This window comes from Candidatus Pseudomonas auctus, from assembly GCF_048654275.1.
Classification (GTDB): Bacteria; Pseudomonadota; Gammaproteobacteria; order Pseudomonadales; family Pseudomonadaceae; genus Aquipseudomonas; species Aquipseudomonas pharyngis.
Map to the genome: position 1 here is coordinate 227977 of NZ_JBJYZK010000001.1, position 56372 is coordinate 284348.

Annotated in this window: 49 protein-coding genes and 1 pseudogene (2 of these 50 only partly in view); 12 read left to right on the forward strand and 38 right to left on the reverse strand. The window is 61.4% G+C overall.

What is annotated here, in order from left to right:
• The 6 genes from ACKUG4_RS01070 to ACKUG4_RS01095 form a co-directional block, all read right to left on the reverse strand.
• Window positions 1–2521, reverse strand: partial view of a KAP family NTPase gene (locus ACKUG4_RS01070; RefSeq protein WP_445433202.1) — the 5' portion only. 419 nt of this gene lie to the left of the window's left edge; the window shows 2521 of its 2940 coding nt (coding positions 1–2521); it begins with the start codon at window positions 2519–2521; its stop codon lies beyond the left edge, outside the window.
• 322 nt (window positions 2522–2843) lie between these two features.
• Window positions 2844–3611, reverse strand: a complete 768-nt coding sequence (gene phnE, locus ACKUG4_RS01075; RefSeq protein WP_445433203.1) for a phosphonate ABC transporter, permease protein PhnE — start codon at window positions 3609–3611, stop codon at window positions 2844–2846.
• The gene (locus ACKUG4_RS01080; protein WP_039772120.1) at window positions 3608–4435 is read right to left on the reverse strand and encodes a PhnE/PtxC family ABC transporter permease; all 828 of its coding nucleotides are present in this window, start codon (window positions 4433–4435) and stop codon (window positions 3608–3610) included. The genes phnE and ACKUG4_RS01080 overlap by 4 nt, the downstream gene beginning before the upstream one ends.
• Entirely contained in the window at window positions 4429–5226 is a 798-nt protein-coding gene (locus ACKUG4_RS01085) for a phosphonate ABC transporter ATP-binding protein (RefSeq protein ID WP_039772121.1), read from the reverse strand. Before ACKUG4_RS01085 ends, ACKUG4_RS01080 begins: the two co-directional genes overlap by 7 nt.
• Window positions 5223–6074 carry a putative selenate ABC transporter substrate-binding protein gene (locus tag ACKUG4_RS01090; protein WP_011333856.1) on the reverse strand — a complete coding sequence of 284 codons (852 nt, stop codon included), beginning with the start codon at window positions 6072–6074 and terminating at the stop codon, window positions 5223–5225. The genes ACKUG4_RS01085 and ACKUG4_RS01090 overlap by 4 nt, the downstream gene beginning before the upstream one ends.
• Before the next feature lie 109 nt (window positions 6075–6183).
• Window positions 6184–7023, reverse strand: coding sequence for a type 1 glutamine amidotransferase domain-containing protein (locus ACKUG4_RS01095; RefSeq protein ID WP_445433204.1), 840 nt, complete (start codon window positions 7021–7023; stop codon window positions 6184–6186).
• A gap of 101 nt (window positions 7024–7124) precedes the next feature.
• Here ACKUG4_RS01095 and ACKUG4_RS01100 point away from each other — a divergent pair, with 101 nt between their 5' ends.
• Window positions 7125–8051: a LysR family transcriptional regulator gene (locus ACKUG4_RS01100; RefSeq protein ID WP_445433205.1), complete on the forward strand. Its 927-nt coding sequence runs from the start codon at window positions 7125–7127 to the stop codon at window positions 8049–8051.
• Between the two features lie 6 nt (window positions 8052–8057).
• Here ACKUG4_RS01100 and ACKUG4_RS01105 read toward each other — a convergent pair whose 3' ends face one another.
• Together ACKUG4_RS01105 and ACKUG4_RS01110 are read right to left on the reverse strand one after the other, a co-directional pair.
• A complete protein-coding gene (locus ACKUG4_RS01105) occupies window positions 8058–9050 on the reverse strand; it encodes a zinc-binding dehydrogenase (protein WP_445433206.1) in 993 nt (330 codons plus the stop codon).
• A gap of 116 nt (window positions 9051–9166) precedes the next feature.
• Window positions 9167–10063, reverse strand: coding sequence for a LysR family transcriptional regulator (locus tag ACKUG4_RS01110; protein WP_085646394.1), 897 nt, complete (start codon window positions 10061–10063; stop codon window positions 9167–9169).
• Window positions 10064–10227: 164 nt separating this feature from the next.
• Between ACKUG4_RS01110 and ACKUG4_RS01115 the strand changes: the two genes are divergently transcribed.
• A complete protein-coding gene (locus tag ACKUG4_RS01115) occupies window positions 10228–10977 on the forward strand; it encodes an SDR family NAD(P)-dependent oxidoreductase (protein ID WP_085611803.1) in 750 nt (249 codons plus the stop codon).
• Window positions 10978–10983: 6 nt separating this feature from the next.
• Here the strand turns inward: ACKUG4_RS01115 and ACKUG4_RS01120 are convergent, their stop codons facing one another.
• Window positions 10984–11655 carry a paraquat-inducible protein A gene (locus ACKUG4_RS01120; RefSeq protein ID WP_445433207.1) on the reverse strand — a complete coding sequence of 224 codons (672 nt, stop codon included), beginning with the start codon at window positions 11653–11655 and terminating at the stop codon, window positions 10984–10986.
• A complete protein-coding gene (locus ACKUG4_RS01125) occupies window positions 11652–12248 on the reverse strand; it encodes a paraquat-inducible protein A (protein WP_074690848.1) in 597 nt (198 codons plus the stop codon). Before ACKUG4_RS01125 ends, ACKUG4_RS01120 begins: the two co-directional genes overlap by 4 nt.
• A gap of 158 nt (window positions 12249–12406) precedes the next feature.
• Between ACKUG4_RS01125 and ACKUG4_RS01130 the strand changes: the two are divergent.
• Window positions 12407–12598, forward strand: a pseudogene (locus ACKUG4_RS01130) (hypothetical protein); the annotation flags it as partial.
• A 155-nt stretch (window positions 12599–12753) separates the two neighbouring features.
• On the opposite strand, the gene gstA reads toward ACKUG4_RS01130, so the two are convergent.
• Window positions 12754–13368, reverse strand: a complete 615-nt coding sequence (gene gstA / locus ACKUG4_RS01135; RefSeq protein WP_445433208.1) for a glutathione transferase GstA — start codon at window positions 13366–13368, stop codon at window positions 12754–12756.
• Between the two features lie 108 nt (window positions 13369–13476).
• Between gstA and ACKUG4_RS01140 the strand changes: the two genes are divergently transcribed.
• Window positions 13477–14379 carry a transcriptional regulator GcvA gene (locus ACKUG4_RS01140; protein WP_445433209.1) on the forward strand — a complete coding sequence of 301 codons (903 nt, stop codon included), beginning with the start codon at window positions 13477–13479 and terminating at the stop codon, window positions 14377–14379.
• A 123-nt stretch (window positions 14380–14502) separates the two neighbouring features.
• Window positions 14503–14928, forward strand: a complete 426-nt coding sequence (locus tag ACKUG4_RS01145) for a cupin domain-containing protein (RefSeq protein WP_085747393.1) — start codon at window positions 14503–14505, stop codon at window positions 14926–14928.
• A gap of 92 nt (window positions 14929–15020) precedes the next feature.
• Here ACKUG4_RS01145 and ACKUG4_RS01150 read toward each other — a convergent pair whose 3' ends face one another.
• Window positions 15021–15425: a response regulator transcription factor gene (locus ACKUG4_RS01150; RefSeq protein ID WP_445433210.1), complete on the reverse strand. Its 405-nt coding sequence runs from the start codon at window positions 15423–15425 to the stop codon at window positions 15021–15023.
• Entirely contained in the window at window positions 15422–16414 is a 993-nt protein-coding gene (locus ACKUG4_RS01155) for a response regulator (protein ID WP_445433211.1), read from the reverse strand. The genes ACKUG4_RS01150 and ACKUG4_RS01155 overlap by 4 nt, the downstream gene beginning before the upstream one ends.
• 348 nt (window positions 16415–16762) lie before the next feature.
• Here ACKUG4_RS01155 and ACKUG4_RS01160 point away from each other — a divergent pair, with 348 nt between their 5' ends.
• Window positions 16763–21817, forward strand: a complete 5055-nt coding sequence (locus ACKUG4_RS01160; protein WP_445433468.1) for a trifunctional serine/threonine-protein kinase/ATP-binding protein/sensor histidine kinase — start codon at window positions 16763–16765, stop codon at window positions 21815–21817.
• A 57-nt stretch (window positions 21818–21874) separates the two neighbouring features.
• Here ACKUG4_RS01160 and ACKUG4_RS01165 read toward each other — a convergent pair whose 3' ends face one another.
• The 5 genes from ACKUG4_RS01165 to ACKUG4_RS01185 all read right to left on the reverse strand — a co-directional run bounded on the left by ACKUG4_RS01165 (window position 21875) and on the right by ACKUG4_RS01185 (window position 27696).
• Window positions 21875–22354: a helix-turn-helix domain-containing protein gene (locus tag ACKUG4_RS01165; RefSeq protein WP_039772141.1), complete on the reverse strand. Its 480-nt coding sequence runs from the start codon at window positions 22352–22354 to the stop codon at window positions 21875–21877.
• 111 nt (window positions 22355–22465) lie between these two features.
• Window positions 22466–23578: an alkene reductase gene (locus ACKUG4_RS01170; RefSeq protein WP_085611796.1), complete on the reverse strand. Its 1113-nt coding sequence runs from the start codon at window positions 23576–23578 to the stop codon at window positions 22466–22468.
• Window positions 23579–23726: 148 nt separating this feature from the next.
• Window positions 23727–25964: a xanthine dehydrogenase family protein molybdopterin-binding subunit gene (locus ACKUG4_RS01175; protein WP_445433212.1), complete on the reverse strand. Its 2238-nt coding sequence runs from the start codon at window positions 25962–25964 to the stop codon at window positions 23727–23729.
• Entirely contained in the window at window positions 25961–26434 is a 474-nt protein-coding gene (locus ACKUG4_RS01180; protein WP_064596021.1) for a (2Fe-2S)-binding protein, read from the reverse strand. The genes ACKUG4_RS01175 and ACKUG4_RS01180 overlap by 4 nt, the downstream gene beginning before the upstream one ends.
• The gene (locus tag ACKUG4_RS01185; protein WP_445433213.1) at window positions 26431–27696 is read right to left on the reverse strand and encodes a c-type cytochrome; all 1266 of its coding nucleotides are present in this window, start codon (window positions 27694–27696) and stop codon (window positions 26431–26433) included. Before ACKUG4_RS01185 ends, ACKUG4_RS01180 begins: the two co-directional genes overlap by 4 nt.
• 309 nt (window positions 27697–28005) lie before the next feature.
• Between ACKUG4_RS01185 and ACKUG4_RS01190 the strand changes: the two genes are divergently transcribed.
• Complete coding sequence (locus tag ACKUG4_RS01190; RefSeq protein ID WP_064596030.1) at window positions 28006–29205, forward strand: MFS transporter; 1200 nt, start codon at window positions 28006–28008, stop codon at window positions 29203–29205.
• Between the two features lie 100 nt (window positions 29206–29305).
• Window positions 29306–30223 carry a LysR family transcriptional regulator gene (locus ACKUG4_RS01195; protein WP_443525423.1) on the forward strand — a complete coding sequence of 306 codons (918 nt, stop codon included), beginning with the start codon at window positions 29306–29308 and terminating at the stop codon, window positions 30221–30223.
• Window positions 30224–30343: 120 nt separating this feature from the next.
• On the opposite strand, the gene ACKUG4_RS01200 is transcribed toward ACKUG4_RS01195, so the two are convergent.
• The 3 genes from ACKUG4_RS01200 to ACKUG4_RS01210 all read right to left on the reverse strand — a co-directional run bounded on the left by ACKUG4_RS01200 (window position 30344) and on the right by ACKUG4_RS01210 (window position 33315).
• Window positions 30344–31546, reverse strand: coding sequence for an NAD(P)/FAD-dependent oxidoreductase (locus ACKUG4_RS01200; RefSeq protein WP_445433214.1), 1203 nt, complete (start codon window positions 31544–31546; stop codon window positions 30344–30346).
• 223 nt (window positions 31547–31769) lie between these two features.
• Window positions 31770–32147, reverse strand: coding sequence for a response regulator transcription factor (locus tag ACKUG4_RS01205; protein ID WP_445433215.1), 378 nt, complete (start codon window positions 32145–32147; stop codon window positions 31770–31772).
• A 148-nt stretch (window positions 32148–32295) separates the two neighbouring features.
• Complete coding sequence (locus tag ACKUG4_RS01210) at window positions 32296–33315, reverse strand: GlxA family transcriptional regulator (RefSeq protein ID WP_011333875.1); 1020 nt, start codon at window positions 33313–33315, stop codon at window positions 32296–32298.
• Between the two features lie 275 nt (window positions 33316–33590).
• Here ACKUG4_RS01210 and ACKUG4_RS01215 point away from each other — a divergent pair, with 275 nt between their 5' ends.
• Window positions 33591–34550 (forward strand): MBL fold metallo-hydrolase, encoded by a 960-nt coding sequence (locus ACKUG4_RS01215; protein WP_064596038.1) that lies wholly within the window; start codon window positions 33591–33593, stop codon window positions 34548–34550.
• A gap of 143 nt (window positions 34551–34693) precedes the next feature.
• Here ACKUG4_RS01215 and ACKUG4_RS01220 read toward each other — a convergent pair whose 3' ends face one another.
• The 5 genes from ACKUG4_RS01220 to ACKUG4_RS01240 all read right to left on the reverse strand — a co-directional run bounded on the left by ACKUG4_RS01220 (window position 34694) and on the right by ACKUG4_RS01240 (window position 38941).
• Window positions 34694–35068 carry a response regulator gene (locus ACKUG4_RS01220; protein ID WP_221399550.1) on the reverse strand — a complete coding sequence of 125 codons (375 nt, stop codon included), beginning with the start codon at window positions 35066–35068 and terminating at the stop codon, window positions 34694–34696.
• A gap of 126 nt (window positions 35069–35194) precedes the next feature.
• Window positions 35195–35719: a hypothetical protein gene (locus ACKUG4_RS01225; RefSeq protein WP_445433216.1), complete on the reverse strand. Its 525-nt coding sequence runs from the start codon at window positions 35717–35719 to the stop codon at window positions 35195–35197.
• A 15-nt stretch (window positions 35720–35734) separates the two neighbouring features.
• Window positions 35735–36445: a GlxA family transcriptional regulator gene (locus tag ACKUG4_RS01230; protein WP_085747380.1), complete on the reverse strand. Its 711-nt coding sequence runs from the start codon at window positions 36443–36445 to the stop codon at window positions 35735–35737.
• A 47-nt stretch (window positions 36446–36492) separates the two neighbouring features.
• Complete coding sequence (locus tag ACKUG4_RS01235; protein WP_011333880.1) at window positions 36493–37947, reverse strand: sensor histidine kinase; 1455 nt, start codon at window positions 37945–37947, stop codon at window positions 36493–36495.
• Window positions 37948–38293: 346 nt separating this feature from the next.
• Complete coding sequence (locus ACKUG4_RS01240; RefSeq protein WP_011333881.1) at window positions 38294–38941, reverse strand: response regulator transcription factor; 648 nt, start codon at window positions 38939–38941, stop codon at window positions 38294–38296.
• A 402-nt stretch (window positions 38942–39343) separates the two neighbouring features.
• Here ACKUG4_RS01240 and ACKUG4_RS01245 point away from each other — a divergent pair, with 402 nt between their 5' ends.
• Complete coding sequence (locus tag ACKUG4_RS01245; RefSeq protein ID WP_039772405.1) at window positions 39344–40318, forward strand: LysR family transcriptional regulator; 975 nt, start codon at window positions 39344–39346, stop codon at window positions 40316–40318.
• Window positions 40319–40428: 110 nt separating this feature from the next.
• Here the strand turns inward: ACKUG4_RS01245 and ACKUG4_RS01250 are convergent, their stop codons facing one another.
• Window positions 40429–41247 carry an alpha/beta fold hydrolase gene (locus ACKUG4_RS01250; RefSeq protein WP_445433469.1) on the reverse strand — a complete coding sequence of 273 codons (819 nt, stop codon included), beginning with the start codon at window positions 41245–41247 and terminating at the stop codon, window positions 40429–40431.
• A gap of 345 nt (window positions 41248–41592) precedes the next feature.
• Window positions 41593–43767, reverse strand: a complete 2175-nt coding sequence (locus ACKUG4_RS01255; protein WP_085646411.1) for a TonB-dependent siderophore receptor — start codon at window positions 43765–43767, stop codon at window positions 41593–41595.
• 404 nt (window positions 43768–44171) lie between these two features.
• Here ACKUG4_RS01255 and ACKUG4_RS01260 point away from each other — a divergent pair, with 404 nt between their 5' ends.
• Window positions 44172–44612 (forward strand): hypothetical protein, encoded by a 441-nt coding sequence (locus ACKUG4_RS01260; protein ID WP_085646412.1) that lies wholly within the window; start codon window positions 44172–44174, stop codon window positions 44610–44612.
• A 123-nt stretch (window positions 44613–44735) separates the two neighbouring features.
• On the opposite strand, the gene ACKUG4_RS01265 is transcribed toward ACKUG4_RS01260, so the two are convergent.
• The 6 genes from ACKUG4_RS01265 to ACKUG4_RS01290 form a co-directional block, all read right to left on the reverse strand.
• Window positions 44736–45155 (reverse strand): organic hydroperoxide resistance protein, encoded by a 420-nt coding sequence (locus ACKUG4_RS01265; RefSeq protein WP_445433217.1) that lies wholly within the window; start codon window positions 45153–45155, stop codon window positions 44736–44738.
• Between the two features lie 316 nt (window positions 45156–45471).
• Window positions 45472–45633 (reverse strand): hypothetical protein, encoded by a 162-nt coding sequence (locus ACKUG4_RS01270; RefSeq protein ID WP_166742318.1) that lies wholly within the window; start codon window positions 45631–45633, stop codon window positions 45472–45474.
• Window positions 45634–45790: 157 nt separating this feature from the next.
• On the reverse strand, window positions 45791–47143 hold the full coding sequence (locus ACKUG4_RS01275) for a c-type cytochrome (protein WP_445433218.1): 1353 nt from the start codon (window positions 47141–47143) through the stop codon (window positions 45791–45793).
• Window positions 47144–47160: 17 nt separating this feature from the next.
• On the reverse strand, window positions 47161–49410 hold the full coding sequence (locus ACKUG4_RS01280) for a xanthine dehydrogenase family protein molybdopterin-binding subunit (protein WP_445433219.1): 2250 nt from the start codon (window positions 49408–49410) through the stop codon (window positions 47161–47163).
• Window positions 49410–49865 (reverse strand): (2Fe-2S)-binding protein, encoded by a 456-nt coding sequence (locus ACKUG4_RS01285; RefSeq protein ID WP_027613020.1) that lies wholly within the window; start codon window positions 49863–49865, stop codon window positions 49410–49412. Before ACKUG4_RS01285 ends, ACKUG4_RS01280 begins: the two co-directional genes overlap by 1 nt.
• 77 nt (window positions 49866–49942) lie before the next feature.
• Entirely contained in the window at window positions 49943–50875 is a 933-nt protein-coding gene (locus tag ACKUG4_RS01290; protein WP_085646416.1) for an AraC family transcriptional regulator, read from the reverse strand.
• Window positions 50876–51102: 227 nt separating this feature from the next.
• Between ACKUG4_RS01290 and ACKUG4_RS01295 the strand changes: the two genes are divergently transcribed.
• Window positions 51103–52311: an MFS transporter gene (locus ACKUG4_RS01295; RefSeq protein ID WP_445433220.1), complete on the forward strand. Its 1209-nt coding sequence runs from the start codon at window positions 51103–51105 to the stop codon at window positions 52309–52311.
• Between the two features lie 188 nt (window positions 52312–52499).
• Here the strand turns inward: ACKUG4_RS01295 and ACKUG4_RS01300 are convergent, their stop codons facing one another.
• The 4 genes from ACKUG4_RS01300 to ACKUG4_RS01315 form a co-directional block, all read right to left on the reverse strand.
• Window positions 52500–53498, reverse strand: a complete 999-nt coding sequence (locus tag ACKUG4_RS01300; protein WP_445433470.1) for an NADP-dependent oxidoreductase — start codon at window positions 53496–53498, stop codon at window positions 52500–52502.
• Between the two features lie 67 nt (window positions 53499–53565).
• Entirely contained in the window at window positions 53566–54435 is an 870-nt protein-coding gene (locus tag ACKUG4_RS01305; protein WP_445433221.1) for an alpha/beta fold hydrolase, read from the reverse strand.
• A gap of 82 nt (window positions 54436–54517) precedes the next feature.
• Entirely contained in the window at window positions 54518–55306 is a 789-nt protein-coding gene (locus tag ACKUG4_RS01310; RefSeq protein ID WP_445433222.1) for an SDR family NAD(P)-dependent oxidoreductase, read from the reverse strand.
• A 39-nt stretch (window positions 55307–55345) separates the two neighbouring features.
• Window positions 55346–56372: the 3' portion of an alkene reductase gene (locus tag ACKUG4_RS01315; protein ID WP_445433223.1), read on the reverse strand. The gene runs 74 nt beyond the window's last position; 1027 of the gene's 1101 nt are visible here — the last part of the coding sequence; its start codon lies beyond the right edge, outside the window; its stop codon occupies window positions 55346–55348.

Genomic DNA, 56372 nt, shown 5'->3' on the forward strand with positions numbered 1-56372 from the left:
CTTGGCTATTTCTCAACTGGTATATCACAAAGCTTTTTACGACTAAGCGGCTTGCAGATATGCTATTGAGAACGGATTTTTTAGTGTTCGGGTCATTTTTATAAGAAATCAAAAGTCCCGTAGTGTCAAAGCTTTCGGCCGGAACTGCATCGACCGCTGCGTAAAAATTAACTTTCCTGTCAATGTAGTCGGATTTGAATTTGGCGAACACCACTTGGGAGATTCTTCTCATTCCCATAATTGCCAATCCACTTACCATTCCAGAGGTTGTTGCTTCCGGATGATCAAACACTATAAGTGCTTTTTGAAGGTTATACAGTTGGCCTTGGCGATCTGCTGAGCATTGAAGCCTAAATAGCATTAAGTCATTCCAACCCAAGGCGCCCCGCTCAGTGCAAGCAAGTCGGTCAAGCAGCCCCTTGTTTTTGTACTCTTCAGTCCCAAAAATTCGTCGAGCGATTTCGATCACATTTTCATTGGAGTTTTCGAGGCGCTCGCTAGCCGTCCTCCCCCAACCGACTCGATCAAGAAGTCTCAAGAGTGAGTAGATCGACCTATGGCGCAAGCTTCTGTCGAACCGACCAATAGATGCGTAGCGGGGGAGGTATTCAACCAAGGTGTATATGGCATCCTCGGCTGCAGAGTGATTCAAGCTGGAGGAGCTATTGACTAGGAGTCTCCAGAATTGATCATGGGCTCGCTCGTAAACAGCCAGGTCGAAGTTTTCTGATGAAAGGATGATATCGATTTCTTTACCTTTCACCACTTCTTCAACAGCTTTCTGATACAGAACGAAGGTGTCTTGGGGCTCGGGAGTGGCAAATCTTACAATGAGCTTAAGGTAGTTTTCTAGGTTTCGAGAGTTTTCATGGTTAAAGCATGCGCGGCTAGCTCTTACTGATAGCTCTATGTTCGCGCGTGCGGGCAGCTCAAGAGTTTCTGCGTCGAAGAGTTGACGTAGAAGAAAAACTTGAGCCGGATCTTTTTTCAATTGCTCTGAGAACGCTGGTGAGTTTATAAAATTGTCACCAGCAGGGTTTCTCTTCAGTGAGAATCGACCAGATCTACCTTCTGTCTCTTCTGCATAAATTAGCCTGAAGGTGCCAGGGTAGAATAAATGTAGTAAAAGGAGATTGATCAGATCAACCCTGTTGAAGTCTGTCCGTGATAGGTCGCTGCGTTCCATCTGTAGGATAAGAAGGGCGTTTACGAAACGTTTTACCTTTCGAAGATTCCCTACAAACGGTATATAGCTTGCTGCGTTATCTCCATCCAGAATATCCGCAAGCTCACTGAGCACTTCACCAAGTCGTACCATGGTGTCTGAAGGTACTAATGTAAGTTTCTGCTCCTCATTGTGCCAGTCCCTTGTCAGGAAATTTCGTATTGAGGAAGTGTCGACAAACAAACTGAGTTTTACAGTGACGAACTTTTCTAGGAACTCACGTGCGCGCGAGATCTCCTCTTGAATACCAGCTAGAATTTCGGTGTCATAGCAGAGTATGAAAGTTGCCTGAGATAGTCTGAACGTTCTGCGGGTAGCAAATAGGACCGAGTTGGCTGTCTTGGCATCCAATCGGTCGAGATCATCAATGACGATGACAACGCGTTTGCCAATACGGCGGAGGACATCGTCAATGTCATCTAAAAGCTCATCCAGGGTTTCTTGCGAAGGCTCAACCGCGAGCTTGAAGCCTAGGAACGATATATCTGCTTTGCCTTTAATCAGGCGCGAATATCGATTAGCAGCTGGTCGGAATTCGGGAGCGTAGGCTTCTCGTCGAATGGTGGCCGACAGCTCTTTGATCAGTCTATCTGTCAGATCGGGCTCAGTAGCAAAGCGAAGGGGTTCGAAGCGGCAGACAACTATTTCTTTAGGGTGTTTTTCCCAGCAACGTGCTGCGAGGTTTATGAAGCTGGTTTTACCTACACCCCAAGGCCCATCAATACCGAACACCAATCCCCGATGTGCGTTACTAGCCATTACGGTTCTCGCGAATGACTCAGCTTGCGCTCCGCAATCTAATGCATCCTCTTTTTCCTGCTGTATTTCATCGTCTGATAAGAAATATAGCTGAGACCTATCTTTTCTTAGTTGTGCTCGTAAATTTTGGACTATCGGTGATAATAACATGGCGCAAAAGATAGCAAGTATTGCAGGGGTCCAATAAGGGTCTGCACCCTGAATGAAATCATGAAACTTTTTGAGCTTCGGTGCCGCAAGAGAATTTGCCAAGACTCCAACTATCGCTGTAATGAGTAGATCAATTCTACAGCTGCGCGTTATACGAGCGGCATCTGAAATAGCTCCTCGTTTGAGAGCGTATATAAAGCAGAGGGCCGTAATAAATGAGATGACCGAGATTTGAACCCAAAAATTAACATTGATCAATTCAGGAAGAATATTTCTGCCGAGATAGGATGCTACCCTCCAGACTTCTGCGGCCAGAAAACCAACAGATAATGTGCGAAAAAACACCATGAGTTCTGGCATTTTCATCTCTGGCGTCACCTTGGCCATTTTTACTCCTAAAGTTTTCAGATTTCATACTGTAGTGGTGTTGCAGCAAAGAAGCCAAGTCTACGTCTATGCCAGCTAGATCTGGTTTCGATCACCGACTCTCAGTCGGCTCGTCAGCCGAGACGGCGATCAATCGACTCCTACATTTAGGTGTCGAGATGGTTACAGCGAGATCCCGACTGACAGATTCAGATCGAAAAACTTTGCTCTTCAATGGCCGATTTGGGTCGATTTTTCCAGTGCATACTTGCGAACGTCCGCTTTTGACCGGAAGTGCGCCTCGACGATTATTTGTTTTAATCGACTTCAAAGACCATTCAACCTAAGCCTTAACCCACCGCCCCCGACCCCAACCACTCAACCAATCCACCCCCCACACAAGCACCAACATCGCCAAAATCACCGTCCCCGCCTGCGCCTCCTGAAACAAACTCAAGCTCACATACAACATCTGCCCCAACCCTCCAGCCCCGACAAACCCCAGCACGCTGGCCATCCGGATATTGTTCTCCCACCGATACAAACAGTACGCCAGCAACTGCGGCGCCAGGTTCGGCAGCGTGCCGTAGCAGAACGCCAAAACCGGATTCCCCCCCTGCAACCGAATCGCATCCGCCGGTTCCGGCGGCGTGTTTTCCAGCGCCTCAGCAAACAACCGCCCCAACACGCCCGTGGTGTGCAGGGCCAGGGCGAGTGTCCCGGCATTCGGCCCAAGCCCAGCCGCAAGCACCATCAACGCAGCCCACACTAATTCCGGTATGGCTCGCAGTGCATTGAGTACCAGGCGCGCGGCACTTTGAAAAAACCAGCCAAACCGGCCAGCGGCGGGGAGCGACAACAACAGCCCCAACACGGCAGCGAGCAGGGTGCCCAGCGCAGACATGGCGAGAGTTTCCATCGATCCGCGCAGGATGGCGCTTAGGTAGTCAGCGCTGAGGTCGGGGCTGAGAAAGCGCGCCACATACAGGCCCATCTGTTTCAGGCTGGTAGCGCTGCCGAGTTCTTCAAGGTCGAGACCCAGGTAGGCAAACGACGCGATAACGGCCGCGACAATGGCGAGAATCAGCACCCAATTGATCAGGCGTTTCATGCCAGCCTCCAGCGCAGCAGGCGGCTGAGTTGGTCGGCGCCGAGGACGAGGAGGAGGAAGGTGAGGAGCATGCTGGCGACTTCGCCGCCGGCGAACATGCGGATCGACAGGTCGATCTGTTGGCCGAGGCCGCCGGCGCCGACGAAGCCCATGACCACCGAGGCGCGGATGGCGCATTCCCAGCGGTAGACGGTGTAGGAGAGCAGTTCCGCGGCGACGTTGGGCAGTACGCCGTAGGCGAAACTGGCGAGGCGGCCGCTGCCGGCCTGGAGCAGGGCGTGGGCCGGGCGTTGGTCGGTGGATTCGTAGATTTCGGCGTAGACCTTGCCGAGCATGCCGCTGTAGGTGATGGCGATGGCCAGCACGCCCGCCGCCGGGCCGAGGCCGACGGCGCGCACGAACAGCAGCGCCCAGACGATTTCCGGCACGCTGCGCAGGAAGATCAGCAGCCCGCGCACCGGCCAGCGCAGCAGGCGGCCCAACAGGCTCGGGCGGCCGCTGCGGGAGGCAGCGGTCAGCGACAGGGCGCGGCTGGCGAGCAGGCTGGCCGGCACGGCCAACAGCAGCGCCAGGGCCATGCCGGCGGTGGCGATGGCCAGGGTTTGCAGGGTGGCCTTGAGCAGTAATTGCAGAAACTCGCGGTCATGGGCCGGTGGCCAGAACATCGACACGAAGCGGCCCATTTCGCTCTGGCTGTCGGCATGAAACAGCACGCCCAGATCCAGTTCGCTGAGCTGGATACCGGGCCACAGCAAGGCAATCGCCAGTACGGTCAGCAGCAACCGGGGCAGTGCGGCGGGGTCGCGGGTGTCGGCGCTCAGCATCGCGGAATCTGCACAATCAGTGGGGTGACGGCGGGCGCCGGGGATTGCAGTTGTTCGTTGGCGTAGAGGGTGTCGAGCATGTCGCGGCTGACTTGCGCGGACGGGCAGTCGAACAGGATCCGCCCCTCGCGCAGACCGACGATGCGCGGGAAGTGCGCCAGCGCCAGTTCCACCGCGTGCAGGCTCGCCACCAGCGTGACGTTGTGCTCGCGAGCATGGCGCGACAGGATCGACAGCGTGTGCCCGGCCAGCACCGGGTCCATCGCCGAGACCGGCTCATCCGCCAGCAACACCTCCGGCGCCTGATACAGCACGCGAGCGATGCCGACCCGCTGCAACTGCCCGCCGGACAGTTGCTGGCATTGGCTGAAGAGTTTGTCGGCCAGATCCAGTTTTGCCAGAGCGGCGCGAGCGCCGGGCACGTCGAGCGGGTGCAGCAGATTGATCAGGCTTTTGCCCAGGCTCCATTGGCCGAGTTTGCCGGCCAGCACCGCCGTCACCACCCGTTGCCGGGGCGGCAGGGGCGGCGCCTGATGCACCAGACCGATGCGCGCACGCAGGCGTTGCCGTTGGCGGGCGGACAAGTGCCAGGCGCGCTCGCCCAGCACTTCGATGTCGCCGCTGCTGGGTCGAATGGCGGTTGCCAGCAGGTTCAGCAGGCTGGATTTGCCGGCGCCGGACGGGCCGATGATCGCCACCTGCTCGCCGGCCTCGATCTGCAAATCCACGCCGCGCAAGGCCTCCACGCCATTGGTGTGGTGCAGAAAAGCCTGTTTGAGGCGCAGCGTCATTTCAGCAAGTCGGCGGCGCGGGCGGCTTCCTCGATGCCTTTGTAATTGTCCGGGCTGGTTTCGATGAAGCGGCTGGCGGCTTGCAGGTCGAGGATTTTCTTGTGCTCGGGGTTGGCCGGGTCGAGGTCGAGGAAGGCTTTTTTGATCTTTGCCGCCAGCGCCGGATCGAGGGTGCCACGCACGGTCCAGTTGTAATCGAAGTAGGTCGGGGTGGTGGCGAAAACCTTGACCTTGTTGGTGTCGACCTTGCCGGCGTCCACCAGTTTCTGCCAGACGCTGGCGTTCAGCACACCGGCGTCGACTTTGCCGGCCTGCACCCAGGCGACGGTGGCGTCGTGGGCGCCGGAATAGCCGACGCGGCTGAAATAGCTTTCCGGTTTGATGCCGTCCTTGAGCATGAAATAACGCGGCATCAGGCTGCCGGAGGTGGACGACACGGAGCCGAAGGCGAAGGTCTTGCCCTTGAGGTCGGCGAGGCTTTTGACGTTCGGGTCGGCGGTGATGAATTTGCTGGTGAACTGCGCGTCTTGCTCACGCTGCACCAGCGGAATGGCGTTGCCGGTTTTCAGCCGCGCCTGAACGAAGGTGAAACCGCCGAGCCACGCCAGATCGAGACGGTCAGTGGCCAACGCTTCGACCACCGCCGGGTAATCCGCCACGGGGACGAACTGCACGTCCATGCCCAATTGCTGTTGCAGGTACTTGCCCAGCGGCTCGAACTTGCGCAGCAGCTCGGTCGGGGCTTCATCGGGAATCGCGCTGACCTTCAACACCTCCGCGGCTTGCGCCAGCACGGCGGACAGGGACAGGGCCAGACCAGCGGTCAGTGCCAGGGTTCGCTTGAGCATGGAATTCTCCGTTTCGTGGGCATCAAGGTCGATGCACCCGTCGATGGGCAATCATCGTCGGGTGCAACGTCAGGTTAGACGAAACGGTGAAAGTGCGAGGGCGCCGAGATCACTTCAAGCGGTCAACGAGGGTCTTGCCCACGGCTAGGGCCGACGCCGGGTTCTGTCCGGTGACCAGTTCGCGATCAACCACTACGTGGCTGGCCCACGGCGCCGTGTTACTGCTGAAAACACCGCCAGCCTTCTCCAGTGCCGTCTGCGGATAGAACTTCATCGCGCCGCCGTTCAATAGGCCTTTGGCGATTTCTTCTTCCTGATTGCTGATGACCGTGAATTTGTAGCCGGCATAGGTCCAGTTGTTTGCCGTGGTGGCTTTGCCGGTTTCCAGTTGGCGGGTGAATGCGGTCGGATCCGTCAGGGTCGACAGCAGTGCAATCGGGCCGTGGCACACCAGCGCTGTGGTTTTGCCTGTTTGATGGAAGTTGTTCAGCAGTTTGCCCAGCGCCTGGCTGTGCAGCAGATCCTGCATCGGTGCGTGGCCACCCGGAATGTAGACGGCATCGAAATGCTCGTAGCCGACTTGCTCGACCCGCGACAGGCTGATGACCGGCGATTCACCGGGCGAGGTGATCTTCAGTTGTTCCAGAAGCGCCTTGTGGGTCTGCAAGGCTGCCACGTCATTGTTGAAATACATCTTGTCGTCGGAGGAGCGATCCAGTGTCGGCGCTTTGCCGGTCGGGGTGGCGAAGGTCACGGTGTGGCCGGCATCGAGCAGCAGCTTGACCGGTTGCATCAGTTCGTTGAGGTAGAAACCGGTGCTGAAGACCTTGCCGTCCTTCAGATCGAGATGGTCGGAGTCCGACAGCACCACCAGCACATTGGCCGCCTGGGCGTTCAACGCGGCAACGGAGAGAGACAAGGCGAGAGCAAGACGTGTGATTGAGCGCATGGCGATTCCAGAAGATGAAGGAAAGTGCGGCTCACTGTATTGATGCTCATCGCGGCGATAAACTCGCGCCACAGCAAAGCATTTGTTCTCTGGAGATCAAGATGAGTCGTCGATTCGATTATCTGGCCGATGTCGAAGTGTTCGTCACGGTGGTGGAGAAGGGTTCGCTGAGCGCCGGTGCAGTGTTTCTCGCAACCACGCCGTCGGTGGTCAGCCGGGCGATTTCGCGGCTGGAGGCGCGCCTGGGTGTGCAGTTGCTGCGGCGCACCACGCGGCGTTTGAGCCTGACCGATGCCGGTGTGTTGTATCTGGAGCAATCCCGGGCGGCGTTCGGCCTGATCGATGATGCTGAGCGCACGATCCAGGGACAGGACGGCGAACTCAGCGGCCGCGTGCGCCTCAGCGTGCCGACCACTTACGGTCACTACCGTTTGCCGGCGATGCTCGCCCGTTTCACCCGGCAGCATCCGCAAGTGCGCGTTGAGTTGAGCATCAGCAATCGCAACGTCGATCTGGTGGCCGAAGGCTTCGATCTGGCTATTCGGCTGGGCGCGTTGCCGGACAGCGGGCTGATCGGGCGCAAGCTGGAAGACGCGCGTTTATGTGTGGTGGCCGCGCCGGATTATCTGCGACGGGCCGGAACACCGCAGAGCGTCGACGATTTGCAGCGGCATGCGTGCCTGCCGTTCGTGATGCCCAGCACCGGGCGCGTCGGGCCGTGGCTGTTCCGTGAGCAGGGCGAAGACCGCGAATGGCTGCCCAGCGCCAATATTCAGGTGTCCGACGATGTGCTGGGGATTGTGTCGCTGGCGGAGCAGGGGCTGGGCATCTGCCAGACCTATGACTTCATTGTCCGCGAACGGATCGAAAGCGGGCGACTGGTGCGCCTGCTTGAACAGTCGGGCGGGCGCTCCCGACCGTTCTCGGTGATCTATCCGCCGCACCGGCAGCTGTCGGCTTCGGCGCGGGCGCTGATTGATTGTCTGACCCGGGAGGTCAGTCAAGGCACTGGGGAAGGCCTCGACTGACGCGATTCAAACGACGGGCAGACGCGTCACCCATTTCCCGCCACCCGCGCCGTCCTTCAGGGCGCGCAAGGCCTGGGGCAATTCATCGAAGTTGAACATCTGCAGCGCCGGGCCGATCAGGCTGCCGTCCAGCAGGGCTTGCAGCAGGTGCTCGCCGTTGCGGCGCAAGGTCTGGCGATCGTGCAGGCTGGCGTGGACGTGGAAGCTGTTCAATGCCACTTCATGCAGCGAAATCGCGGTGGTGAACGCCGGCAGCGGCGCGCTTTCCTGACGATCCTGAATGCACACCAGATGGCCGTTGTAGCCCAGCAGGTCGGCCATTTTCGCCGCGTGAGCGCCGCTGACCGTGTCGAATACGGCGTGCAAACGACGTTCGCCGAGGCTGGCTGCGAGTGCGGTTTGCCAGTCCGGTTCGCGGTAATCGAATACGCCGACTGCGCCCAGGGCCTTGAGCTTTTCATGATGCGCGCCGGACGCGGTCGCCCAGACCCGCCATCCGCGTTGTACCGCCAGTTGCACCAGCAGCAGGCCGACCGCGCCGCCGGCGCCGATCACCAGCACATCGGTCGCGCCATTCGCGGGGACTTTTTCCACGGCTTGCCACGCGGTCAGTCCGGGGCAGGGCAGTGACGCCGCCGCGGCATCATCGAGCGCGGCGGGCACCGACAGCACGGTGGCGGCGTCGAGCAGGCAGTACTCGGCGAAGCTGCCATCGTTCGCCAGTGATTGGTGATACGCCACGCGACTGCCGGGTTGCAGTGTCACGCCGGCTCCGGCCGCGACCACCACGCCCATGCCGTCGACACCCGGCACGCGGCCGGTGCTCCAGGCGGGATGGCCCCACTCGATGATCTTCCAGTCCACCGGGTTCAAGGCGATGGCGCGGTTGGCCACCAGCACTTGCCCGGGGCCGGGTTGCCCGAGGGGTTTGCGGGTCAGTGTCAGGCCATCCAGCCCTTGGCCGGACGTCCAGGCCCAGGCAGCGTAATCGGTTTGCATTGTGCGGTTTCCCATGACTGTCAATGGCCGCCAGTATCGGTGGCAACGTGGATGAGAAGAACCGGCCCTGGGTCAAAGGTGTTTTGCGTAAAAATCAGCAATGCTCGCGCAGCACCTCAATCGACCTGCGCAAACCGCTCCACCAGCCAATCGATAAACACCCGCACCCGGTTGCTCAAATGCCGGTTCGGCGGGTACAGCACATGAAACGGATACGCCGGCGGACGCCAATCCTCGAGGATCGGCACCAGTTCGCCGCGCTCGATGGCTGTCCTGACCGTGTAGCTGAAGGTGTGGATGATCCCCAGCCCGGCGAGCCCGGCCGCCAGGTGCGCGTTGCTCTCGTTGACGCTGATCAGGCCTTTGCCTTCGATCTGATGGCGTTCGCCGTTGCGCTGGAAGTTCGACGGCAGGATGCGCCCGGTGGAGGCCGAGCGGTAGGCGATCAGCTGATGGCTGGCCAGGTCGAGCGGGTGGCTCGGGGTGCCGTGGCGTTGCAGATAATCAGGCGTGGCGCAGGTGGTCCAGGACACTTCGCCGAGGCGGCGTACCGCGAGGGTTTGTTCGGTCAGCTGGCCGCCGCGAATCACGCAGTCCACCCGTTCACTGATCAGGTCCACCGGGCGGTCGCTGACGCCCAGATCAACCTGGATGTCCGGATAGCGTTCGAAGAACTTCGGCAGTTCGGGGATCACCAGCATCGTCGCGGTCGAGCCGCCGATGTCCACGCGAATTTTGCCGCGCGGCAGGCCTTGGGCCTGGCTGAAGCCTTGATCGATGTCGTCCAGTTGATGCAGCAGTTGTTGGGTCAACTGGTAATAAGAGGCGCCGTCGGCGGTGACGGTGAGGCGGCGGGTGGTGCGTTGCAGCAGGCGTACGCCGAGGTGGTTTTCCAGTTGGCCGATCAGTTTGCTGACCGTGGTTTTCGGCAGGTTCAGCGAATCGGCGGCTTTGGTGAAAGAACCGCTTTCCACGACGCGGGCGAAGGTGCGGATCGCCATTAACTGGTTCATTGATTCGGGCTCAGTGGATTGGACACAGCTGAGTATTGTGCATGTATGTGCACAAACAAAACCGATTTTGCGGATTTTTCAATTCAATCGATCGGCCTAAAGTCGCTTCCAACGGCTCACCTACGACCCGTCACCAACCTCGAAACGGTTACTGGAGATTCATCATGAGCAACAGACTTGAAGGCAAAATCGCATTGATCACTGGCGGCACCACCGGCATCGGCCTGGCCTCGGCGCAGGAATTCGTCGCCCAGGGCGCCACGGTATTTATCACTGGCCGTCGTCAGGCCGAACTGGACAAAGCGGTCGCCGCCATCGGCCCGCGTGCCATCGGCATCCAGGGCGATGTGGCGAAGCTGGAGGATCTGGATCGCATCTACAGCGAGATTTCCGCCAAGGCCGGGCACCTCGACATCCTGTTCGCCAACGCCGGCGGCGGGGACATGCTGCCGCTGGGCGCGATCACCGAAGAGCACTTCGACCGGATTTTCGACGCCAACGTGAAGGGCACGCTGTTTACCGTGCAGAAGGCCTTGCCGCTGCTGCGCGATGGCGCCTCGATTCTGCTGACCTCGTCGACCACCTCGGTGCAGGGCACGGAGAACTTCAGCGTCTACAGCGCGAGTAAAGCGGCGGTGCGCAACTTCGCTCGGTCATGGTTGCTGGACTTGAAACCACGGCGCATCCGCGTCAACGCCATCAGCCCTGGCCCGGTGCGCACGCCAGGTCTGGCAGGGCTGGTGCCGGCGGAACACACCCAGGGGCTGTTCGATCAACTGGCGTCTATCGTGCCGATCGGGCGTCTGGGCGAGCCGAGCGAGATTGCCAAGGCTGCGCTGTTCCTGGCCTCGGATGACAGCAGCTTCGTCAACGGCATCGAGTTGTTCGTCGACGGTGGCACCGCGCAGATCTGATGTGATTTAAACCGCTTGATGCCCCGGCACTTGTTCAGTCGAGTGCCGGGGTTTTTCCGTTTCTTCGTCCGGCGCGTTGTCCCAGATCAGGCGCGGGTCGAAACTCATGGCCGAGAGCATGGTGAACACGACCACCATGCCGAAAAACAGAATCCCTACGCGCGGCTCGATATCCCCCAGCGCCTGGAATTTCACCAGCGCCGCCACCAGCGCGACCACCAGCACATCGAGCATCGACCAATAGCCGATCAGCTCGACGAAGCGGTACAGCTTCGAACGCTCCTTGCGCGCCCAATGGCTGTCCCGTTGCACGGTGACCAGCAGCAAGGTCAGCGCCACGAATTTCACCCCCGGCACCGCGATGCTGGCGACGAAGATGATCACGGCGATATCCCACGCACCGTGCTCCCAGAACTCCAGCACGCCGCTCATGATGGTGCTGTCGGCGCCGCTGCCGAGCAGGGTGGTGTTCATCACCGGCAGCAGATTGGCCGGCACGTAAAACGCCAGCGCGGCGAACATGTAGGCCCAGGTGCGGGTCAGCGAGTTGGTCTTGCGCCGGTGCAGCGGCGCGTCGCAGCGCGGGCATTGGTGCGGTTCGCCGGTCATGTCGCAGGCCAGCCCGCAGCTGTGGCACAGGCACAGGTTAAGTTCGCTGGCAGTCGGTGGCCGTTTCATAGGATGTCCCACAGTTCACGCACGTCGCGCCCGGCGATGCGGATCAGCAACAGGCTGAGCACGGCCAGGGCAAACAGGCCGATGCCGGGAATGACGTCGAGCATGCCCGCCAGTTTGAACACCGCCACCATCGCGCCGAGCAAACAAACCTCGAGCATGCTCCACGGCCGCAGCGTTTCCAGCCAGCGCATGCACAGCTTGAACCCCGGTGAACGGCGCGAGGCGAGGGCGAAGCTCAAGACCCAGATCAACAGAACCAACTGGAAGGCCGGGGCGATGATGATCGAGATTGCCGCGACCATCGCCATGAAGGTGATCGGTCCCTGACTCAGGGCCAGCACCGAATCCCAGAGGGTCGCACTGTTCTTCAGGCCTTTCATGCTGATGCTCATCACCGGGTAGAAATTGGCGAACAGCCACAGCATCGCCGCGGTGAAGCTCAGGGCCAGCCGTTGCTCCACGCTCAGGTTGTTGTAGCGCTGGAGCACGGCGCCGCAACGCACGCAGAGGGTCTTCTGGTGTTTGGCCAGCGCGACTTTTTCGTACACGCAGTCGCAATGCTCGCAGATGATCAGTTGATCGGTGCTGGCCATGGGGCGCTCGACGGGAGAAGGGCATGAACCCCCTTCACTATAGAAGCGCTGGGGCATTCGGCAACCGGGGCGCCATTCGTCCAATGCCGGGCACTAACCACCACTCACTCGTTTCACACCTTCAGGTACGAACATTGCGCACCAGAACGGAGAACCCCATGGACATTGATGAAAATGCACCCGGCAACCTGTCACAACAGGCCGTGACGCGCACCACCGACAACGAAACCGGCCATGATCCCCGCAAGGATGAGTCGCCAGTCCCATTGCCGCCGGACGATGAAGCGCCACTGGAAGAAGACATGAGCGATGTGGCGGCCAACAATTCGGTGGGATCCGAGCATCCGCAGGACGGCAACGGCTCGGGAAGCGCCGACGCCAACCCGCAGAGCACCGCCAAGGATGATGAGGACCGAGAAGCGCGGGGCCTGCCGGCGAGCGATCCGGAGTCGGGCGCCTGACTGCGCGCCGGCCCATTTGAGGACGTTCAGCGCAATCGGTCGCGTCAGAGAACCGGTTGCGTAGCTTCCTCTGCCGCGATGGCCGCCCGCACACTGGGCCGCTCGGCGATGCGCGATATGTGACTCGCCAGCGCTGGCCAGTCTTCGATAGCGATACTGAATGTCGGCAACCACTTCAGCACGGTGAACAGATAGGCATCCGCTACGCTGAAGGCCTGCATCAGAAACGGCTGGGTGGCGAGGAGGCGGTTCAGGTAATCCAGACGTTTGAACAGTTTATATTTGAAGAACGTTTTGGTGGTTTCCGGGATTTCGCTGCTGAACAACGGCGCGCTGCCCCCATGAATTTCCGAGCTGATGAAGTTCAGGTACTCCTGCAAACGCGAGCGCTCCCAGGTGCCGTTGGCCGGGGCCAGCGCATGACCGGGCACGAGGTCGGCGAGGTATTGCAGAATGGCCGGGCCTTCGGTCAGCACTTCACCGTTGTCCAGCATCAGTGCGGCCACATAACCCTTGGGGTTGATCTGGCGAAAGTCCCGGCCGTCGGCGGTTTGCTTGGTCTGGTTGTTGACCCGGATCAGTTCGAACGGCAGGTTCAGTTCGCGCAATACGATGTGCGGCGCCAGTGAACAGGTCATGGGGGCGAAGTACAGTTTCATGGGATCTCCTTGCTGGTGGAGCCTCAGAATCCGCCATCGAAACTGCGCTTCGCAAAGGACAAATGCAGTGCTAGCGTATGACAAATTCTCATGGACTGAAGAGGTCATATGCTCCCCCGACTGCCATCGCTCAACGGATTGCGAGCCTTCGAATGTGCCGCCCGGCATATGAGCTTCACCCGTGCCGCCGAAGAACTGAACGTCACGCAAACCGCGATCAGCCATCAGATCCGTCGCCTCGAGGATGAACTCGGCGTGCGTCTGTTCATGCGCTTGAAAGACGGTTTGGCATTGACCGATGAGGGCAATGCTTACTTGCCCGGCATTCGTTCGGCGTTTCTTGAATTGCGCTACTCGACTGAAAAGCTGCTGGAGTCGAGCAACAACAGCGTCCTGACGATCAGCACCCTGGTGTCGGTGGCGTCCAAATGGCTGTTGCCGCGCCTGCCATCGTTTCGCGAGGCGCATCCGCAGATTGATGTGCGGATCAGTGCTTCCACCGAGTGGGTGGACTTTCGCAAGGGCGGCATCGATGCGGCGATCCGCTACGGCGACGGGAACTGGCCGGGGTTGCGCGCCGACTGGTTGATGGCCGACGAGATCTTCCCGGTGTGCAGCCCGCGCTTGCTGACCGGCGACAAGCCGTTGAATACGCCGGTGGACCTGGCCCGTCACCCTTTGCTGCAAGTCAGCGGCGTGACCGCCAATGACTGGAACGACTGGCTGCATGCGGCAGGCCAGCCACCGCTGACGGCCAATGGCCCGCGATTGACCTTCGACCTGGCGATGATGGCGGTGCAGGCGGCGATTGACGGGCAGGGCGTGTGCATCGGTCGCTCAACCTATGTCGATGACGATCTGCGCGCGGGCAGGCTGGTGGCGCCGTTTGATCTGCGCTTGAAATCCGCTTCCGGCTTCTACCTCGTCACGCCCCACGATCAGGCCGAATCGAAAAAGATCGTGGCGTTCAGAGGCTGGCTATCGCAGGTGCTGGCCAAACCCTTTGTATAAGCGTGTATCCATCGCGCCGCCGTACACAAACGGGTAACAAACCCCGACCTCAGGACACATCCCGAGTACATGCCCCGCTCAAAGTAGTGGCCAACACATCACTACTTCCAAGAGGACAACACCATGCGCCGCACACTTCTGATGACCGCTGCCGCCGTACTCGTTTCGCTGACCGGCCTCGCACAGGCGGCTGAAACCCCATCTGCCGCCCCGGCGAAGAACTGGCAACAAGGCCTGAGCCGTACCGATCTGGTCCGACAGGATCTGGGTGCTGCGGATCGCGAGGTGATCCAGGCTCGCGTCGATTTCGAACCGGGCGTCACGTCGCCCAACCACGCGCATCCGGGTGTGGAAGTGGCTTACGTGATCAGCGGCACGTTCGAATACCGACTGGAAGGCCAGGCACCGGTGACCCTGAAGGCGGGGGATTCGCTGTTCATCCCGGCGGGTGTGGCGCATATCGCCAAGAACGTCGGCAACGAGAAGGGCTCGGAACTGGCGACCTACATCGTCAAGAAGGGCGAGCCGCTGCTGATTCTCAAGCAGTAACGCTCCGCGAAAACGAAGAAGGCCTGCCGGTTTGGCAGGCCTTCTTGCTTCTGGCGTGCAGCCAAAGTCGTGGGTCGCGGCGAACGACCGTTTCAACTGTCGTTTTCGAGTGCCGACTCCACGGCCCTGAGCAGCACATCACCGGAGAACGGCTTGCCCAGGCAGGCGAAGGCATTGTAGCGACGGGTCTCGGCCAGGGCGGCGTCGTCCCAATGGGCGGACATGCAAATGACCGGGAATTTCCTGTCTCGGGACGCCAGCGCCTGCATCACCTCGATCCCTGACAAACCGTGCATTTTCAGGTCCAGCAACAGGCACGCAATGTCCTCGAAATGTTCCAGCGCCAGGAAATCCTCGCCACCGCTGTATAACCGGGCGTGGTAACCGGCGGAGCGCAGCAGGTTGGCGAGGCTTTTACGTACGGACGCATCGTCGTCGACGATGCAGACGATAATCGCGCTGACAGCGAGCGCGGGCGTGTCGGTGTCCTGACTCATGAAGGGTTCTGCACGCCGGACGGTGGCGGCGCGCTGATCAGGCCATACAGCTCGACGAGCCCGACGAGCGAGCGCGTCTGCATTTTCACCATGATGTGTTTGCGATGAACCTTGGCCGTCACTTCACTGGTGCCCAGCTTGTTGGCAATGTGCTTGTTGGACAGACCCGCGACGATCAACGGCAACACTTCACGTTCCCGTGGCGTCAGCAGGGCGGCTCGCTGGCGCACGCTCTGGACCCGCTGCCATTGCTGGAAATCAACCGCTGCACGTTGGCGGGTCGCTTGCAGGATGGCCAGCAACTGGTCGTCGTCGAACGGCTTGGTCAGAAACTCGACGGCGCCCGCTTTCATCGCTTGTACCGACATCGGGATAGTGCCGTAACCGGTCATGAAAATGACCGGCCATGGATGTCCTCGCTCGCCGAGCGTCGACTGCAGCTGCAGACCGGTGGCCTCCGGCAGGCTGACGTCGAGCAACAGGCATGCGGGTCCGGCCTCGAGATCTGCGCCAAGCAGCTCTTCAGCCGAATTGAAGATCCGGTGGGGCACGCCTTCGGCCCGCAGCAGGCGGCTGAGTGCCGTGCGCACGGAAGCCTCGTCGTCCACGATGAACACCGGCACGCTGTCCGGATCGATCGCAGGCTGATGCTCTGTTGCAGGGGCGCTCGCAGCGACCGGGTGGAACGGGGGCAGGGAAGGGGCACTGTCTTTCAATAATCGGTAACCTCGGCGCGGGACCGTCTGGATGATCTCATTCTCTCCAAATAACTTGCGCAGCGATGAGATCTGCACTTGAAGATTGTTTTCCTCGACGACGGTATCGGGCCAGACCTGGGTGAGCAATTCATCTTTGCTGACGATCCGGCCATCGGCCTGCATCAGCACCGACAGCAGTTCGAACGCCCGTCCTCCCACGCGCAGCGGCCGCCCGTCAAGAAAGGCTTCACGCCGCTCCAGGGAAATAGTCGCTTGGCCGAGTCGGATCATACGGTTCTCTGCGTGGTGTCGAGTGAGTGGCACAGGGCGCCGGTTCATCAGGACGACACGCTAGGCGACGACCTCGCACAATGCAATTATCCCGAGGGATAAGGCCGGTGGTTTTTCAATCTCTGCAACCGGTCGGGACAGGCGCTCGACGGCCATGATGGTGCCGGATGCGGACATGGGCATCACCACGAAACCTCTGCGCCAGAGCCTTGCGTATACTCCTGCGCCAGGCCTGAAACGAATAATGAGCGGTGACAGCGAATGCCCGGCAGACTTTCCTCCTCTCCAGCCCTCTGCAACCCGGATGTCGTGCCGGATGACGCCTGGCTGGAGGGCTGTGCATTCGAGCTGCTGCGCCGGGAAAACGACCTGACCTGGTTCACCATCCACGATCCTCGGTCGGACTTCCGCTGGCTGGCCGCTCGCGCACCGATCCAGCGTCCTGACGTGGGCAAGCGTCTGGAACGGGACTTTCATCTGCGCCCGGATTCAGCCTGGGCGATCCGGCCGGTTGCCTTCATCCGTTCGGCAGAAGGGCCGTTGCTGGTCTACCCCGAGACGGGCGTGGCGTTGTCTGACCTGCTCGGTCAGCCTGGCCTGCCGCCGGGCCGCTTGCTTGCCATCGCGGTCGCGGCGGCCCATGCGCTGGTCAATGCCGGGAAGGCCGGCGCACGACAGTCCAATCTGTTGCCCTGGCACTTGCGGGTGGGCGCCGATGATTCGGTGAGCCTTCTGGGTTATCACACCGACGAGCAGGCGGGCGCCGTCGCTGAGCTTCCTGCGCTGGAGCACTGGCCCTACCTGGCCCCCGAGCAGGTTCGGCGCGATGGCGCCGGTTTCGATGAGCGCAGCAATGTCTACGCGCTGTCGAGCATTCTTTATCACGCCTTGACCGGCCAGCCACCCCTGACGGCGCGCGACCCTTCGCACTGGCGGCATGTGCATGCCGCTGTCCAGCCGGCATCGCCGGCCGTGCATGTCGCCGACCTGCCGGAAGGCCTCTGTCGCGTGCTGCTCAAAGGCCTGGCCAAGGAGCCGGGTGCTCGCTATCAAAGCATGGAGTCGATGGCCACTGACCTTGTCTGGTGCCGTCAGCAATGGCTGGAGCATGGCCATGTGAAGGCTTTCAGGCTGGGCACCTTCGATGCACTGCCATCCGTTGCTAACGACCCGGTGCTGTTTGGTCGGGAGGCGGAGCGCGCACAATTGCTCGAGCAGATCAGTCAGGTGCGCAGCGACGGTATCGCCCGCGTGCTGTGGGTGGGCGGTACACCGGGGGCGGGCAAGTCAACCCTGATCCATCAGGGCGTGCGGCCGTTGGTTCCCGGCTATTGGGCCAGCGGCAAGATCAACCTGTTGCAGCAGGAAATCCCCAATGCGCCGCTGGCGGAAATCTTTCGTTCGCTGATGACTCAGTTGCTGGGCAAACCCGCACTGGAACTGCAAACCCTCGGCGCGCAACTGATTGAACGGCTCAAGGGGCGCGGCAGGATCCTGGTGGATCTGGCCCCCGAGGCCGAGCTGGTGATCGGTGCCACGCCGGAACTACCCAACATGCCCGCCCGGCACGCACTTGAGCGGGTCAATCGCACGTTGCTCGATGCGCTCGAGGTGTTTGCTCAGCCCGGGCGACCGCTGGTGCTGTTCGTGGATGACGTGCAGTGGGCGGACGATTCGACGCTTGCGTTTCTGCGCGCTTTCTTCGCCCGGCCACCGCGGCATCTGGTACTGATCCTGGCGTACCGGGACAGCGGGTCGAAGGCCTTTGCGCGGGAGGACGCCATACTCGACGTGCTGCGCGGCGAACAGGCATTGCCCGGCATTCACATCACGCTGGGCGCCTTGTCAGTGTCCGCCGTCGCGCAACTGCTGGCCGCAGAACTGGACACCGATCCCGCCAGCATTGAAGTGCTCGCCCAGGTCGTGCATTTGAAAACGGCCGGCAATCCGCTGTTCGTCAGTCAGGTGCTGCGGGCGCTGATCGATGAGCGTCTGGTGCGTTTCGACGCGGCGGCGGATCGCTGGGTCTGGAACCAGAGCGACGTGGACAGCTATCGCTATGCCGACAACGTCGCGGAGTTGATGGTGCAGCGACTGGACCGTCTGACACTGACCGAACGAGACGTACTGCGCACGGCGGGTTACATCGGCGGTCGCTGTGACGAGTCGCTGCTGGGCCGGATGTTGCCGTTTGATTCGGTGCAACTGGCGCGCGATGTACAAAGTCTGGTCGATGGGGGATTACTGCTGCGCGCCGGCGCGCAACTGGTGTTCGGCCACGACCGGGTGCTCGAGGCGGCCTGTCAGCTGCCTTCGCCGGTGGGGCGTGGCAGTGAGCATGCGCGCATCGCCGCTGCCATGCTGGACCTGTGGGGCGAACAGGCCCATGAGCGCGTGTTCGAGATTGCCGGTCAGATTCAGCGTGTCGACGATGCTGCACTGGCGGAGCCGCACCGCGCCGCGTTTATTGATGTCCTGGTCGAGGCTGCCGAGCGCGCGAGGGATTCGGCCGCCGTGCAACTGGCGGCGGATTATCTGCAGACGGCTGAACGCCTGCTCGGTCAGAGCGGCTGGACCCACCTCTATCCGCAAGCGTTCGCCAGCACGTGGCTGGCTGCCGAGTGCGCGATGCTGCTGGCGGATCTGGCGGGGGCCCAGGGACGTCTCGATGATTGCCTGAACCACGCGCTCACGGACGCGGATCGCGCGAAAACCTATCGCTTGCGTGCCACGTTGCGCACGCTGCACTCCGACTATGAAGGGGCGATCACCGAGGCATTGACCGGCCTGGCGCTGCTGGGCATCACCCTGCAACGCAAACCTCCCGAGGACCATCTGACCCGGGCCTTTGCGCAGGTGCGCGACCTGATCGGCACGCGAGCGATCGCCGATCTGGTTCATTTGCCCAAGGCTGAGGATGCGCAGATCGAGGCGGCCATGGAGCTGCTCGGCACATTGATTCCTTCGTTCTTCGTCGATGACGATCTCCGCTTGCTGCACCTGGCGAAAATGGTCGAACTCACGCTCGAGCACGGCACTACGCCAAGCAGTGGCTACGGATTTGCATGGTTTGGCGTGATGATCGCCGAGCGTTTCGGCGAATACGTGGACGGACTGGCATTTGCGCAAGTCGCCCTGAAACTGACTGACCTGCATGGCTATGAGGCCGGCCGCACAGGCACCCTGGTGGCGCTCGATCAGGTCAGCCCATGGACCAGGCCGATGGCGTATGCCCGGCAGACAGCGCTCGCGGCGTTCGAGTGCGGTCAGGCCGGGGGGGACCTGGGCATGTCCTGCTATGCCTGCAATCACATTGTTTCCGACCTGCTGTTCATGGGCGAACCCTTGCAAAAGGTGCTGGACGAACTGGAGCACGGTCTGGCCTGGGTGAGGCAGTTCAATTACGTCGATATCGAACGCATTCTGCTGGCGCAGCAGGCGTTCGCCATCGACCTGCGCGACGGTCGCCCCGTGCGGGCACTGTCTGAACTGGAGGGCGTGGAACACGACCGTTTCGGCCCCATCGATCGCGCCTGCGTTTCGCAGTCGACGTTGTTCCTGTCGTGGCTGTATTCCGGCATGTCGGCCTTTTATGCAGGCGATGCGCTGTATGCCTGGCGGCGTTTCGAAGACGCCGCGACGGTGGCCTGGTCCATTCCGGCGCATATCAATCTTGCCGATTACCATCTCTTTCGCAGCCTCGCACTGGCCAGTGCGCAAGTGCCGGGTGACGTTGAGCGAAAGCTGCAAGTGCTTGAGCAGCAACGCCAGCGATTTCTTGCATGGGCCGCGCTCAATCCGGCGACGTTCCGCAACAAACTGCTGTTGATCGAGGGCGTGATCGCGCGCTTGCGCGGTCAGGACCTGATTGCCATCCGTTGCTTCGATCAATCGCAGATCGCAGCGGCCGCCGCCGGTTTCGTTCACGAACAGGCATTGGCGCACGAGCAACTGGCCGACGTCTGCATGTCCAATGAGCTGGTCTCGGGGGCTCATCACCACCTGCGTTTTGCTCGGGATTGCTACGACCTCTGGGGGGCGAGCGCCAAGGCGCGGCAACTGGAAAACCGCCATCCGTTTCTGCGTACGGAACCCGCTTCGCAACCTTCACAACCGATCAACCGGGGCCGGCTGGACCTGGAGGCGGGTATCGAGGCCGCGCGGGCACTGTCCCAGGAGGTCTTGCTGGATCGGCTGGTCGAGACCTTGATGAACCACCTGATGGTTCAGGCCGGGGCTGACCAAGGTGTGCTGATGATGGTCGCTGAAGGCGACCTGCGCCTGGCGGCCGCCGCGTCGATGGAAGCCGGCAATCTGCTGATTGCGCTGGACAGCGATCAGGCGCTCGAGGCGCTGGCGCCTGCGTCGGTGCTCAATGCAACGATGCGCACCCGTGCACCCCTGGTGCTCGACGATGTGCGGGTCGATTGCCCGGAAGCCTATGGCGCCGATCTGCGTCGACGGCAGACCCGCTCGATGTTGTGCCTGCCGCTGCTCAGACAAGGCACGTTGATTGGTCTGGTCTATCTGGAAAACAGCCTGGTGCCCGGCCTGTTCAGTGCCGAACGGCTGACCATGCTGGAAATTCTTGCCTCCCAGGCAGCGGTGTCGCTGGAGACCGCCCGGCTGTATGCGCAATTGGTGGAAGACAACCGCCTGCGGGCGCAGATGGAAGCGGATCTGCGCAGCTCCCGCGCCGAACTGGCGCGCAACTCGCACCTCAAGGTCATGGGCGAACTTTCAGCCTCCATCGCCCACGAGATCAGTCAGCCGCTGCTTGGCATTCAATCCAATGCCTCGGCCAGCCTGCGCTGGCTCAAGCGTGAAAAGCCCGATCTGGACGAGGCGATTCAGGGCCTGGAAGACATCCGCTCGGACAGCACGCGGGCCGCCGACATTGTCCAGGCGTTGCGCGCACTGGCCAGGCAGGCGCCGCTCAAGCGTTTGCCGGTGCAAATTGACGAGTTGGTGAGTGGCGTCGTTCAACTGACGGCGACCGAACTGGCCAACCGCAACGTCGCACTGCACACCCGACTCGATGCGCAATGTCAGGTGTGGGGCGACTCGGTGCAGATCCAGCAGGTGGTGTACAACCTGATCACCAATGCGATGGAGGCGATCGCCGGCGCCGGGGTGCCGGATGGGCGCATCGTCATCAGCTCCACCGTCAGGGACGGCCATGTGCGGGTGACGTTCCAGGACAACGGGCCGGGGATTGGCGTGCCTCAGCGCGAGCAGGTATTCGATGCCTTTTACACCACCAAGGGCAGCGGCATGGGAATGGGCCTGGCCATCTGCAGATCAGTGATCGGCGCACATGGCGGAACGTTGCTGATCGAGGACAGCGAGCAGGGTGCCCGACTCAGTTTCGACCTGCCGCTGGAACCGGCTGGCGCCGAATAAAAAAAGGCCGCATCAGCGGCCAAAGGGGAGGAGCGGGTAACGTCAGGTTCGGTCAGGTCAAGCGTGCGAGGGGTGGGCGTGCCCAGCGTTGTGCACGCTCCAGAGTGCAGCGTCGAGTTCGATGGCAGGCAACTGAAGCGCGATGGGCGCGCGGTTGGCGACGAAGGCGCGACGCCATTCTCGGGGCGGCATGCCTTCGAGGCGGTTGAAGGTGCGGGTGAAGTGCGAATGGTCCGAAAACCCGCATTCGTAGACGACCTCGGTGATCGGCATCGAAGTGATCAGCAGGCTTTTGGCTTTCTCGATCTTCATCCTCAGCCACCACTCCTGCGGTGAGTACCCGGTGTTCTTTTTGAACGCACGGGAAAAATGACTGCGCGAAAGATTGCAGAGGCCGGCGATCTCGCTGATGCGCGCGCTGCGGCTCAGGTCCCTGAGCATCAGTTCCTTGGCGCGACGTTCCTGCCAACTGGTCAACGATCCCAGCGGGCGCATCAGGGGGCGTGGATGGTCGGAAATCAGCGATTGCGGGCTCATGTTTGCTCTCCTTATCGTTGTGCAAAGTCTCTGCGTCGACGCCCTTTAAAGTCCTTAAACAATCCTGAAGAGTTATTAAATTCCCTCGGTCAGCACCCTGCGGTCAGCGGGTCAGGCATGGGACGGGTAGTCAATGTAGCCACGCTGATCGCCGCCAAAGAACGTGCTCGGGTCCGGTGCGTTGAGCGTCAGGCCCTCGCGGATTCGCCGAGGCAGATCGGGGTTGGCCAGAAACGGTCTGCCGAACGCGATGATGTCGGCGCGACCGTCGGCCAGGGCCTGTTCCGCCGACTCGGGGTCGTAGCCGCCGGCGATCATCAGCACGCCATCCCAGGCATCACGCAACTGGCCGATGATCGCGTCCCAGCGCGGGTCGAAATTCTCGTCCTTGACTGTGCCGACCACGGCCGGCTCGACCAGATGCAGGTAGGCCAGTTTCCAGCGGTTCAACGAGCGCACGATGTAGCCGAACGTAGCTTGCGGGGTTTCATCGCCCATGCCCATGAAACGGCCCATGGGCGTCAGGCGCACGCCGACACGGTCGGCACCGACTTCGTCGACCACGGCCGCCACCACTTCCAGTAACAGGCGCGCACGGTTTTCCAGGGTGCCGCCATAACCGTCGGTGCGCTGGTTGCTGTTGCTGTTGATGAACTGGTCCAGCAGATAGCCGTTGCCGGCGTGAATTTCCACGCCATCCATCCCGGCGTTCAGTGCATTGCGGGCGGCGCGGCGGTAGTCGTTGATGATGTCGGCGATCTCCGAAACCTGCAGTGCGCGCGGCACTGGCACGTCGCCCCACACACCATTGCCCTCGGCATCGACGATGAAGGTCTTGCCCGGTACAGGCAATGCGCTCGGCGCCACCGGCAGTGCGTTGTCCGGTTGAAAGCTTGGGTGCGATACGCGGCCCACATGCCACAGCTGCATGAAAATCAACCCGCCGGCCTCGTGTACCTGGCGGCTGACTTCGCGCCAGGCTTGCACTTGTTCATCGTTGTAGATGCCAGGCGTCCACGCATAACCCTGGCCCTGACGGGAAATCTGCGTCGCCTCGGTGATGATCAGCGCGGCGCTCGCACGCTGGCGGTAGTACTCGGCGTTCATGGACGTCGGGATGTCGCCCGGTTGCCCGGCACGGGAGCGAGTCAACGGCGCCATCGCCACCCGGTGGGGAAGTGTGTAGGGGCCGAGGGCGATGGGACGGAACAGTTGTTGTGTCATGGGGGTTCTCCAGTCTTCGAAAAAGGTCGGTGGACGGTGTCGGGCGTTGGGGCCGACACCGGATGGCCCTACGTTAAGCGGCTGTCCGGTGCTTGATAATCCACACGCGACGCCACGCTGCATTGCGTGAAATGCAACGTGGCGCGGTTCAGGAAGGCTGCTGCGAGCGGGTCAGGGGCAGGTTGAGCCAGCGCCATCCGGTGGCATTCGCCACGGCGTTGCCGATGGCGGCCGCCATGGGACCCTGGACGATTTCGGCGGCCCCCAGAAACGGTTGCCCCGGCTGGTCGAGCAGGTGAACGTCGACCTTTTTGGGCACTTGCGAGAAGCGCAGAATCGGGTAGCCGCTCCAGTCGTAGCTGCGGATGCCGCCGGCGTCATAGGCAACCTTTTCATACAGCGTCCAGCTGGTGGATTGCACGATCCCGCCCTCGACCTGGTTGCGCAGGCCATCGGGACTGACGATCTGTCCCACGTCGACCGCCGTGACGACGTGATCGATCTGCACTTCGCCGGTCTGCGGATGCACCCGCAGACGCACGGCAATGGCGCAATAGCCCATGATGTTTTTGTAGCGCGCGAAGGCGAAGCCAAGGCCTGCGCCGGGTTCACTGCTTTTTTGCGGCCAGTCGATTGCATCGCGCACCCGTTCCACCACCGCCCGCGCCCGAGGATCGGTCAGGTGCGCCAGACGCAGGGCAACCGGATCGACTGCGGCCTTGGCGGCCAGCTCGTCGATACAGGCTTCGATGGCGAAGACGTTGATGTGCGCCCCCAGCGAGCGCATGGCTGAAGTGCGAAACGGCATCTCGGTGACGAAGTTCATGTCGATCCGCGAGGAGGCCACGGCGTACAGCGGCACTGCGTTGCGATCGCCGTCGCCTTCGGGCTGAGCGATCGGCACCGAGGGTGCGGAAGCGAACGGCCGGGCCAGCAGGCGTGCGGGCAGCAAGCGCCCGGCGTTGACGATGCGTTCGTTGTGCGGCGTGGTCCACAGCTCATAGTTCCAGTCCTGCAGCCGACCCTGTGCGTCAAGGTTGGCTTGCACCTCGCTGACCATCGCCGAGCTGTAGGGCTCCCAGAGGTTTTCCTGCTCGCGCATCCATTGCACCCGCACCGGCGTGCCCGGCACGCGCATGGCAATCAGCGCCGCATCGGCCGCGGCATCGTCTGCGCCGTTGTGGCCGTAACAGCCGGAGCCTTCGGTGTGGATGCAGCGCACGCGCTCGGGTGGCAGCCGCAGCATCTCGGCGATTCCGGCACGCAACGGGTACACGCCCTGGGTGTGGGTCCAGACGGTGAGGGTGCCGTCCTTGAACCAGGCCACGGCGCAGGACGGACCGATCGAGCCATGCATCAGGTATTGCTTGGTCACCCGGGCGCGATATTCGTTGTCGGTCGCGCCTTGGGGCGTGCCTTCATGGCTGATCGGATAACGACGCGACGGCAGGCGTTTAAGCAAGGTGTGGATGTCGCGCGATTCGGGAATCGCCTGTCCGCCGCTCCAGCGCGCGGAGGCGTATCCGTGACGCATGGCTTTGATCGCCTGCCATTCGTCCCGCGCTACCACGGCTAGATAATTGCCGTCGCGAATCACCTGCACCACCCCGGACAGCGTCTTGATCGATTCAATATCGATGGCTTCCAGCGTGCAGCCGGGACGCGGCGGGCGGATGACCCGGGCGTGGAGCATGCCCGGCAGGCGAATGTCCTGCACGAACGCGGCGCCGCCGCTGACTTTGCCCGGGATATCCAGACGTGGCAGCGAATGGCCGATGAGCTTGAACGACGCCGGCGGCATCGAGGGCGATGCGGATTTTGCGTAGCGGTGCAGATCGACCTGCTGCACGGCGTCGGCGTAGGACATGCGTTGCCCGGTCGGGCCGAGAATGATGCCGTCGCGAGTCGTCAGCAGCGCCGGCGCAACGTTCCAGCTGCGCCCGGCCGATTCCAGCAGCATCTCGCGCACTTGCGCCGCCGCGTTGAACAGCGCGGTGCCGCTGTCGAAAATCGTGTGGCTGCCGGCGGTGTAGCCTTCGTTCGGCGTGAGTGCGGTGTCGGCGGTGAGCAGGTTGATCGCTGTGGGGGCGACCTCCAGCCGTTCAGCGGCAATTTGCAGTAACGCGGTTTTGACCCCGGTGCCCAGTTCGACCTTGCCGGTGTAGACGGTGATGCCGTCGTGGCCGACGCGGATCCAGGCATCGAGCCAGGGGTTGGTGCGCAGGCTGCCGGGCAGGTCCGGCGCCAGGACGACCGTGCCGAGGGTATCGACTTCGGTGTCAGCCAGGGCGCGGCGCGAGACCGGCACCAAAGCAAACGCCACCAGCAACGCGCCCCCGCGCAGGAACGCACGGCGACTCTGATCGACCTCATTGATCGTGGTCATTGCGCACTCCCGTTTTGCCGGGCGACCAGGCTGATCGCCTCGATGATGCGCAAGTGCGTGCCACAGCGGCACAGGTTGCCTGCCATGTGTTCGCGAATGGTCTGCTCGTCGGGATGCGGATTGCTTTCGAGCAGTGACTGCGCACGCATCAACATGCCGGCGATGCAGTAACCGCATTGAGCGGCCTGTTTGTCGATGAATGCTTGCTGCAGAGTGCCGGGGCGTTCGGCCGTGCCCAGACTCTCGACCGTCCGCACCTTTTTGCCTTCAAGGCCGGCGCAGGGTGTCAGGCAGGAAAACACCGGTTGGTCATCGACGATGACGGTGCAGGCGCCGCATTGGCCCAGGCCACACCCGTACTTGGCGCCGTTCAGGCCTAGGTGATTGCGCAGCGCATAGAGCAGCGGCATGTCCGGTTCCAGCTCGAGAGCCCGGGAAGATCCGTTGACGTTGAGGGTGATCTGAGTCATTTCGTCTCCTGACGTAGCGCTTCGAGGGTGGCGGAAAGGTCGGTCCACGGTTGATCGGGGCTGGCCTGATGGCGCAGGTAGACGGCCAGGGCGTTGAGTTGGGTGTTATCGAGACTGGCGGCGAACGAGGGCATCACCGGTCCCGGTTGGCCGGGTTCTGCCGGGATGCCCTCGAGTACGGTTTTCACAAAGTTGCGCGGGCTGGCGGACTGCAGCGCCGAGGTGCGATCCAGTGCCGGGCGGCCGTCGATGTCACGCACCGGCGCGCCTTGGGCATGGCAGCCGGCGCAGGCACTGGCGAACAGCAGCGCGCCAGAGGATCGATCCGCAGGTTCAGCGCTGGCGCTGGCGTTGGGGACCTCGTTGATTGTGGTTTTCGCCGGCAGACTCAGCAGGTATTCGGCAATCGCCTGTGCATCTTCTGCGGGCAAGCGCGCCAGACCGAGACTGACCGGGCGCATCGGGCCCGCCGCCGTGCCGTGTCCGTCGACCACTTCGGCCCGCAGGTAACTCACCAGTTGCTCGCTGCTCCACGGGTTTGCCCGGTGCGCCATGCCCAGCAGTGACGGCGCGTCCCAGCCATCCACGCTGCCGCCGGCCAGGTTTTCGCCGGATTTCTCGGCGCCGATCAGGTTCAACGGTGAATGACAGCCCGCGCAGTGACCGGGCCCCTCGACCAGGTAACGTCCGCGATTCCACGCCTGCGATTGCTGCGCCAGTGGCGTCAGCGGCTTCCCATGCAGAAACAGCAGGTTCCAGAACGACACCAGAGGCCGGATGCTCATCGGGAAGTTCATGCGGTTCTGTTGTGGCGGCGAGCTCACGGCCGGGCCGCTCATCAGGTACGCATAGGCGTCGGTTATGTCGTCTTGGCTCATGCGCCGGTAATGAACGTAAGGGAAGGCCGGGTACAGGAAGTGCCCGTCGCGGGAGATCCCTTCACGCATCGCCCGCTCGAAGGCCGGCAGCGACCATTGGCCGATGCCGGTCTGTGGATCCGGGGTGATGTTGGTGCTGTAGAGGGTGCCGAACGGCGTCACCAGCGGCAATCCACCGGCCAGGTATTGGCCGCCGGGACGCGTATGACACACCGCACAGTCGCCCGCCTCGACGACGCGCGCGCCGCGTTGCAGTTGTGCGGAGTCGAAGGTTTGCGGGCGTTCGACCGGCGCAATTGCCGGCCGCCACATCAGCGCCAAGGCAGCGATTGCACCGATCGACGCGAGGGCTGCCGCGCTGACCCACAGCGCTCTGGATCTCATGAAATGGCCGTTCATGAGCGGTTGCCCAAGAGGCACGCGGTGGGCGTGAGGGACGGATTCGGCATCTTCGACAACTCCTTGAACGACCGGGGAAGGGCGCCGATGCAAAGCCCTGCGCCAGGTGCCCAAGGGTAGAGAAGGTGCATACGTCCGAGTATTGCCGGACCGCGCAATAGCACGTTGCGCCAAGTGCAACGCCGAGGGTCGTTGCATTTGGCGCATCACTCAATTGCCTTTGGGATGGATACTCGAAGGCCTGTGCGCCCCTTAGCCTTGGCGTCACTTTTCCAAACTCATCGAGGTGTCATCATGCTTACGGGCAATCCGGCAGCGGCGGCCAAGGCCGAAACATCCGCTTCTCTTTCCGGCCTGATGGTCGCGTTCCTGGCATTCTGCTGCGGCGCGGTCGTGGCCAACCTTTATTACGCTCAGCCGATCGTCGAACTGATCGCGCCGCAGATCGGCCTGTCCAGTGCCAATGCCAGTCTGATCGTTTCACTCACGCAGTTCGGTTATGCATTGGGCCTGCTGTTGCTGGTGCCGCTGGCCGACCTGATGGAAAACCGTCGGCTGGTGGTGGGCTTTACCCTGGCGGCAAGCGTGACGCTGTTGTGCGCCGGCCTGACGCATTCGCCGTCGATGTTCCTTGTCCTGTCGTTGCTGATCGGCCTGACTTCGGTGGCGGTGCAGATCCTGGTGCCGTTGGCCGCGCACCTGGCGCCCGAGGCGAGCCGTGGCCGGGTGGTGGGCAACATCATGAGTGGCCTGTTGCTGGGCATTCTGCTGTCGCGGCCACTGTCGAGTCTGCTGGTGGAGGTGTTCGGCTGGCGCGGGGTGTTTTTCAGCGCAGCGGCACTGATGGCCGTCATCGCCCTTATCACGGCGATTGCCTTGCCGCGCCGCGTCCCGAGCCATCAGGCGACGTACGTGGCGCTGATCGGCTCGGTGTTTGCGCTGGCCCGTCGGCACGCGGTTCTGCGCCAGCGTTCGCTGTATCAGGGCTTGCTGTTCGCCAGCTTCAGCCTGTTCTGGACCCTCGCACCGATTGAGCTGATGCGGCACCACGGTTTCAGTCAGGCACAGGTGGCGATATTTGCCCTGGTCGGCGCTGTCGGCGCGGTCGCAGCGCCGATCGCCGGGCGACTGGCCGATGCCGGGCACGGTCGGCGCGGGACGCTCGTGGCACTGTTGCTGGCGCCAGCCTCGTTGCTGATCGCCGCGCTGCCGGGCAGCAGCTATGTCTGGCTGGTGGTTTGCGCGGTGCTGCTGGATTTCGCCGTGCAACTGAACATGGTGCTCGGCCAGCGCGAGGTGTACGCCCTCGATCCGCACAGCCGGGCCCGGCTGAATGCCGTGTACATGACCAGCATCTTCGGCGGCGGTGCTCTGGGATCGCTGGTCGCCAGTCCGCTCTACGAACATTTTGGCTGGAACCTGTCCGCCGTGACCGTGGCGTTGCTGCCGGCGCTGGCCCTGGCGCTGTTCCTGAGCCGCAAGGCCGATGCGTGAACCGCAGGCACCGCTGAGTCCGATGAAGCACGGTCCTACAAGACGATTGGCGAACGGTGATGCACAATCATCACCGTTTCCTTTCGATCGGGCTCCACTTATGGACAAGTTGCTGGCACTGAAGATGTTCGTTGAAACCGTCCGTTGCGGTGGTTATTCCTCGGCGGCGCGCAAACTCGGCATCTCCACCTCTTCGGTGACACGCCAGGTGGCCGGGCTGGAAAACGAATTGGGCGCCAGCCTGCTCAACCGCACGACACGCAACACCAGCGTGACGGTCGCCGGCCAAACCTATTTCGAGAAAGCGCTGGCCATTCTCGATGCCATCGATGAGGCCGACGCGGTTGTCGCCGACCGTGGCAGCGAGGCGCAGGGACGCTTGCGCATCAGTGTGCCGGTGGAGTTCGGCCGGCAGATCATTGCACCGCAACTGGGGGAATTGCTCGACCGCCATCCGGGGCTTGAAATCAGTGTGTCGTTGAGCGATCAGGTCAGCGATCTGCTGAGCGAGCAGATCGATGTCTCGGTGCGCCTGGGATCATCGGTGGTCAGTGACGATATCGTCAGCAAGCGGGTGGGGGGCTTCCAGCGCTGGGTGGTGGCGAGTCCGGATTACCTGAGCCGTCATGCTGTGCCGGCGCATCCGCGAGACTTGCTCGAGCATCAATGCCTGCGCTTCGACTACGCGGGTTCGCACCAGCACTGGACGTTCCAGGGCGACGAGGAAACCATCCAGCTCAATGTCCATGGTCGCCTGCAAAGCAACAACGCCGATATCCTGCGCGAAGCGGCGGTGGCGGGGCGGGGGGTGGCCCTGCTGGCCGACTGGCTGGTGCGCGCCGACGTCGAGGCCGGTCGGTTGACGCGGCTGCTGGAGGGTTATGAAGTCAACCCCGGTAATGCGAGCTGCTGCATCAATGCGTTGTACCTGCCCAATCACCGGGGCTCCAGTCGTATCAATGTGTTCATCGACTTTCTGGAAGACATTCTGGCAGCGGAGCCATCGCGTCAACGCTAGAGTGCCGTTTATTGCCGCCCGACGCTTTGTGAGTTCTGCATAAAAAAAGCGCCCGCCAAAAAAAACCGTGGCGGGCGCCTGGGAATGCGCAGCGATAGGGAAGTGTGAACCGTCGGGTGATCAGGCCACCGGAATCAACGGGTCGGCCGCGGCCAGTGCGGTTGCACGATCGGCGGCCGGCGGGTAAATCCACACGGTGTTGATCTGAGTCTTGAGGTCTTTGGCCTCTTGCCCGACCAGTTTCAATTGACGGTCCCAGCCCTCGGTGAACACCGCGCCCCAGGCACCGAGGTCAAGGCAGGTCACGTACTTGGGCTGGCGGTAGGTGACCGGTGCGACACCGATCAGGTCAGCGGCCACATTGTTGCCGGCATAACGGCCCAGGCTGATCGCATGCTGGCAGGACATCGCGGCGTAGTTTCCGAGATCATCCGTGGCGGCATAAGCGACGTCGCCGGCAGCGAAGACATCCACGTGCCCCAGCACTTTCAAGTGGCCGTCGACGTGCAGGCGACCTTGCGGATCACGGCTGCCCGGAATCTGTTCAGTGAGCGGGCTGGCGCGAAAGCCAACAGTCCAGATGACGGTGTTGGACTCGATACGTTTGCCGTCAGCCAAAGTCACGCCGCCGGCATCCACCGAGGCGACCGAGGCGTCGACTATCCATTCAATGCCCAACTCTCGGGACGCTTCGACAATGGACGGGCGAATACCGTCACCCAGCGTCGCGGCGATTTGCGGCGCACGGTCCACCACGATGACCCTGATCGGCGCATCGTCACCCAGTGCGGCACGCAGGCGGGCCGGCATTTCGGTGGCGGTTTCGATTCCGGTAAAACCACCACCGGCGACCACCACGGTATTTCGTGCTGCGCTCGACGGCTGGTCCTTCAACGACTTGATATGGGCTTCGAGGCGCGCGGCTTCTTCGATCTGATCGACATCGAAGGCGTGTTCGATCATGCCTTTGAGCGGTGGGCGAATCACGCGACTGCCGGCGGCCAACACCAGCCGGTCATAGCTCAGTGTGCCTTGCGTGCCGAAGGCATCGCTGTAGGTCACTTGCTTGTTTTCGGTGTCGATGCTGTCGGCGATGCCTTTGACGAATTTCACGCCGACCGCATCGAACAGCTCACCCAGCGGCGCTTTCATGTTGTGGACATCCGGCTCGTAGAAGCGCGGACGGATGCGCAGTTCTGCCTGGGGCGCGAGGACGGTGATCTGCACGTCATTACGATCATGCTGGTCCAGCAGACGTGCGGCGCTCAAGGCGCTCCAGACTCCACCAAACCCTGCGCCTATCACTAAAATGTGCTGTTTCATCGGATGACTCCTGTGGAAATTCTGGTCGTTGAACGGTTTGTCCGTTCATGCGTGACCGTCTGCCGCACTGCACGAAGCAGGTGGTTGTGAACAACCGCAGAGCCGGTTCGATTCGCTGGGGAAGATGCTATCGGGGAAGGTGCGGCGAGACACTTCTACATAGGGTCAGTGCCGACATGCTTAGGTATGGGGTGGGGTATACACAGGTATAGAAAGAGGGCCGTCAAACGGCGCGATTGAATGCGCTTTCGATGCAGGTGATGAGTTCGCCGCACGGGAAGGGTTTAGGGAAATAGGCGAGGGGCTCGGGGAATGCGGCGTTGACCCTTGGCGGACGCCCCTGGTAACCCGTGATGAAAATGATCGGGATGCGCACGCCTCGGGCGCACAGCTCATCGTACATCTCGATGCCGGACAGACCGGGCATCTGGATGTCCGAGATGATGCAGCCGGGGCGGGGCGGCGCCTTCATCGCCAGAAAAGCCTCCGCGTTCGGGTACAACTGCACGGTGTAGCCGTGAGAGCGCAACAGGCTGTCCAGCGCCATGCGCACGGACTCATCATCATCATCGACAACCGATACAACAGCGGTGTGGGACATTGCTTTACCAGGGCTGATCTCGGGTAGCCCGTCAAGGACGCCCGCCATTGCCGCACGATACGCCGCTCGGTTCGGCGGTGTACTTATACGTGTGTATAGCGACCGTATTTGAACGTCTGCGAGCCCGACGCCATTGCGCTGTGTGGCGTCAGCGCGAGAACCGGCTGCGGTATTCCCGGGGCGAGACCGAGAGGTGACGGTAGAAGGTGTCGCGCATGCGTTCTTCGTCGCCAAACCCGCACAACTGTGCGATCTGGTCGATGTTGCGCTGAGAGTCTTCGAGCATTCGTCGCGCCGCTTCCAGGCGAAACAGCTCGAGTGCCTTGGCCGGCGTGCGGCCGATCTTGCGTTTGTAGACCCGCGCGAAATTGCGCGGGCTCATCTGCGCCTGTCGGGCCAGCGATTCGACGCTCAATTGCGGGTCGCCGAGGTTTTCGCTGATCCACAGGTGCAATTCTTCGAAGCAGCCTCTGTCGTCGATCTGCGCTTGCAGCAACTGGCTGAACTGCGCTTGACCGCCAGGGCGTTTAAGAAAAACCACCAGCTCCCGCGCCACCTTCAACGCTACGGCGCGGCCGCAATCGGCCTCGACCAGCGCCAGCGCCATGTCGATCCCGGTGGTGACCCCGGCGGAAGTCCAGACGTTGCCTTGCTGGATGTAGATCGCATCAAGGTCGACATCGACACTCGGAAAACCACCCTTGAGCATGTCGCACATGCCCCAGTGGGTGGTTGCGCGCAAGCCTTCCAGCAGCCCGGCCTGGGCCAGCAGAAAAGTGCCGCTGCACACCGAGGCGGTGCGCCTGGCCTTGGCTGACGCCGCGCGCAGCCAGTCGACCAACGCAACATTGTCGAGCATGGCCTGACGGATGTTCGGCGCACCGGGCACGATCAGCGTATCGATGGTTGTCTCGTCAAAGGTGCGCAGGGCCAAGGTGTTGACCGACAGCCCTTCGGCGGTGGCGATCAATCCGCCGTCCAGGCTTGCGGTGTGCAACGCGTAGCCAGGCAAGCCGCGTTCGGCCATGGCCTTGGACGCGGCCCAGAACACGGTTTGTGCGCCGGTCAGGTCCAGCAAGCCCATCTGCGGATACGCCAGGAACACCAGCGTGCGCGGTTGCGCGAGCAAGCAGGTGAGAGGGTCGGGTTGGTGAAAAATAGAGTTCATGACTGCTCAGGGACCTGATGATCGCCCGCTTTTCGGCGATCCGGTGCGCCGTAGTGTCGGTGTTTGCGGGCAGGAGCGCGAATATACATTGGTATGGGCCACAGCCACCTCAACAGCGGCGTTACTCGGTCGATGTGGTTCAAGCCCTATACCCGCGTATGGTGTTGGACGTCGTGGTCGCGATGCACACTCGATTTCAAGGCGCGCCATTCAGCGCTTGCGCCAGCAAGGGCATTCGTCCGGGAAATTTTGACTCAGCCAAGAGGAAAGCGACCATGTCAACGTATCTGAATCACTCCAATCAAACCAACGCAACCGATGACCGGCAGGCGTCCGTCACCCGCCAGCCATTTGCTCCGGCGCAGGAGCTGGTGCCATCGCGCTACGCACTGCAGGTCGGCGACATTGACGTGGTGGTGATCAGCGACGGCGTACTGCCGCTGCCGACCTCGACCATGTCCACAAATGCCGACCCGCAGGCTCGCGCCGCCTGGTTCAAGGACATGTTCCTGGGGCCGGACGCGTTTGACTGGGCACTCAACGTGCTGGTCGTGCGCAGCGGCGAGCAGATCATTCTGGTCGACGCCGGACTGGGCGGGCAGTTTCCCGGTTTCCCCCGGGCCGGCCAGTTGCCGAAACGCCTGGAAGCGGCGGGCATCGATCTGGCCAGCGTGACTGACATCGTGATCACCCACATGCACATGGACCATGTCGGCGGTCTGCTGGTCGACGAGGTGAAGAGCCGGTTGCGTGCGGACGTGCGCATTCACGTCTCGGCAAAAGAGGTCGAGTTCTGGGAGACGCCGGACTTCACCCAGACCGTCATGCCGGCGCCAGTGCCTGACGTTCTGCGCGCGACGGCCAATCAGTTCATTAACGATTACCGCCGCCAGGTGCGCACCTTCGAGGATGAATACGAAGTGGCGCCGGGGGTGGTGGTGAAACTCACCGGCGGTCACACGCCGGGGCACAGTATTGTCTACGTCAACTCGGGCGGCGAACGCCTGACCTTTGCTGGCGACGCCCTGTTTCCGGTGGCCTTCGAGCATCCGGAATGGCACAACGGTTTCGAGCATGATCCTGAAGAGTCGGTGCGTGTCCGCGTACGCCTGATGCGTGAGGCGGCGGCGAGTGGCGAGTGGTTTGTCGCCACCCACCTGCCGTTCCCGTCGGTGGGCCGCGTGGCGGTCGATGGCGATGCGTTCCGCTGGATTGCAGCGTTCTGGGATTACTGATCGGCTGTCGGCGGCCCGGCTGCATTCGGCCGGGCTCGATAAAAATCAGGCCCCGAAGTGATGAACTTGCGGGGCCTTTTTTTGCTTTGAGGTTTGTCGGTCGGGCAGCGGCGGCTCTGCATCGAGTTGTTCGAGAGGACCGCTCAACGACGGCGCATCAGCGCCTGCTCGATGCAAGCCAGCAGAGCCTCGGTATGGAACGGTTTGGAGAAATAACCTTCCGGCGTCCTTACCCGGGCACTGAACTCGGGGGGCAGGCCCGGTTTGCCCGTGATGAAAATCGTCGGAATATGGATCTTCCTGGCCGCCAGCGCCTCGTACATTTCGACCCCGCACATGCCGGGCATCTGAATGTCCGAGATCAGACACCCGGTCTGCTCTGGCGCGCTCGATTCAAGAAATGCAAAAGCACTGTTGAATGTCTTGACCGTATAACCGCAAGACCGCAACAAACTGTCCATTGAAACCAGAACAAGTTCGTCATCATCGACAACTGAAACAATAGCTGAGTTGAACATGGGAAACCTTGCGTTCTTTGCGGGTGTCTGTCGCGCCCGCCATACTTGCAAGATACGCTTTCAAAAATTGTGGAATAGTATACGTGGGTATGTTTGGTTGGTTTTTTTGTTAGTTGCGAAAGTTAATCAATGTTCAGCAAATAAATGGTTGTTGATTAACGAAAGAAAGTAACTGTTATGTCGAGTGCAGGCTTCAAAGAGTTGTCGGCTGGCGTAGTCGTTGTTGGCAATTGCGCTGGCGCCACAGTCGCGGAACAAGGCATCGGCGGCCCGTAGTCGGCGCAGGGCGCGGTCAATGCCTTTAAGGCAGTCGGCAAAGCATAAAGGTTCGGGAGCCTCATTGAGGTGGTAGAGCGCGTCGCGCTGGGCATGGCCGCCCAGGTCGGTGATGCCGGTGACGAGAAAGTCGGCGTAACGGGTATTGGCATTCAACAGCCTGCGAAACAGCGTCTGCACCGGTAAAAAGCTGACAGCGTGCAGTGTCTGCTGGCTGTGCCTGAGCCGCGCCAGAATGCTCAGCGTCGCGCTCAGGGTCTGCGTCAATGCGTCGATGATCTCCACGCGCTCAGCGGTGGACAACGATATGTGCGTGCCATAGCGGGTGACGCAGGGCGGGTGACTGACCAGGTACAGTGTGTGCGGTGCGTTCATGACCACCGTCTCCGGCTAGCGCTCGTGCGCGATTGAATGTTGTGATTGCAGCAGCGGACTCCACTGTTTCTGGTTGTCCGGGCGTCGGTAGTACACCACCATGCGCCGGGCGACCTGCATGGCCAGCTCGCGACCGTGATCGGCCTCGACCAGTGCCAGCGCCAGATCGATCCCGGCGCTGACGCCGGCGCAGGTCCACACCGATGCCTGGTGGACGAAGATGGCCTCGCGATCCAGCTCGACCCTGGGGAACAGCCGCTCGAACATGTCAGCCATCAACCAGTGTGTCGCCACGCGCAGTCCATCGAGCAGTCCGGCCTGAGCCAGGAAAAAAGCACCGCTGCATACCGACGTCGTACGGTTGGCCGTGGCTGACGTGGCGCGCAACCAATCGACCAGCGGCGCGTTGTCTCGCAACGCCTGGCTGATGAACGCCGAGCCCGGAACGATCAACGTATTGATCGGCTCGTCGCCGAGCTCATCCAGCCGCCGGGTTTGAACCACCAGGCCTTCGCCGGTCTGCACCGGCCCGCCTTGCAGGCTCGCGGTGTGCAAGGCATAACCGGGCAAACCGAGTTGCGCCAGTCCGCACGTCGCCGCCCAGAAAACGGTCTGCGCCCCGGTCAGATCCAGCAGGCCCATTTGCGGGTATGCCACGAACACGACGGTTCGTTCGTGTACCGGGGTTTCGGGTTCTGCGCCGGGGTTTGTACGTTGGATAGACAATGCGGGTCTCCATATCGCCACCGGGCGACATCAGGGGTGGGTGGTTGTCATTGATCGTGTTCGAGCGCAGCCAATGGAATCGCAAACACAAACTGGGTGCCGACGCCCTCGGTACTGTTGACCCAGATGCGGCCGCCGTGGAATTCAATGATCGAACGGCATATCGAGAGGCCCATTCCCAGGCCGGTGGGCTTGGTGGTGAAGAATGGGTCGAACAGCGAAGGCAGGATGTCCTCGGCAATGCCGACGCCGGAGTCGGCGATTTCAAGCACGGCCTCGTTGTGCAGGATCGAGGTGGTGATCCGCAGCGTCCGGGCGCGGTCAAGCACATTGGCCATGGCCTGGCAGGCGTTGATGATCAGATTGATGATGACTTGCTGCAGTTGTACCCGGTCACCTTTGATCCGCGCACCGTGAGTGCCCAGTCGGGCGTGCGGGCGAACCTCATGGAAGCTGATGTCATGTTGCATCAGCGTCAGCGAGTCACTGACGATGTCGTCGAACACTTCGACATTGCGCTGCACCTCGCTGTGTCGCGATAACGCTCGAATACAGGCGATGACATCGGAGACCCTGACCGAGTTTTGAATGATCCGGTCCAGCGAACGGCGGGCTTCTTCCAGGTTGGGTTCGGGCCGGTTGATCCAGCGTTTGCAGGATTCACCGCTGGTGATGACCGCTGCCAGCGGCTGATTGATTTCGTGGGCAATCGACGCGGCCAGTTCGCCCATGGAAGTCAGGCGCGTGACGTGGGCGAGGGTGGCTTGCGAGTGAAACAACGCCTCTTCCGACTGTTTGCTGGCGGTGACGTCCATCAGCGCCCCGGCGTATTGCGTGCGCCCGCGATGTCTGGGCAACGGGCTGGCGATCATCTGCACGTGCTTGATCCGACCATCCGGCATGAGCAGCCGATGCTCGACTTCGACCAGCTCCTGCCGGCGCGCAAACTGCTCCAGCACCTGATCGATAACCGGCAGGTCGTCGGGATGAGTGCGTGACTTGACCAGCGCCAGTGTCGGGGTGACGTCCGGCGAATACTCGAAAATACGCGACGACTCTTGCGACCATGACACGCTGACTTTTTTATCGATGATGAAACCGATACTGCCGGTGTGGGTAAGTTTCTGTGCGCCCAGAAAGAACGCTTCCTTGCGCCGCAGCGTTTCAGTGGCGCGTTTGCTGCGCAACGCGAGCAGGGAAATGGTCGTCAGCGCGATCAGGCACCTGACGAATCCGGCGATGCTGCGGTGATCGCGATAACCTTCATCGACCAGGAAGTCGGCCGTCAGCAGCGTGAGGCAACCCAACGCGACGGCAAGAAATACCGGTACCGGGAAGATGTTCGCTGACATGAATACCAGCGTGATGTAGAACAACGTCGGCGCAACGTCCAGATCAAGGTACGCATTGGTGATATAGATCATGCTGCCGACCGCTATGGCGCAAAGCCAGGCGAAGGCGTCTGAACAAAGAAGTTGTGCGCGACGTTTGATGATAGACATTTATTCTTCCAGATTTTTGCTATCGGACGGCAGGGCGTGTTCTTTCGATGAAGCAGGCAAACGCTATGAAAGGCGTATTGATGAAGAGGTTAAAAAGTCTGAAGTTGTTTTTCAGGCATGACGGTTGTTGGCGACTGTCTGTCATTCACCAATCGTTGTATTGAGTAATGGTTATTTGAATAAAGATCTTATTCGAAGACTTCTACGCTGGCACTGCTGCATTGGGTCATTTGCAGTATGACTGCGTATTAACCGGCTATACCCAAGTGTTAGTTGTTCGGAACTTGAGTGTTGATTGTGCCGGCCAGCCACGGCGGCTTGAGCCATACCGTATCGTTTCATTCGGTCACCGATGTGCAGGCAGCGCCGCGATGACTTCGGCCATGCGCACCAGGTCGGCAAATGAGCGCGCGCCCATCTTGCGCATGGCCTGGCCCCGGTGGATCTTCACAGTGATTTCACTGAGGCCGATTTCCCCGGCGATCTGCTTGTTCATCAAGCCTGAGGCCGCCAGCGCCATGACCGTCTGCTCCCGGGGTGTCAACGTCCCATGACGGGCGCGCAGTTCATCGGCATGTCGCCCGGACTCGCGACGCTGCTTGTCCCGCGAGTGTGCGGCGCAGACGGCATCGATCAGGTCCTGCTCGCGAAACGGTTTGGTCAGGAAGTCCACCGCGCCGGCTTTCATCGCGCGCACGGTCATGGCGATATCGCCGTGTCCGGTGATGAACACGATTGGCACATTGATTCCGGCGGTGGCCAGTTCATTCTGGAAATCCAGCCCGCTGCTGCCTTGCAGGCGCACGTCGAGTACCAGGCAACTCAGCGTGTCCGGACGTTGATACGTCATGAACTCGGCGACCGACCCGAACAGCTCCACCCGCAGACCAATGGAGCGCAACAGGCTGCCGAGGGATTCGCGCAACGCGGCATCGTCGTCGACGATGAATACCACCGGCTCGCTGGGGTTGTTGCTGATGGGATTGTTGTTCATTGCTCTTTTCCCAAAAGGTTGTGACGTTGTGGCGAATCCCTTGGCCGGGCGGCCGGTGTTTGCTCGTGCGGGTTGATGCCCGACCAGAGACACGGTCCCGCTGGCGATAGCGCCGTGCGACACGTTGCGCAGGTGTGGGCGTGAGTAGATAGACGGTTAAGCATCGTAGTGGCGCAGCACGCCGTCAGCTAGGACAAAAAACCCGAAAAAACGGCCATTGCACCGGTCTTTGCGCGGCCCGATGCAGCTATCGGTTTCAAACGGTTCATACACAAGTATCAAAACACTCACCTAACGCATGATCCCGCTGTCCCCAAGTACCACAGACGTCCGGCAGCCGCGCCCTTAACCTTTATCAGCTCTCCGTCGATCTCAATGGCCGCGTGCCGGGTGGTGAACTTCATGAACAGAAATGAACTCCGTCGTGTCGACATCAATCTGCTGGTGGTCTTCGAGACGCTGATGCATGAGCGCAACGTCAGCCGGGTCGGCGAGAAGCTGTTTCTCGGTCAACCAACCATCAGTGCAGCGCTGGGGCGTTTGCGTGTGCTTTTTGACGATCCGTTGTTCGTTCGTGCGGGGAGGGTGATGGAGCCGACAAGGCGGGCCGAGGAAATTTTCGCCAACCTGACGCCGGCGCTGGATGGCGTTGTCGCGGCGTTGAGCCGTTGTCAGCCCTTCGACCCAGCTACCAGCGAGGTGACCTTTCAGGTCGGCCTGTCCGACGATGTCGAATACGCGTTGCTCCCGCGATTGCTGCGCCAGCTTCGTAGCGAGGCGCCGAATATTGCCTTGGTGGTGCTGCGCGTCGATCAGCAGCAGATGTCGCAGCGGCTGTTCAATGGCGAGATTTCTCTGGGCATCAGCCCTACGCTCGATCTGCCGGCCAACGCCCGACGCAAGAGTCTGCGGTCGATCCGGCCGATGCTTTTGCGCTCGGACACCCGTCCGGGGCTGCTGGCGCTTGATGAATTCTGCGAGCGACCGCACGCCATCGTGTCATCCATGGGCAAAGCCAAAGACGACACCGACCACGCGCTGGACCTGCTCGGACGTCGGCGCAAAGTGGTGCTTGCAGTGCCGCAGTTCAGTGCCTTGCCAAGGTTGTTGGCGCAGAGCGACATGCTGGTCATCGTTCCGGATTACGTGGCCAGGGCCATGGCCTCGGTGAATGGCATCAGGGCCGAGCCGGCCCCTCTGTTGCTGCCATCGCGGGAGCTTTCCATGGTCTGGCGTGCCGCTGCGCACAACGATTGCGCTCAGCGTTGGCTGCGTTCGCGTTGCCAGGCATTTCTTGGCACGCCGATTGAGTTGCAGGTAGTGCCCAAGCTGCGCCCGGCGTTGCCCTTCGATCAGACGTTGATGATGGCCCGGTAGATAACTGCAACGGCTGTGTGATTCGCCCAATAAAAAAGCTCCGACTCGATCGGAGCTTTTCTTTTCAGGGGGCTGTACGTGGCTTGTCGTGAGGGCGCGGCCCTGGAAACTCATGCATTGATAAACGCCAGCAGGTCCGCGTTGATGGTGTCGCCGTTTGTGGTGCACATGCCATGGGGCTGGCCGGGGTAGGTTTTCAGCGTACCGTGCTTGAGCAATTTGATTGAGAGGTGAGCCGAATTGGTGATCGGCACGATCTGGTCATCTTCACCGTGCAGCACCAGGGTCGGCACATCGATGTTTTTCAGGTCATCGGTGAAGTCGGTTTCGGAGAACGCGCTGATGCAGTCGTACTGCGCCTTGATCCCGCCGTTCATGCCCTGACGCCACCAGTTTTCGACGATCGCTTCAGACACTTTCGCACCTGGGCGATTGAAGCCGTAGAACGGTCCGCTCGGGAAGTCACGATAAAACTGGCTGCGATTCTGCGCGAGTGCTTTGCGCAACCCGTCAAACACCTCCATCGGCAGGCCGCCGGGATTTTTTGCGGTGCGCAGCATGATCGGCGGCACGGCGCCGATCAGCACGGCCTTGGCCACCCGGCCGCGACCATGCCGCGCCACGTAGCGCGCCACTTCACCGCCGCCGGTGGAGTGGCCGATGTGCACGGCGTTGCGGATGTTCAGGTGCGCCATCAACTCGGCAACGTCGGCGGCGTAGGTGTCCATTTCGTTGCCCGTGGCGGTCTGCGAAGAGCGACCATGGCCACGTCGATCATGGGCAATGACGCGAAAGCCCTTGCTGAGGAAGAACAGCATTTGCGCATCCCAGTCATCACCGGAAAGGGGCCAGCCGTGATGGAAAACGATCGGCTGGCCCTGGCCCCAATCCTTGTAGAAAATCTGCGTGCCATCCCTGACGGTGAGCATTCCCGAGCCACTGCCGTTGCCGGCGCTTTTGCTGACCCCTGACGCGGATGCTGGTGTCTGCTGTGTCGCCAGCGCCGGCAATGCCACCGCCAGGGTTGCGGCCATGGCGCCCGTCGTGATCAAGCCACGACGGGTGGTTCCGTTTTTCTCGTCAGTCATTTTGAACACCCATTGAGTTAAATAAGTTGCACAGGCGGCGCAAGGCTGCAGTCCTGGCCGAAGGCAATCTTTGGGCAAAGGTGTACGACTGACCACCAGACATGGGTTTTTGAAATTAACGCTTTGGTATGTAGGGCGTGGCGGGAGGAGTGCTGCGGGGTTGGCGCGTCCCTGCGCCTGGACAACTCAGAAGGTGTACTTGGCCGTCAGCATCATGTTGCGCGGCGTGCCATAGCTGTCGCCGCCGTAGCTGACGGAGTTGGCGATGGTGGAGTAGTACTTGCGGTCGAAGATGTTGTTGGCGTTGAGTTGCAGATCGAGGTTGTCATTGACCCGGTAGCCGGCCATCAGGTCGGTCACGGCGTACGCGCCTTGCTTGAGGCGGTAGTTGCCGCCATCGAGCAGTTCGATGTCGTTGTACATGCGGCTCTGCCAGGAGATGTTGCCGCCCACACGCAGTTTTTCCAGCGGGCCCTGGAAGTTGTAGCGGGTGGTGAGTTTGAACAGGTGTTCCGGGGTGTCGGTGTCGAACTGCTTGTTGACGTTCTGCGGGTTCGCCTCGTCTTTGATGGTGTGCGTGCGGGCGTAGGTGTAGCCGCCGCCGATCTGCCAGTTGTCGGTGAGCGCGCCTTGCAGCTCGAGGTCGATACCCTGGCTGCGGATCTCGCCGGAGGCTTCATAGCAGGAAGACTGCGGGCAGTTCGGGACGAACACTTGCACCGCGCGGTTTTCCTGATCGACGCGGAACACGGCGAGGCTGGCGTTCAGCGCGCCGCCCAGGTATTCACCCTTGATGCCGACCTCGTAGTTCTTGCCCACGATCGGCTTGACCGGGTTACCGGAGGTGCCCTTGTTGCTCTGCGGGGTGAAGATGTCGCTGTAGCTGGCGTACACCGAATGATGGTCGTCCAGCTCGTAGATCAGGCCGGCATAGCGGGTGACGTTGCGGGTGACTTTGTAGTCGCCGTCGCCATCGCGGTTGTCGTAGTCGTACCAGTCCAGACGTCCGCCGAGGATCAGCTTCAGCGGGTCGGCCAGGCTCAGGCGAGTCGTCAGGTACACGCCGTCCTGAGTGGTGACTTCACGCGTGTTGTTGGTGTGGACGAAGTCCGGTTTGCCGGCGTTGATCGGCCAGTTTGTGTCATAGGGCGAGTAGTTGTGAGTGGTCAGGTCGTAGATGCGTTTGCTGGCGCCGACCACCAGTTCATGGCTGCGCCCGAAGGCTTCGAACGGACCGCTGAAGAAGGCGTCGAGACCTGCCTGGTTTTCATCGGCCTTGGACTGGTAAACCGTGCGGGCCAGAGTGTCGTTGACCCAGCGCGACTGGTACGAGCCGGAGAACAGCGCGTTCTGCTCGGAATAGTTGGCGTTGACCTGCAGCTTCCAGTCGTTGGCCAGTTGCTGACGGATCTCGGCGAAGACCGTGTTGATCTCCTGATCCTTGTCCTCCCAGGAGGTGCCGGGGTTATACGAGCGCGGCAGATCAAGGTGATGGCCGTCGAGACCGATCATTGATGACCCCCAGAAGTAGTTGGTCCTGTCCTTCTGGTGCGAGAAACCGAGGGTCAAAGTGGTGTCGTCGCTCAGATCGGCTTCGGTGACGGCGTAGAACAGGTTGTGTTGTTCGTCCACGTCATCGATGAAGCTGTTGGCGTCGTGGTAGGACGTGACCACCCGGCCGCGCAGGGTGCCGCTGTCGTTGAGCGGGCTGGAAGCATCGAGCTCGCCGCGATAGTTGTCCCAGGTCCCGGCGGCGCCGGTCAGGGTGACGCGCTGCTCGGCCAATGGCCGTTTGCGCACCAGGTTGATCGCCGCCGAAGGGTTGCCGGCACCGGTGACCAGACCGGTCGCACCCCGAACAACCTCGACCCGATCAAACATCGCCAGATTCGGCTGGGATCCGACGTTCACGCCGTCGTAGCCGCTTGGAATGCCGTCGTACATCAGGTTGTCGATGTTGAAGCCCCGGGCTTTGTAGGCCTGTCGGCCTGGGCCGCTGGAGTAGTCGAGGAACAGCCCTGGCGTGGCGTTGACCACGTCGTTGATGCTGGTCATCGCCTGATCGTCCATGCGCTGGCGGGTGATGACGGTGACGGCTTGCGGTGTTTCGCGCAGGGTCAACGGCAGTTTGGTGGCGGTGGCCATGGTGCCGGTGGTGTAGGACTCGGAGCCTTCGGTGGTGCTGCCCAGCTGTGTCGATGTGATGGCGGTCGCGCCGAGCTCGAGGGTGGCGGGCGGGGCGGTGTCCTGCGCCTCGCGGGTTTCATCGGCCAGCGCCGGGGCCATGACGGCCATGCAGATGGCCATGGACAGGAGGTTGCGTGACGGGTTGAAACGATGCGGCGAGGTAGGGCGCGACATGAAGGATTCCTGATTTTTAAATAGCAAACATAGAGCTGTTGAGAATCATTGCTAATAATTGTGTCAGGGTTTTTTACAGCAACAAAGCGCTTCGTGAAAAAAATGTGAAATTGCGCAGGAGGAGAGGGAGGGGACAAACGTGATCAAGGAACCGCTTAAGCGCGGCACTTGCAGCGCAGGAGCCGGTTACACCGTTGGTCAGCTTGCCATGCAAACCAACAGGTTGGTGTCTACTTTTGTGGCCGGGTCAGCCAAATGACAGGAGATATTCTGAAGTCATTCAAGCGCTTTCGAGCTGACCCCGTGACGTTGATTTCAGGATGGATCTTGAATGAGGCGCGCAGCATCGCTCCGGCGATGCGTAACGGAAACCCGCGCCTTTGAACTCGTTAAGGAGAACGCAGATGGCAATCAGCCGAGTCACCGAAACAACCGATAAAACCGCACTCGTCAAAGCCGAGGTGTACCGCTGGTACAACCTCTTTTTCCCGTGGTCGCGCGGTGTGGCGTCCCAGTCGGAAGACGCGATCAAGCCTTTGTACGATGCCCTGGCGAATGATTTCCGGGTGGTGCTCACGGACGGTCAGATCATGAACCGGGAAAATTACTGGGAACGCCTTTGGGGCCTGCACGGCCAGCGTGCCGGCAGCCCCGAATCGCACATCATCAATCTCTCGATCACACCGCTTCCCGGTGATTTCTTCCTGACGGTTTTCGACCTGGTCAAGAACGGGATCACCAAGAAGAAAGTCGACTCGGCGCTCATGCGCCTCGACCCGGATTCGCCATCGGGAATCTCGTGGATTTACGTCCACGAAAGCGAGCACGAGACATCGTTCGCGTAAATCATTCAATGACCGTTCGCGCCTCTGGTTGTTTGAACCGGAGGAACGGCATCGCTCAACTCTGTAAAAAAAAACCGCCCGAAGCCGTGCATCGGGCGGTTTGCAGGATCAAACAGGGCTGATTCAGATCAGCCGCAGGGTGACGTCGATGTTGCCGCGAGTGGCTTTTGAGTAAGGGCAGGTCTGATGCGCAGCGTCCACCAGCGCCTGGGCAACCGTAGGCTCCAGCCCCGGCAGGCTGACATTCAAGCGCGCCTGAAGAAAGAATGCATCGCCGGCCTTGCCCAGATCGATTTCGGTTTCGACCGCCACATCCGCCGGAAGCCTGATCTTCTGTGCCGCGGCTGCCTTGCCCATGGCGCCGATGAAGCAGGCTGACCAACCGGCGGCCAACAGTTGTTCCGGATTGGTGCCGCTGCCATTCGAGCCCGGTGGCGAAAGCTTGATGTCCAGGTTGCCGTCCGAGCTGCGTGAGGCGCCATCGCGCCCGCCAGTGGTGCGGGTCTTGCCGGTGTACAGCACGGTGTCGAGTTGATTGATCATGGAAATACCTGCCTGTGATGGGGGATGTCGGACAGCGAAGGTTCCGATGGCCCACACTTTTGCATTGGCATGTACCCGAGATGTGTCATGCAGCGGAGTTTTTGTATCGCTCTGTAGCCTTATCGGTGTGGAAGGGGTCAAGGGCGCAACCAGGCTGGATGTAAGTGGGAGAGGACTTGCAGGTGGCGTTAGTCCAGAGTGAAACGGATAGAGCTGACTGGCGGTTGATCTCGTATTCACCCCTGGCCGTTTTCAACCGGGTGCAGCGCAGGGGGAGCCGAAAGCCCGGACCTTGCCGGGCGGGTGATGGACGTATTCAGCGCGAATCGGCGTTTCGCGTACGTTGCGTTGCAGATGCTTCGCGGCGTCTGCGAAGCCACGTGACGACAGCATGTACCGGGTGGAGGACGGCGACGAGAACGCCAAGCAGCATGATGGTGAAGATGATGATCAGCGGGATGCTTTCATGCGAGAACATGGTGGGTAACTCCTGTAGTCACTATGTCGGAACCCGCAGACTAGACGCTTGGAGCGATGTTTTAGATGAATGTATGTTCATTCGACGAGGTGTGGAATGTGCTACGGCGCAAGGGCGTTTCCACACGCAAGTCGATGGCTCCCGTCAGGTTTTCCTCTTAACGCATCTGCAGGATGATCGGACTGCTGCTGGCCGGATCGGTGTGCTCACGTAGCTTGCCAACCGTGTTTGCATCAACAGCACTGCCCTGATTGCCCCAGGTGCTGCGCATGAAGGTCAGCACTTCGGCGATCTGCTGATCCGACAGCTGCTCACGGAAGGCCGGCATGCGATAGGCATCCGGCACGCCGGCCGTCACCACTCGTTGCGATCCATTCAGAGTGATGTTGATTGCCGAGGCACTTTCCTTGGCCAATGCCGAGGTGGCGCCCGCCAGTGGCGGCATCCACTGCGATTGACCCTTGCCGTCCAGACCGTGGCACGACGCACAGCGCGTCACGTAGGTATGCGCACCGGGCGAGTCCAGATGTTGCGCTGCCGAAACCGCTTGATACTGCCAAGGCGCGCCATCCCGTTCGCGATCCCCGGGTAGCGACTTCAGGTAGTGGGCAATCGCGGTCAGATCGTCATCGCTCATGAACTGTGTGGAGTTGTTGAACGCCTCGGTCATCGAGCCGTAGACCACCGCGTGCTGGTTGCGACCGGTCTTGAGGAACTGCACGATCTCTTGCTCGCTCCAGCGGCCCAGCCCGGTGTTGTGGTCATCGCGCAGGCTCGGTGCGTACCAGCCATCGAGCAGGGCACCGGCCAGGTATGGCTTGCCGGACTCGTCCAGGGCCTTCTCGTTGAACGCCAGGCCGCGCGGCGTGTGGCAACTGCCACAGTGTCCGGCACCCTGCACGAGATAAGCGCCGCGGTTCCATCGTTCATCCTGCGACGGTTTGGTCACATAAGGTTCGGCTTCGACAAACACACCGTTCCACAGTGCAATCGGCCAGCGCAGGTTCAGCGGAAACGGGATGGCACTGGGGATGTTCGCCTGTTTGACCGGCGCCACGCCTTTCATGAAGAACGCATACAGCGCTCGCACGTCGTCATCACTGAGCTTGGCGTAGGACGGGTAGGGCATGGCCGGGTATAAACGGCGACTGTCGGGCGCCACGCCGTGGCGCACGGCACGATCAAAGTCCGCCAGACTGTAGTGGCCGATGCCGGTTTCCGTGTCCGGGGTGATATTGGTCGCATGGATCGCGCCCAGCGGTGTGGCCATTTCCAGCCCACCGGCGAATGGCGCGCCACCCGGCACGCTGTGACAGGCCACGCAATCGCTGAGCCTGGCGACGTATTCGCCACGGGCGACCAACGCCGGGTCGATATCGGCCACGGCGATCTGAGTGTTTTCCAGGCGCGAGACAGGCTCGCGGGTGACATACCAGGCCAGCAAGCCTGCCGCGACCAGACATGGCACCGCCAGCCAGCCAGCGGTTCTTGCGAATCGGCTGTTATTCATGGACGCTCCGGGGCTGATCAACTGAAGGTGTGTCGGCTCATGGGCAGGCTGCGCACCCGTTGACCGGTCAGCGCTGCCACCGCGTTAGCGACAGCGGGCGCGACCGCAGGCAACGGCGGTTCACCGATGCCACCCATTTTTTCCCCGCTCTCGACCACGCGCACATGAACCCGTGCCATTCGCGCAGGCGGCAGGATCGGATACAAGTCGTAGTTGCGCGCCCGCGGCTTGCCATCAATCCACGCGGCTTCTTCCACCAACGTCTGCGACAGTCCCAGCGCCACGGCGCCATTGACCTGAGCCTCGACAATCGCCGGATTGACGATGCTGCCCGGGTCAATCGCTTGCCAGATGTCATGCACCTTGACCTGGCCGTTCTCGATGGACACCTCGGCGATCACCGCCGTCTCCGTACCAAACGGCGAAGCCATGGCCACCCCACGCGCGCGCCGGCTGCCATCCTCGGCGGTAAACGGCCCACGTTTCCAGCCACCTGAAAGTTCACCCACGGCTTGCAGCAGTGTGGTCAGCCGTTGGTTGCCGCGCAGTAAATGCAGGCGCAGGTCGAACGGGTCCTTGCCACCCTTGTCGGCCAGTTCATCGAGGAACGATTCATAGAAGAAGTCGTTGAGGGAATTACCCACCGAGCGCCAGTAGCCAAGCATCGCCGGACCTTTGACGTAGATCTGTGCGATGCGCTTGTTGGGGATCGCATAGGACTTGCCTGACAACCCTTCAAGCGCCGTCGGGTCGAGCTTTTCACCTTGCTTGCCGGCGAGGGCTTCGGTCGGGCCTTCGGTGGCACTGATCGCTTCGATTGCCAGCGGCCAGCCGTCGTTGTCCAGCGCGGCACGGAAATTCACGGCGGCAACCGGGCGGAGCACGTCACGCAAGAACTCTTCTTCGCGACTCCAGATCAGTTTGACCGGGCGGCCAACCGCTTTGGCCAGCGCGATGGCCTGAGGGTAGGGGCTGGCCGAGTCGTAGAGGAAATGCCGACCGAAGAACCCGCCCAGCAGCGGCGAATGCAAGGTGATGCGCGACGGATCCAGTCCTGTGCGCTTGGCGATGTCGGCGCGGAACATGTCCGGCGCCTGATTCGGCAGCCAGACCTCAAGCGAACCGTCCGGATTGAACCGGGCCAGCGCTGAAGGCGGTTCCAGTTGGCCGTGGTTCAGGTATTGGTTGTGGTAAGTGGCGTCGATCCGGGTCTTGGTCTCCTTGAGAATCGAAGCCACATCGCCTTCGTGTTCATCATCTTTGGCGGGGCTTTTATCTTCAGCGAGGCGCTTGAACCAGGCATCGCTGGAAAAGTCGGCGGGCATCGGCCGCACTTGGCTGTCGGCCGTCGGCTCTTGCCAGTCGACCTGGATCGCCTCGACGGCACGTTTGGCGTGCCACCAGCGCTCGGCGACCACCGCCACAGCGCCCGGCAGACGATGCACGGAATGCACGCCTTTCATCGCCTTGACCTGGTCTTCGTTGCGCAGGTTTCCCACGGTCATCCCCAGGCGCGGGGCATGTTGAACGGCGGCATGCAGCATGTCGTCGACCTTCAGATCGATGCTGTACAGCGCCTTGCCCGTGGACTTGTCGTAGGCATCGAGGCGCTTCACCGGTTTGCCGATCCAGCGGAACTGACTCGGATCGCGCAGCTTTACAGAGGCCGGATCGGGAACCGGCAAATCCATTGCGCGCTCGGCCAGTTCACCGTAGGCCAGCGAGCGGCCCGATTTGGCGTGCACCACTTTGCCAGGCTCGGTGCTCAACTCGCTCACCGGCACGCCAAGTTGCTGCGCGCCCGCCTGCAACAGCATGGCGCGGGCAAGGGCACCGAGGCGGCGCATGACCGGGTAACTCATGCGCACCGACATACTGCCGCCGGTGATGCGCATGCCGTTTTCCATCACCACATAGGCTTCGCCGGGTGGCGCGGCTTCGACCAGGAAGGTTGCCGGGTCGGCATCCAGCTCTTCACCGACAATCTGCGCCATCGCAGTGAACGTGCCTTGTCCGCCTTCCATGAACGGGCAGAGCAGGCGCACCCGATTGTCCGGGCGGATCTCGAGGAACGCCGGGACCTGTGTGCCGCGCTCGGCCGTCGCAGAAGCGGCAGCTTGTACGCGCGTCGTACCCAGTGGCAGACCGAAGCCGAGCACCAGTGCGCCGACGGCGGTACCGGTCAGAAAACGTCTGCGCGACACATTGATCGGTTCATGCAGATCCAGTACTGAAGCGTGCTGTGAAGGGTCGATACGAACGTTCATCACGCGTCCCCCTTGCCGGCAAGCTCATGCACGGCGGCATGAATGGCGTTGTAAGTACCGCAGCGGCACAGATTGACCATCGCCGCCTCGATCTGCGCATCACTCGGTTTGGGGTTCTGCTTGAGCAGCGCGGTGGCGGCCATTACCTGCCCGGACTGGCAGTAGCCGCACTGGGCGACCTGCAGATCGACCCAGGTCGAGACCACCCGCTTGCCCACGTCATCGGCTTCGATTGCCTCAATGGTGGTGACCTCGCGGCCAACCACACCGGCCACTGGCGTGACGCACGAGCGCACGACGTTGCCGTCCACCAGCACCGAGCAGGCGCCGCATTGCGCCAGACCGCAGCCGTACTTGGTGCCGGTCATGCCCAGATCATCGCGGATCACCCACAGCAAGGGCGTATCGGCGTCGGCATCGACCTGATAGGTCTTCTGGTTGATTCGTAGTTCCATGATTCACCCGCTGATCATCGGTTGACGTGCATTGTTATAAGCAGTGACACGCAGCGAGGCGCATCACCGGTTTTCGTTCAATTCGCGACTGTGCCGAGCGCTTCTGCCTCGTAGGGCTGTCCGCGTAAAAGGGCCATGTCGCGGCTCGGTGCGGTACCGAACAGGCGGCCGTATTCGCGGCTGAATTGCGAAGGGCTTTCATAGCCGACCGCAAACGCCGCCCGCGACACGTCCAGGCGCTCGACCAGCATCAGCCGCCGGGCTTCGTTGAGCCGCAGCCATTTCTGGTACTGCAGCGGACTCATGCCGGTGAGCTGGCGGAAATGATGGTGAAAGGTCGGCGCGCTCATCTGCACTCGCGCGGCCAGATCGTCGATGCGCAGGGCATCGGTGTAGTTGACCTTCAGCCAGTCAATGGCCTTGGCGATGCGATAACCCTGACCGTCGACGGCAGTGATCTGCCGCAGCCGTGGGCCTTGGTCGGTATGGAGCAGCCGATAGTGGATTTCTCGCAGGATCAGCGGCGCCAGGACCGGGATCGCCTCGGGTTCATCGAGCAACGCCAGCAAGCGATCGAGCGCGTCCTCCAAGGCTGACGACAGGCTGCCGATCGCAGCGCCCGTACCCGTTGATGGCTGGCGTTTCGCGGGCAAGCCGCTCTTGGTGATGACCTCGGCAAGCATGCTGACATCCAGCTTCAGCACGAAGCCGACACAGGGCCGCTCGGGACTGGCGAGCATCACTTCGGAGTTCGCGGGCAGATCCAGCGACGTGACCAGAAACCGCGACGGGTCATAGCTGTAGCCCTCACCACCGACCCACAAGCGCTTTTCGCCGCGGCCCACGAGAATCAGGCTGGGTTCGATCATGCACACCACGGGGGGCGCCGGCTGGTCGCGACGAAACAGCGACAGCCCGGGTATCGACGTGGCGAAGTCACCCGGTGCGTTCACACGCGGGTCGATGTGCCGTGCCAAAGGTGATTCCTGGGGCAGAGGGGTCGGGATCATGTGGGCTCACTCCTTTGACTGAACTCTAATGCGCGCGCGAGACGTTTCCTATCCGTCACCCTGCATCCCCAGAGGATCAGGCAAGCATTCAAGAGGAATGCACTAGGGAAGCACCGGATTGACCGGGAGAATGTGTCTATCTGTTACAGGGGCAGTGCCCGGACGGGCGACAAACTGCTTGCCCCTGCGCATCACCCCCTACGTTTTTCGCATCACAGGTAGTTTCCATGACGTTTCCTTCTACAGATCCTTCTAAAAGAACAGGCGGCTGGAGCGCCGTGCTGGCGATGTCGCTGGCCGCATTCGCTCTGGTCGCTTCCGAGTTCATGCCCGTCAGCCTGCTGACGCCGATTGCGGCAGACCTGCACATCACCGAAGGTCAGGCCGGGCAGGGGATTTCCGTGTCCGGTGCTTTCGCACTGATCACCAGTCTGTTGATTGCCTCGGTCGCCGCTCGCATCGAACGCAAGCAGCTTCTGCTGGGCCTGACCTTGCTGATGATCGTCTCCGGAACGGTCGTCGCGCTCGCCCCGGGCTACCCGTCATTCATGTTTGGACGTGCGCTGATCGGGATTGCGATCGGTGGTTTCTGGTCGTTGTCGGCGGCGACTGCCATGCGCCTGGTGAAGCCTGAACAGGTTTCCCGCGCGCTGGCCATCGTCAATGGCGGCAACGCTTTGGCCACGGTCATCGCCGCTCCGGCGGGGAGCTTTCTGGGCTCGTTGATCGGCTGGCGCGGCGCATTCTTCTGTGTGGTTCCGGTCGCGGTGCTTGCCGCCGTGTGGCTGCTGATCAGCCTTCCGTCTTTCAAGGCCGAGCGCCAGGTCGGTAGCGGCAACGTTCTGCGGCTGATGAAGCAATTGCCAGTGGCCTTGGGCATGGTCGCCGTCAGCGTCTTTTTCATGGGCCAGTTCATGCTGTTCACCTACCTGCGACCATTTCTTGAGGGCGTGACGGGCGTCAGTGTCTCAACCTTGTCGTTCATGCTGCTGGGGCTGGGACTGGCCGGTTTTATCGGCACCTTTCTGATCGAACGGTTTATGGGGCGCGGCCTCTATCGCACGCTGACCGCCATTCCACTGATCATGGCGGTGATCGCGCTGGCGTTGGTCAGCTTCGGCAAATCGCCGGTGCTGACCGCTGTGTTGCTCGGACTCTGGGGGCTGGTCGCCACGGCCGCGCCGGTTGGCTGGTGGACGTGGCTGGCGCAGACGCTCCCGGATGATGCTGAAGCGGGAGGCGGCTTGCTGGTAGCCATCGTCCAACTGGCGATCGCCGGCGGCGCAATCATTGGCGGTCTGGCCTTTGATTTGAGCGGCTACAAAGCCACCTTCGAGCTTAGCGCCGCTGTCCTGGTCGCCGCTTCCGTGCTGGCCTGGCTGGCCGGGCGCAATGCCTCGGAAGTTCATCTTGTCGAGCCGAACGCGACAGCCTGACGAGATCACCTGCAACCTTCCTTATGGCTCAAGCATCAAACTGCGCCAAACGATAACGGGCGGTTGAACCTGCACATCATCCGGTTGAAGCACTTGCTGCTCCTCTGGCGAAATCAATTCGGCTGATGGCCGCTCCAGCAGTAAAAGCTGTGCAGTGTCTACGTTCGATTCAGGAACAGGCGGCGTGGTCATTTGAGCGCAACTACGACCTTGCCCTTGGCGCGTCCCTGCTCAACGTACTTCAATGCTTCAGCCGTTGATTCAAAGGGGAAGGAACGATCAACCACAGGTTTGATGATTCCGTCCTCAACGAGCGCAGTGATGCGTTGCAGTTGAGCGCCATTGGCCCGCATGAACACAAACGCATAGCTGACGTCCTGCTTGCGCGCTTTGCGACGAATGCCAAGGCTCAGCAGGCGCATGACTTGCTGCAATGGCCAGGATAACCCTTGCTCCCGCGCGAACTGCACAGTGGGTGGGCCCGAGATGGAAATGAGTTGGCCGCCGGGCTTGAGGACCTTGAGTGACTTCTCCAGCACGTCGGCGCCGAGGCTGTTAAGCACCACGTCGTAGTCTTGCAGCACTTTTTCGAAGTCCTGCTGTGTGTAGTCGATCACCAGATCGGCCCCCAGCGCCTTGACCCATTCGACATTGGCGGTGCTGGTGGTTGTGGCGACAAACGCACCGAGGTGTTTGGCAAGCTGAATGGCAATGGTGCCGACGCCGCCTGAGCCTGCGTGAATCAGCACTTTCTGGCCCTTTTGCAGCCGGGCGGTTTCAACCAGTACTTGCCAGGCAGTCAGTGCAACAAGGGGCAAGGACGCGGCTTGTACCATGTCGGTATTGGCAGGTTTCAGGGCCACGGCGTTTTCGTTCACGGCGATCAATTGGGCGAACGTCCCGATCCGCGCTTCGGGCGGGCGAGCATATACCGCGTCTCCCGGTTTGAAGCGTGTCACCTTCGAACCGACTTCAACCACGACCCCCGCCAGGTCATTGCCCAGGATCAACGGAAAGGCGTAGGGCAGGATCAGCTTGAACTCGCCTTTGCTGATCTTCGAATCCAGCACGTTGACACTGCTCGCATGGACCTCGATCAAGACGTCGTGGGCACCGACTGCGGGGGCGGGCGCTTCGCCAATGCGTCCGGGGTTCTTGCCATAGCCATCAATCAGAAATGCTTTCATCGTGGTGCGGCTCTTGCTGGTTGTACGGAGGGTAGTCGGTGGGTTGCGGTGTTGCTGCGTGACGTGATCAAGCATCGAGAAACGCCTGCGCCTTGGCCACAAAGTCGGCGTGATGCTGGAAAATCCCGCCGTGCCCGGCATCCTCATAAATCACCAACTGTGCGTCGGGGATAAGCCTGGCCAGTTCAAACGAGTTAACGCTGGGCACCATGATGTCGTTGTCGCCGTTGACGACCAGCGTCGGTGTGCGCAAGCGCCCAAGCGCTTGCCGCGGTTGTCTGCCCCACGCCGTGATGGCTTTCAATTGCCGCAGGAAGGCGCGTGGCGTCGGGCCCTTGTCGCGATTGTTCTTGCGTGCCTTGAGGCGCCTTAAATACTGCGAGGCAGATCGTCGCCCATTGGCCGACGAGGTGAAGAAAAGGTAGAACTTGGGATCGCGCAGGGTCAGCAAGCCTTTGAGGATCAATGGCCATGACACTGTGCCGACCTTGTCGATGCCGGTGCCGCCCGCCGGTCCAGTACCGGTCAGAATCAACCGGCGTACCAAGTCAGGCGCCTTGAGGGCAATGTCCTGAGCGACGAAACCTCCGAGGGAAAATCCGAGCACATCCACGGTTTTCAGCCCCAGCGCCCTGATCAGCTGGATGGCATCGTCGGCCATTTCACCCACCGTCAGTGGCGCGGTTCCACCCGAGTTGCCGATGCCGCGATAGTCGGTGGTGATGACGCGTCTGGTTTGCGCCAGGCCATCGATGATCGCGGGGTCGAAGTTGTCCAGCACCGCGCCCCAATGATTGAACAGCACGAGGGGCACGCCGGTTGTGGGCCCGGTGTCGCGGTAGGCGAAGGAAATGCCGTTGACCGTGATCGACTGGTTCGCCGCGTCGATGAATGACGTCGGCGAACCCGGGCGGGAATTTGTCTGTATTGAACTCATTGTCACTCCGGCAAGCCAGCAGGATTCGATGCAATGCTCTGTGCCTGCATCGAATCTGCCGCGAATGCTCGCTAGCAAAAAATCACTGTGGCGTCTGGTAGCGTTGGGCGACCTCAGACTGGCGGATTTGCCCCAGCAGGCCCTGGCGTGCGCCCTGCAGGTCATCCCAGCGCTCGGCTTCGTGCAGCGGCGGGATGGTCACAGGTTCGCGACGATCAAAACCGACCAGTGCGGCATCCACCAGATCACCCACTTCCATGATTTCGCTCAGGGTGTTGATGTCGACGCCGGAGCGATCCCAGATTTCCGTGCGAGTGGCGGCGGGCAGCACAGCTTGCACATAGACACCTTGCGGCGACAGTTCCAGGCTCAGTCCCTTGGACAGGAACAGCACGAAGGCCTTGGTCGCACCGTAGACGCTCATGCCGAACTCCGGCGCCAGGCCTACCACCGAACCGATGTTGATGATTGCGCCGTCGCCGGCCTTGGCCAGGCGTGGGGCGATGGCGCTGGCGAGCCGCACCAGCGCCGTGGTGTTCAGGGCAACCAGCTGCGCAACGCTGTCGGTGCTTTGGTCGACAAAGTGGCCGGACAGCGCAGCGCCGGCGTTGTTGACGAGGATGCCGATACGGGCGTCGTCGCGCAGGCGGCTTTCAACGGTGGTCAGATCACCGAGTTGGGTCAGGTCTGCCGGGATGACATCGACGGCGACGTCGTGCTCGCTGCGCAAGCGCGCTGCCAGTGTGTCCAGGCGAGCCTGATCGCGGGCGACCAGTACCAGATCGTGACCACGTTTGGCGAAGCGTTCGGCATAGACGGCGCCAATGCCGGTGGAGGCGCCGGTGATGAGAACAGTAGGGCGAATGCTCATGGGGTATCTCTCTTTCAGAAGGTGAGAAACAGAACGCGCTCAGCTTGCGCTGACGCTCGATTCAGCGAGAGTCGGATAGTCGATGTAGCCCGCCGCGCCGCCGCCGTAGAGGGTGGCGGGATTGAACGCGGACAGCGGCGCGCCCTGCTTGAGGCGCTCCACCAGATCCGGGTTGCCAATGAACGGGCGACCGAAGGCGATCAGGTCGGCCTGGTCTTCGGCGAGCCGCGCGTTCGCCAGGTCCAGGTCATAGCCGTTGTTGGCGATATAGGTGTTTTTGAAGCGTTGGCGCAGGGCGCCAAAATCGAAAGGCGCCACGTCGCGCGGACCGCCGGTCGCGCCTTCGACCACGTGCAGATAAACCACACCGAGGGCGTCGAGTTGCTCGACGACGTAATTGAATTGCGCCTGCGGATCGCTGCTGGCCACGCCGTTGGCCGGCGACACTGGAGACAGGCGCACACCGGTGCGATCCGCGCCGATCTCATTGATGACGGCCGCCGTCACTTCGAGCAACAGACGCGCACGATTTTCAATCGAGCCGCCGTAAGCGTCGGTGCGCAGATTGGCGTTGTCCTTGAGAAACTGATCCAGCAAATAGCCGTTTGCACCGTGAATCTCCACGCCATCGAACCCGGCAGCGACCGCGTTGGCCGCGGCCTGGCGGAAATCGGAGACGATCCCCGGCAGTTCGTCGAGTTCCAGCGCGCGGGGTTCCGAGACGTCTTCAAAGCGGTTGTTGACGAACACTTTGGTAGCGGCACGCAGCGCAGAAGGAGCCACCGGTGCTGCGCCGTTTTCTTGCAAGTCAACGTGCGACACGCGGCCGACATGCCACAGCTGCAGGAAGATTTTTCCGCCTTTGGCGTGGACGGCATCGGTGACTGTGCGCCAACCGTCTATCTGCGCCTGCGTGTAGATCCCGGGGGTGTCCTGATAACCCTGACCCTGTCGGGAAATCTGCGTCGCTTCGCTGATCAGCAAACCGGCGCTGGCGCGCTGGCTGTAATAGACAGCCGCAAATTCGCTGGGGACAAAGCCCTGGCCTGCGCGGTTGCGTGTCAGC

Coding starts and splice junctions, on each gene's coding strand:
- ACKUG4_RS01280 (WP_445433219.1), bottom strand. CDS start 49,410: ATGAACGTTCGTATCGACCCTTCACAGCACGCTTCAGTACTGGATCTG.
- ACKUG4_RS01180 (WP_064596021.1), bottom strand. CDS start 26,434: ATGACTCAGATCACCCTCAACGTCAACGGATCTTCCCGGGCTCTCGAG.
- ACKUG4_RS01290 (WP_085646416.1), bottom strand. CDS start 50,875: ATGATCCCGACCCCTCTGCCCCAGGAATCACCTTTGGCACGGCACATC.
- ACKUG4_RS01200 (WP_445433214.1), bottom strand. CDS start 31,546: ATGAAACAGCACATTTTAGTGATAGGCGCAGGGTTTGGTGGAGTCTGG.
- ACKUG4_RS01245 (WP_039772405.1), top strand. CDS start 39,344: ATGAACAGAAATGAACTCCGTCGTGTCGACATCAATCTGCTGGTGGTC.
- ACKUG4_RS01305 (WP_445433221.1), bottom strand. CDS start 54,435: ATGAGTTCAATACAGACAAATTCCCGCCCGGGTTCGCCGACGTCATTC.
- ACKUG4_RS01150 (WP_445433210.1), bottom strand. CDS start 15,425: ATGAGTCAGGACACCGACACGCCCGCGCTCGCTGTCAGCGCGATTATC.
- ACKUG4_RS01100 (WP_445433205.1), top strand. CDS start 7,125: ATGAGTCGTCGATTCGATTATCTGGCCGATGTCGAAGTGTTCGTCACG.
- ACKUG4_RS01250 (WP_445433469.1), bottom strand. CDS start 41,247: ATGCTCACCGTCAGGGATGGCACGCAGATTTTCTACAAGGATTGGGGC.
- ACKUG4_RS01195 (WP_443525423.1), top strand. CDS start 29,306: ATGGACAAGTTGCTGGCACTGAAGATGTTCGTTGAAACCGTCCGTTGC.
- ACKUG4_RS01225 (WP_445433216.1), bottom strand. CDS start 35,719: ATGAACGCACCGCACACACTGTACCTGGTCAGTCACCCGCCCTGCGTC.
- ACKUG4_RS01085 (WP_039772121.1), bottom strand. CDS start 5,226: ATGACGCTGCGCCTCAAACAGGCTTTTCTGCACCACACCAATGGCGTG.
- ACKUG4_RS01270 (WP_166742318.1), bottom strand. CDS start 45,633: ATGTTCTCGCATGAAAGCATCCCGCTGATCATCATCTTCACCATCATG.
- ACKUG4_RS01140 (WP_445433209.1), top strand. CDS start 13,477: ATGCTCCCCCGACTGCCATCGCTCAACGGATTGCGAGCCTTCGAATGT.
- ACKUG4_RS01115 (WP_085611803.1), top strand. CDS start 10,228: ATGAGCAACAGACTTGAAGGCAAAATCGCATTGATCACTGGCGGCACC.
- ACKUG4_RS01105 (WP_445433206.1), bottom strand. CDS start 9,050: ATGCAAACCGATTACGCTGCCTGGGCCTGGACGTCCGGCCAAGGGCTG.
- ACKUG4_RS01275 (WP_445433218.1), bottom strand. CDS start 47,143: ATGAATAACAGCCGATTCGCAAGAACCGCTGGCTGGCTGGCGGTGCCA.
- ACKUG4_RS01265 (WP_445433217.1), bottom strand. CDS start 45,155: ATGATCAATCAACTCGACACCGTGCTGTACACCGGCAAGACCCGCACC.
- ACKUG4_RS01155 (WP_445433211.1), bottom strand. CDS start 16,414: ATGATCCGACTCGGCCAAGCGACTATTTCCCTGGAGCGGCGTGAAGCC.
- ACKUG4_RS01205 (WP_445433215.1), bottom strand. CDS start 32,147: ATGTCCCACACCGCTGTTGTATCGGTTGTCGATGATGATGATGAGTCC.
- ACKUG4_RS01185 (WP_445433213.1), bottom strand. CDS start 27,696: ATGAGATCCAGAGCGCTGTGGGTCAGCGCGGCAGCCCTCGCGTCGATC.
- ACKUG4_RS01235 (WP_011333880.1), bottom strand. CDS start 37,947: ATGTCTATCATCAAACGTCGCGCACAACTTCTTTGTTCAGACGCCTTC.
- ACKUG4_RS01175 (WP_445433212.1), bottom strand. CDS start 25,964: ATGACCACGATCAATGAGGTCGATCAGAGTCGCCGTGCGTTCCTGCGC.
- ACKUG4_RS01285 (WP_027613020.1), bottom strand. CDS start 49,865: ATGGAACTACGAATCAACCAGAAGACCTATCAGGTCGATGCCGACGCC.
- ACKUG4_RS01110 (WP_085646394.1), bottom strand. CDS start 10,063: ATGAACCAGTTAATGGCGATCCGCACCTTCGCCCGCGTCGTGGAAAGC.
- ACKUG4_RS01295 (WP_445433220.1), top strand. CDS start 51,103: ATGACGTTTCCTTCTACAGATCCTTCTAAAAGAACAGGCGGCTGGAGC.
- ACKUG4_RS01145 (WP_085747393.1), top strand. CDS start 14,503: ATGCGCCGCACACTTCTGATGACCGCTGCCGCCGTACTCGTTTCGCTG.
- ACKUG4_RS01240 (WP_011333881.1), bottom strand. CDS start 38,941: ATGAACAACAATCCCATCAGCAACAACCCCAGCGAGCCGGTGGTATTC.
- ACKUG4_RS01255 (WP_085646411.1), bottom strand. CDS start 43,767: ATGTCGCGCCCTACCTCGCCGCATCGTTTCAACCCGTCACGCAACCTC.
- ACKUG4_RS01095 (WP_445433204.1), bottom strand. CDS start 7,023: ATGCGCTCAATCACACGTCTTGCTCTCGCCTTGTCTCTCTCCGTTGCC.
- ACKUG4_RS01215 (WP_064596038.1), top strand. CDS start 33,591: ATGTCAACGTATCTGAATCACTCCAATCAAACCAACGCAACCGATGAC.
- phnE (WP_445433203.1), bottom strand. CDS start 3,611: ATGAAACGCCTGATCAATTGGGTGCTGATTCTCGCCATTGTCGCGGCC.
- ACKUG4_RS01125 (WP_074690848.1), bottom strand. CDS start 12,248: ATGGCCAGCACCGATCAACTGATCATCTGCGAGCATTGCGACTGCGTG.
- ACKUG4_RS01310 (WP_445433222.1), bottom strand. CDS start 55,306: ATGAGCATTCGCCCTACTGTTCTCATCACCGGCGCCTCCACCGGCATT.
- ACKUG4_RS01300 (WP_445433470.1), bottom strand. CDS start 53,498: ATGAAAGCATTTCTGATTGATGGCTATGGCAAGAACCCCGGACGCATT.
- ACKUG4_RS01210 (WP_011333875.1), bottom strand. CDS start 33,315: ATGAACTCTATTTTTCACCAACCCGACCCTCTCACCTGCTTGCTCGCG.
- ACKUG4_RS01090 (WP_011333856.1), bottom strand. CDS start 6,074: ATGCTCAAGCGAACCCTGGCACTGACCGCTGGTCTGGCCCTGTCCCTG.
- ACKUG4_RS01260 (WP_085646412.1), top strand. CDS start 44,172: ATGGCAATCAGCCGAGTCACCGAAACAACCGATAAAACCGCACTCGTC.
- ACKUG4_RS01190 (WP_064596030.1), top strand. CDS start 28,006: ATGCTTACGGGCAATCCGGCAGCGGCGGCCAAGGCCGAAACATCCGCT.
- ACKUG4_RS01165 (WP_039772141.1), bottom strand. CDS start 22,354: ATGAGCCCGCAATCGCTGATTTCCGACCATCCACGCCCCCTGATGCGC.
- ACKUG4_RS01220 (WP_221399550.1), bottom strand. CDS start 35,068: ATGTTCAACTCAGCTATTGTTTCAGTTGTCGATGATGACGAACTTGTT.
- ACKUG4_RS01120 (WP_445433207.1), bottom strand. CDS start 11,655: ATGAAACGGCCACCGACTGCCAGCGAACTTAACCTGTGCCTGTGCCAC.
- ACKUG4_RS01080 (WP_039772120.1), bottom strand. CDS start 4,435: ATGCTGAGCGCCGACACCCGCGACCCCGCCGCACTGCCCCGGTTGCTG.
- ACKUG4_RS01170 (WP_085611796.1), bottom strand. CDS start 23,578: ATGACACAACAACTGTTCCGTCCCATCGCCCTCGGCCCCTACACACTT.
- gstA (WP_445433208.1), bottom strand. CDS start 13,368: ATGAAACTGTACTTCGCCCCCATGACCTGTTCACTGGCGCCGCACATC.